Origin of the sequence: Methylocaldum sp. 14B (genome assembly GCF_002005105.1) — a bacterium.
GTDB lineage: Bacteria > Pseudomonadota > Gammaproteobacteria > Methylococcales > Methylococcaceae > Methylocaldum.
Genome location: NZ_MSCV01000035.1, coordinates 1 through 57,671, shown reverse-complemented (window position 1 = coordinate 57,671; position 57,671 = coordinate 1). Strand labels below are relative to the sequence as shown.

Genomic DNA, 57,671 nt, shown 5'->3' with positions numbered 1-57,671 from the left:
CTCGGAGTGGATCGTTCGTTTCCGCCGAAAAGCCGTCAAGGCTAAAGGCGAGTTCGTCGACGCTGCTGAATCCATGCTCGTCGAGGAGATGGGAGATACGTTGCCCATTGGTGTCGAGCCGCACATACTCGTAACCGAGTGCGCGGGTCCCCTCCAGCAGATCAAGTAGTGGCTTTCCGCCGTGCCTGTGCCCGTACAGGGTCGGCTCGCCTCCCAGAAACGTAACCTTACCCGCTCCAAGGTGGCGGAATGAATTCAGTAAACCAAGTGCATCTTCAAGACCAATCTCCTCATTGATGAAATGGGAGATGCTGGGCTTGTAGATACACTGCTCACACTCGAGATTACAGCGGTCTGTAATGTACATAAAGACCTGATGCAGCCGCCGAAAATGTGCACTGAACTCGGAATCAATTGTGAAAGTCGTACCCATAACTATTCCTTTGCCGCCCGGCTAGCCTACAGTTCGCCTACATATCAGGGGTAGCTACAACCATCCTACATGAACGAATCAATAACCCCAAGTGTATGTATTTTATATTGTTTTTTAGCAATGTGACACACCCACTTTCCAAGATCGCCCCTCCTCCGAGTTCCAAAGCCCCGACTTATGGAAGCTTGCACCGTGTTGCGTTCCGAGAGTCCAGATGCGAATTTTCGGCAAAAGCATAAATAGCATCCATGGAAAACCCAAGGAACAAGGATATGGATAGGAAATTCAACAGGCGCTGCCGCCCATTGCGGGGTGAAGATGTACCCGTGGTTTGGGGCTTGTCAACTTGCCCAATCGATCAGAGAGGGAGCCTGAGAGGCCATTTCGGACGTTGGACGGGTAAAGCGAGTCGTCGAGCGGCTCGTGATGCGACCTTGGGGTCGGTTGGGACAGGCGTCAGTGCAAGGGGATCTCGGCCTGGCTCGACGGGCGAATCGGTGTGGGGTTTCGGAAGCGAACCGGTTACCAGCTAACGGTTTGGTCGAACAGCCCCCCGGCGGCGGTTCGAAGAACGGTTCGTCCTCCGAGCATCACCTTCGGTTTGGTCCCAGTCGAAGGCCTGCTCTTCGGGCGGAGAAAGGGCGGTGTGAGACGGATAGCGGCAGCGGGGATTCCCTAATGTGGAGAAATCTCCATAGTGCCGGCACCGGCTCATTGGCGGTCGCAATGGCCAGGTTGGGGTGGCCAAACTGCGACGAAGTTCACACTGGCAAATCCAACTGCCAAGAGTCCATTCCATTGGATATGAACGTGTCGGCGAATGACAGCTTTCGTGAAAATCGCTACCGAAGCGGCCGCCGGCTTCGGTATCTGGAATGAGCTCGAAGCTGTTGTTCGAAGTCTCGCAACGACGGGCGAGTTTGGCCGAACTTCAGGCGGTGAAGTTAGCCTGTATGTCCACCTGCTTAGGGCACATTGCCGCCAATCACTGACGATCGCTGAACAATTGCTTTTGGACCATTAACAGGAATGTGACGATTAGACTTCCCCAACAACTCCGGCACATTCCGTTTTCTGTTCCGAAGTCAACGCTCTCCTCCACGCCGAAAACCGCTATGCACAAACAAACGGTTTTCCTTTGAATTCATCTCCCATTCGCCGCACTCTCACACTCCGAGTGGAACAGGAGACGATCCGATGCGGAGTGGGCTGTTTGGCGTGGTTCTTCTTTGGGCGACGGTTGCCCTGGCCGATGATGACGGCGAGCGGGCGGCGCTGGCGCGGGTGATCCATGAGATCGACGCGCTGAAGCCGCTGATCGCCAAAGCCGAAGAGCAAGCCAACCCGGATGCCCGCGTCAAATTCCATTATCCCTGGCTCAAACAGGATCTTGAGTACATCAAGCTCGGCATCCGGGAGCACATCGAGACGCCCCGCTCCGAACCGAGATCGTTTCCCCCGCTCAAGGGCGATTACCGCCGTTAAATCCGGCTGATGGCGATCGACGCCGCTTCATCCGCCGTCTTCGTTCAGGGTTCCGGAGTCGACGCCGCGACGCTGCAAACGACCGTGGTCTCGGTCGCCGCCGTGGGTGTCCTGCTCTGGCTGGCCTGGACCGCTTTGGCGCTGTGGCGCGATTGGCGGGACGGGAGCCTTGGCTTGATGGACCTGCAATGGGGCCTGATGCGGGCGGCGGTACTCAGTCTGCTGCTGATCTTCCTGATCCGGTAATCGCCGTTTGGCCTCTCTTCGATCAAATGGAGTGTGAGCACATGCATCCCAACAAACGTCATCTGCTTCGAAGTCTTGCAACGGTCGGCCTGGTGTATGCCGTGGCCGCCGGCCAGGCGCTGGCGGCCCTGCCCGCGCCGGTTGCGCCGAGCACGGCTCCGGCGGCCTCGGACTGGCTGGGTCTCATCAAGGGCTATATCAAGGACGGCGGCATCATCATCGGGCTGTTTCTCGCCGTAGCCGGGTTCCTTTGGCTCGGCTGGATGGCGCTCGCCGACCTGAATCAGGTTCGGAACGGCCGCAAGGAATGGGGCGAAATCGGCTTGTCCAACGTTGCCGGCGCGGCGGTGTTTCTGTTCGTGTCGTATCTCTTGGGCCAGGCCGCCAACGTCATCTGATCATGGAGGACGACGACATGCTCGCGGACCGGCTCAACCACGAGCCGGTGATCTTCCGGGGCTATTCCGACTCGGAGCTGTCTGTCGCCATCAAGGTGGCGGGAGTCATCTGCTTTCCGACGGGTCTGGTGGTCGGTTTCCTGTTCGGCAACGTCGCCATCGGCCTTGGCGGGGCGCTGATCGTGGTGATCGGCGCGGTGACGCTGGGCGCCACGGTGTTCCAGCGGCTGAAGCGCGGGCGTCCCGATTTCTATTTCCAGCAGAAGCTGCGCATCGCGCTGCATCGGCTGGGCTTGTCGTCCTGCGGGCTGTTCCGCCACCGGGGCCAATTGAGCCTGGGACGGGATGGCAGGAGGTAAGCCGGCATGGGCTTCCGCTACCGCAGCGAGAACGAGAACCTCAAGGCCCATATCGCCACCCTGCGTGGCTTGTCGGGCGCCTTGCTGCTCATCATTCTGGCGCTCTGGCACGGCTGGGAGGAGGCCAAGAAGGATGTGCGCCTGCATCTGCCGCCGGACCTCCGTTCCGGGGCGGTGCTCAAGACGGAGACGCCGGAACCTCAGAACGTCTACGCCTTCGCCCGCTATATCTTTCAGCAGATCAATTACTGGCCCGACAGCGGCGACAAGGACTACGGGGTCGCCATCTACCGCATGGCGGCTTATCTGACGCCCCGTTTCATCGACGAACTCAAGGCTGATCTGGAGCAGCGCGCCAAGCGCGGCGAACTGTCCGACCGCATCCGCGCGGTGCAGGACGTGCCGGGCCATGGCTATGAGGAAAGCCTCGTCACGATCCACGGCAACGGCGCCTGGACGATCATGCTGGATCTCCACATCGACGAGCACGTCCGCGGCATGTCCGTAAAGAGCGTCTCCGTCCGGTATCCGCTCCGGGTGATCCGCTACGACGTAAACCCGGAAACCAATCCCTGGGGGCTCGCGCTCGACGGCTATGACCCGCCGGGACCGCAGCGCCTCGAACCCGAGAAGCCCGGTCAACCGGCTCAGGAGCAACGGGGATGAGAGTTGAGCTGCCCATCGTGATGTGCATGGTCGTGGCGGGACTTGCTTTCGCCGATGATCCGGCCCAGGCGCCCGCCGTCGCCCAGCCGGCGTTGACCCAACCGGCTCTACCGGGACCTGTGGATTTGAACTCGCCAGGACCGGAACGCCTGATCTGGAACAAGATGCCTCTCTCCATCGCTTTGCCGGTGAATCGTGAGCGGATGGTTTCGTTTTCCGTGCCGGTCCGCGTCGGATTCCCCTCCGATCTCGGCAAGGACGTGCTCCGCACTCAGATCGTCGACGGCACGGCCTACTGGACCGCCTACAAAGCGTTCCCGGTGCATCGAATCCAGGTGCAGGCCATCGGCTCGGGCAATACCTATCTGGTGGACCTGTCCGCATCGGAACAGACCGGTGCGGCCGCGCCGGTCGAAGTCACGCTGCCCGAGAACACGCGGAAGACGGGCGACGGCACGGCGGCGATAGGGGCGGCCCATTCCGGGCTATCAGGCGAATCGCAGGTCAAACGCCCGCCCCAGCAGGACTACGTCACCCTGACCCGGATGGCGGCTCAACATCTCTATGCCCCGGAACGCCTGCTGCGGGTGCCGGAAGGCGTCTACCGCTTGCCGGTCGTCCAGTCGGCCACGTCCCAGCTGATCCGCGGCGGAGCGGTGGAAGCGACGCCGGTAATCGCCTGGCGTTCGGGGGCGCTCTATGTCACCGCCGTGAAGCTGCGCAACAAAACCTTCGATGACCTGATGCTCGATCCCCGAAATCTGCGCGGCGCCTGGCTGACCTGCGCCTTCCAGCACGCCCGACTCTTTCCCCGGGGCGATGAAAAGGATACGACCGCCGCCTATCTGATCTCCGACCGGCCGTTCGAGGAGGCGCTGGATGGGCGCTAACAAGTTGTTGCCGCTGTTGGGGGCCTTGGCCATCTGCATGGTGCTGTTCATCGGCGTCAAATCCTGTTCCCGCAAGCATGAGTCCGGGAACCCGGCGGGCTTCCTCAGCGAAGTGCCGAAGCCGCCCGCGCCGGATGCCGATTCGCCGGCGGACACGATCCGTTCGCTCACGGCCCAGGTGGCCGACATGAAATCGCAGACCGACCAACTCCGCCGCGAAAACCAGAATCTGCTGCAACAGCGCAACGAAATCGCCGCCCAGGTCAGCCATCAGGTGAAGGAAGACCTGCGCCGGGAGGCCCTGGGCGAACGGGATTCCGCCATCGCCCAGCTGTCAAACCGGCTGGATGCGGTGGCCGCCCGGATCGGGACCCATACCGCACCACCGGCGCCGACCGCCGGCGGCGATATTCCGCCGGGTTTGGGCCTGGACGATGTGGCGGGACTGGACGGGCTGGCCTGGGTGGAACCCTTGGGGCCTACGCTGATGCAGAAGGCCGGCTCGTCGGTCGGTGCCCTGGCGGGCAAGGCCAGAACCGCCGTGCAGGACGGCGGAAGCCTGCTACACGAGGCCGGCACGGAGGGCAATCCGATTCTCGACCATGCGGGGTTCGGGGGCGGGCCGTCGGGCCAGCCGAATACTCCACCGCCGCCGGAACCCGCCTACACCGTACCGCGCAACGCCACCCTGGTGGGCTCGACCGGCATGACGGCCCTCCTCGGCCGGGTGCCGATCAAGGGTCAAGTGGAGGACCCCTACCCTTTCAAGGTCATCGTCGGCAGCGAGAACCTGGCCGCCAACGGTCTCGAGGTTCCCGGCGTCGACGGCATGATCTTCACTGGCACCGCCATCGGCGACTGGACGCTGTCCTGCGTCCGGGGCGCGATCCATTCCGTGACCTACGTGTTCGACGACGGCACGATTCGCACCCTGTCGTCCGACGACCAGAGCCTGCAGCAAAAGACTCAGCAGAGCGCTCAAGCTTCGGGTCAACCGGCGACGACCGGCAACGCCGACAAGCCCCTCGGCTGGATCTCCGACCGGCGCGGCATTCCCTGCGTCACCGGCCAGCGCATCACCAATGCCGTCGGCTTTCTGGGCGGGCGCATCCTGGCCAGAGGCATCGAAGTGGCCGGCAACGCCTATGCCCGTTCGCAGACGACCGTCACCACGTCGCCGTTCACCGGCGGTTTCACCAGCGCCGTGACCGGCGATCCCGCCAAGTTCGCCATCGGTGAGACCGTCTCCGGCGGGGCCGACGAGGTGGCGCGGTGGATCGCCGAACGCCAGGCGCAATCCTTCGACGTGGTCTTCGTCGGCACCGGCGCCGAAATCGCCGTACATGTGGACCGCGAACTACCCATCGATTTCGAACCCCGCGGGAGGAAGCTCAATTATGCCCGGACGAGCCATGAGACGGATAGCGATCGCAACGGTCTCGATTAGCCTGCTTTCGGGCTGCGCCACCGGCAGCAAGGACACCATCCTGCCGCATACCGGCCCCACCATGAAGGAGGTCTACGACGCCCATTTCGAGCATACCCGGCAGCGTTTCCGCAATGCCCGCATCGACATGGGCAGGCGCGGCGTGGCGGACACTCCCTCGAACCTCGACGGCTACACCCGTGACGCCGACGCCGAGATCCAGGCGGTGTTTCCGCGCCTGCCGAATCCCAGCCTGGTGATGTACGTGTTCCCCCATCTTTCCCCCAAGGGCTATCCGGTGCCGGGCTATGCCACCCGTTTCCCCCTGTACGAAACGGTGGAATATGCCTTGCCGGGGGAGGTCGAGGGGCGGTGAGGTCGAGCCGATGACTCTGTTTTCCTTCGGTTGGCTGAAAAGCACATCGGAAATTCGGGGAGCACCCAAGGAAACCGTCCGCTACGGCCGCCGCGCCACGGACGGCCCTCCGACCGTGGCACGCATTCGGAAGATGTACGAGCGCCCGACCTCGTTCACCAATCTGCTGCCCTGGCTGGAATACGATCCTGAAACCCAGGCCTTCCTGTTGGACGACGGCTGCAGCCTCGGCGCCCTATTCGAACTGCGGGCGGCCGGCACCGAAGCGAGGCCACAGGCCTGGCTGCAGGATTTCCGCGACAAGCTGCAAACGGTGTTGACCGGGGCGATTCCAGAGAGTCAGGAACCCTGGATTCTGCAGGTGTACGTGCAGGACGAGGCACGGCTCGATCGATTGGTGGACGAGATCGAGCGTTATGCCCGCAACGATGCCAGGAAGATGGCGTTTTCGAAGACCTGGTTCGGCATTCTGCGGGAGCACCTACGGGACATCTCCCGCCCCGGCGGCTTGTTCCTGGACGAATTGGTCACCGGCGGTCCCTGGCAGGGCCGGCAACGCCGGGTCCGGGCCGTGCTGTACCGGCGGCGTCCGCCAGGGCCGCTGCCGTTTAGCGATCCGACTGCGGAACAGGAACTGAACGATGTCGCAGGACGGCTGGTGACCGCCCTGGAATCGGCAGGCATCTCGGCACGACGCTGCGGCGGGGCGGATCTCTATTATTGGCTGTTCCGCTGGCTCAATCCGCATCCGCCCACCACGGACGGCGATACCGAGGCGCTGCTGAAACTGGCGCCTTATCCGGGCGATGCCATCGAGGAGCGCCCGTACGGCTACGATTTCGCCGAGCAACTGATGCTGGGTCTGCCGAGTTCGGACCCCGAGCGGGGGCTGTGGTGGTTCGACGGACTGCCGCATCGGGCCATCACCGTACAGGGCCTGACGCAGATTCCCGGCATCGGCCAGATCGGTCTGGAACGGCGGATCGGCGATCACGTGTTCTCGGTATTCGACCGCATGCCGGAGCACACGGTCATGGCGATGACCATCACGATCCAGGCCCAGGACGAAATCCGGAATCACCTGGTGCGCATCGAACGCGCCGCCTTCGGCGATTACGCCGAAGCCAAACTGGCCGGCGAGGACGCGAAACAGGCCCAGATTTGGGTAGCCAAGGGCAACAAGATCTTTCCGGTTCAGACCGTCTTCTACGTCCGGGGCGATGACGAGGCCGATCTGCAGGCCAAGGTCAACCGCGTCAATTCGTTATTGATGGCCAACAACATTCGGCCCATCCACGAACGGCAGGATCTGTGCGCGCTGGACAGCTATATCCGGAACCTTCCCATGGCCTACGATCCCAAGTTCGACCGTCGGGAAATCCGGCGGTCGCGGTTCATGTTCTCGCGGCATATCGCCCACCTGCTGCCGCTGTACGGACGCTCCACCGGGACCGGCCATCCCGGCATGCTGTTCTTCAACCGGGGCGGCGAGCCGCTCACTTTCGACCCTCTCAACCTGCACGATCGCAAGAAAAACGCCCATGCCCTCATCGTCGGACCGACCGGGGCGGGCAAATCGGCCATGCTGTGCTATCTGATCCTGCACGTCCTGGCCGTGCACCGGCCGCGCATCTTTCTGGTCGAGGTGGGGAATTCCTTCGGACTCTTGGGGCAGTATCTCCAGGCCCAGGGCTTCAGCGTGAAGCAGGTGATGATCTCACCTTCCGCCGACGTGAGCCTGCCGCCTTTCGCCGATGCCTTGAAGCTGCTCGATCCGAAGCGGAAACGGCGGCTCGATCTCGCGCTCGTTGCCGAGCGGGATTCGAATGACGATGAAGAAACCGAGTTGGAGGACGACGACCGCGACATTTTGGGGGAGATGGAAATCTCCGCCCGGATCATGATCACCGGCGGCGATATCCGCGAGGACAATCGCCTGACCCGCGCCGATCGCCTGTTGATCCGGGAGGCGATGCTGGAGGCCTCGAAGAACGTCTCGGCGAGCGGCCGCGATCAGGTGCTGCCGGAGGACGTCGTGAAAGCCCTGCGGGGACGCCGGGATCTCGCCGAACGCCGCGCCGAGCGCGCCCAGGACATGGCGGACGCGCTGGCCCTGTTCTGCTCGCCCGGCAGCATCGAGGCGCATCTCTTCAACCGGCCCGGCCGGCCCTGGCCGGAGGTGGACGTGACCCTGGTCGATCTCGGCATCCTGGCCCGCGAGGATTACCAGGACAAGCTCACCGTCGCCTACGTCGGCCTGATGAACCACATCAACGCCCTGGTCGAACGCACCCAGCACGATCACCGGCCGACCCTCGTCATCACCGACGAAGGCCATATCATCACCACCAATCCCCTCCTCGCCCCATACGTCATCAAGATCACCAAGATGTGGCGCAAGCTCGGCGCCTGGTTCTGGATCGCCACGCAGAATCTCGAGGACTTCCCGGATGCGAGCCGGAGGATGCTGACCATGCTGGAATGGTGGCTGTGCCTGGTGATGCCCAAGGACGAGATCAACCAGATCGCCCGCTTCCGCGATCTCAGCGAAGAACAGAAGGCCCTGCTGCTGGCGGCCCGCAAATCGCCCGGCCAGTATGTCGAGGGGGTGGTGCTCACCGACCAGCTGGCGGCACTGTTCCGCAACGTCCCGCCGCCGATAGCGCTGGCCCTGGCCATGACCGAAAAGGACGAGAAGGCCCAGCGCGCCGAGTTGATGAAGCAGCATGGCTGTTCGGAGCTGGAAGCGGCTCTGATGATCGCAGAACGGATCGCCGCAAAAAGAGGTACGACATGAACGTTCTTCTCGCGCTGTCTCTGTTCCTGCTCGCAACGAGTCTCCGGGCGGATGGACCGGAAACGATGGAGGTCTTCACCGACAGCCGTTTTCCCGTTACCGGGCTCGAGGACATTCGGCAACGAAGCGGAGCGCGCGTGACGATCCACGACCTCGGCGCCCCGGCCGGATTGGAGGAAACCCTGAGCGGCGGTCTTCCGAACACCGAAGCGGAAGCACTGCAGGTCGTCCGGCAACGGTTTTCCGCTTCGTTCGGCGAGCTTCGACAGCGGTTCCTGCAAGCCTATCAAGGCCATACCCAGGCCATGACTTACGGCATCGATCGATACCCGGCGGTGGTCTTCGACGGGAGGGCCGTCCTCTACGGGGTCACCGACCTCGTCGACGCGCTGGCCCGTTACCACCGCTGGAAGGAGGTGCAAACGCCATGACGCTATCGCGGGTGGCCGCCTGCCTGGTGGCCGTCCATGCATCCGCGCTTCCGGCCGAGACCATCGACACGGCGACCATCACCGCGAGTGCCCTGAGCCCCTCGTGCATCGGCTATCGTCCCGTGGGGGTCTGTTTGTGGCTGGTCTGCACGCCCTTCGGCTGCAAGGTCCGCACCTCGGTCAAGGTCGGCCATTACAACCCGGATCTGGTGGTCAGCAGCTACAACGGCCTCGCCGGCAATCCCTGGCTGGAAATGCGGAGCCTCCTGGCCGGTGTCGAAACCGGCGGCGGGGCGGCGGTCCTATCCGCCTTGGGCGGCCCCCTGCCCGACCTGTTCGGCGGCGGCATCGCCACCGACGGCGTGCCCGGTCGGCCCGACCGGGAGCAGCCGAACCATACCGATCTGATTTTCAAGGAGGTGGACGCCATCGGGTTTCCGCTCGCGTCGCTCGCCGGCACTTTGGGCAGCGGCTATGTGTGCCCTTCCCAGGCCAACTCGTTCCAGCCCTATTTTCTCTCCGCCCTGGATGCCATCGCCTGGCGCTGGAGCATCCCGGAGGTGATCTATCCGCAGTCCTGGATTCCGGGGATGCGCGAGATCGGACAGTTTCCGCTGAACACCTGGGGCGCGGTCTATCCCCGCTCGGGTTTCACCACCCAGGCCGAGGATCCCAAGGCGGCGGCGGTGACCGCGCAACGCGCCGGCGATGTGGTCACCCGAACGCTGCAACCGCACGTCTACATTCCGCTCGGTTCCGGCCAAGAGGAGCGGAAGATCAAGGACCGGATGATGGTCTGGACGCCGGGTGCCCTGAAGGAAGGCGATCCCGGAACCGGACAATGGCAGATACTCCTGCCGAAGCAGTCGAAAAGCTGCGAGACCTTCGGCCGGAACGACACGCTCGCCGGCATCGCCGGCTGGGCCGGCGGCAAGGGGGCGGAGAGCGGCGATTACGCCTGGACGTTATGGCGTCCCTACAAATGCTGTCAGGTCAAGGGCGCCTTCATCGGCGCCATCGATTTTCGCGAGTTTCCGCCATGATGCTATTCGATACCCGAAGCCTCTCTTCACCAAACCTCGCCACGACCATTCGGGGACTCGCGGCGCTGTCGCTCCTCCTGGTCTCGTCATCGTCCGCCGAGATCGTTGCCCCGGCACGAAGCAGCGACTGGTACTACAAGATCGGCGGAGCCGAAGCCATTTCCGCCGCCGCCAACCGCAACGTCACCACGGTGACGCTGGGCGGCGCCCTGGACCTGGGGCTGGGTTACAACTGCGGCAACTTCAACCCGGTATTAGGCGTCACCAACATCCTCAACAACGTCAAATCCGGCGCCGAGCAGATGATGCAGCAGATGGTGACCGCCGCCACCGGCGCGATTGCCGCCTTGCCCGCGCTGATCCTGCAACGGGCCAATCCGGGACTGTACGATCTCTTTCACAATGCCCTCTTGCGCGCGCAGGCCACTATCTCCCTGGCCACCAAGAGCTGCGAGCAGATGCAGCAGGAGATCGCCCAGGGGAAGAACCCCTTCGACCGCTGGATCACCCTGGCGAAGGGCTACGACTGGAAACTTCAAATGGGTACCGGCGGGGTCAATTCCTCGCCGGTGGACGTGGCTTCGGCCAAGGACTCCGTGGAAAACAACTCCGGTTCGAACGGCGTCCCCTGGCTCGGCGGCACCCGCGCCGGGGGTCAGAATCAGCCGCCGATCCGGGTGATTACCGACACCGTGCGCGCCGGCTATAACATCGAACTGGGACGTAGCGTCACCGATCCAAGCGCGGCGCCTGCCGATGGAGCGGTACCGGCCCTCGCGAAAATGTGGAAGACTCCGAGCGAAGCCACCGCGTTTGCCGTCTACGTATTGGGCGACGCCGACATCAGGACCCAGAAGAACAGCCCGCGCAATGCGACACCGGGACATGGCCTCCTGCCCAAGATCGAGCAGGACAAGGCCACTCTGCTGAACGCGCTGACGAATCTGGTGAACGGCGGTCTCGATCCGACGCCGGCCAATCTGGAAAAGGTCTCGTCGCCCGGTACCCTGATGACCCGCGAGGTCATCGAAGCCATCCGAAAACTCCCGACCGCTCAGGAGCAGGCCGTGGCCATGGGCAAACTGGCCGGGGAAGCGGCGACCGCACTCAACCTGGAGCGTGCCCTGATGCTGCGGCGTTTGCTGCTGACCGGCCGCATGGAACCGAACATCTTCGCCTCCGAAGCCGGGGACGACATCGAGCAAGCCATCGTCACCCTGACGCGCGACATCGACAACGTGCTCTATGAAGCGCGAGTGCGTCGGGAGGTCTTCGCCCAGACTTCGGGCGTACTTCTGGATCTGAGCCGAGCGGTCGACGGCGAAGGCCGTGTATCGGCGCCGGCGCGTACCCATGACGTGAAACCGGTTCAGAACGGCGCGGTGCATTGATGGCGGCCACGAATCTTAATCGGGTGTTCCGGATCATCATGGGCGTGTTCGTCTTTGCGTCCGTGGCCATCTCGGGGTTTCTCTACCACCGCCTGGATACCCATGGGCTGGCGGCGATGGATGCTCGGCTTGCCGAGGTCAGACCGTGGTTTACCGGTCTTCGGTTGACCTTGCTCGCCGCGGTCATCGGTGGCTGGAACTGGTGGGTACGCCGGTTGGCCGACTATGGCGGCCTTACGGAAACTCAACGTCAGCGGGCGTTATCGCTGCGGTGGCGCATCGCCGGCTGGCTGGTCTGTCTCGATCTGCTGCTCGCCGAAGGCCTGTGGCGCCGCATCGGCGAACAGCTGAGGGCCATTCTGGAGGACTGAGGCAATGGATGTGGGCTCGGCCATCGAGATTTACACCAGTGTCCTGGGCTGGATGCTCTACGACCGGATATGGGAGACGCTGACCGATACCGGGCTGGTGTATCTGCCTTTCATTGGGCTGGTGGTGAAGAACTTCGCCAAGCCCTATGTCGCCCAAGGTGCCAACGGCGCGGCCGAAACCTCGATCCGGATGATGGAGATGGACCTTATCGCCATGTTCACCGTGGCCGCGCTGGCCGGCGCGCCGATGATCACGCTAAAAATCGGCGACCTGGGACACACCACGCCCTGCGGCGGTCCGTCCGTCACCGGTGCCAACACCCGGACGACCTACGACCAGGCCTTCGCCGCCATCGGCGGCCAGACCGCGGTCGTGCCGGTCTGGTGGTATGGCGTCCTGGCCATCGCCAGCGGGATCAACGAGGCGGTGATCGCCAGCGTTCCCTGTACGGCGGACATCCGCACCCTGGATTACCGGCTCGACAACACCCGCATCCAGGATCCGGAACTCCGAAGGCAGGTTCAGCTATTCGCGAACGACTGCTGGCTGCCGGCGCGGTCGAAATTCCTGGCCCGGCATGACGCGCTGCCCGCGGGCTATCCGCCGGACGACATCGACTGGATGGGCTCGCGGTACTTTCAGGACACGAATGGATACTATGGCAACGGCAACCTGAATCTGGCGCTCAGGGCGAGCGAGGAGATTCCGGGGTTTTCGTATGATGCGGCGCGGGATACCGAATACCAGGCAGGCTTCATCCCGATCAACGGCCGACCGGAATGCAAAACGTGGTGGCAGGACGGCGTGAATGGTCTCCGAAGGCGCCTGTTAGCGACGATCGATCCGGACGTGCTGACCCAGAGCGTTGCCGATGCTCGCGCCACCAACCCGACGGAAACAGCTACTTCCGTCGAAGATGCCCTGATCCGCAAGCTGTTCGAGCAGGAACGGGGACAGCTTGCCGCTCCGGCAAATCGAAGCGACGGCTCGACCCCTTCGATCTGGAGCCAATTCACCAACGAACTGACGGGCACCGTATCCGGCGCCGGCCTCACCTTCGAGTATCTGACCTGGCAACCGAAACTCTACGCGCTCCGCCAGGCCGCACCCATCGGCCAATCATTCATCCTGATGGCCATCTACCTGCTGCTGCCGTTCGTGCTGGTCTTCTCCAGCTTCTCGCTCGGCACGATGCTGTTTCTATCGATCGTACTGTTCGCCCTGAAGTTCTGCACCGCGATCTGGTCGCTGGCGACCTGGCTCGACACCAACATGATTCGGGCGCTGGGACTGGAGTGGTGGAAATATCAGTACGACGTGGAACTCGGCACGGCGACCCTGGTGGCCAACCTGGCCGCCGGACTGACGTTCGTGGTAATCCCGCTGGTGTGGTTTATGCTGCTGGGGTGGGCGGGGTATCAGCTCGGTAACGGACTCAATGCTGCTGTAAAAAACACTATTGATCCTGCTGCAAGCGGAGCAGACAGAGGGGCAAGAATGGCCAGCAACATATCAACGCGGGGCTTTAGCTCGCTAATCTCACGCGGAAAATAAGCCTTTAATCTTCATACCAACCGAATGGATCAAGTCCATCATCTAATTTCCCTTTTCTGTAGTTGTAAACACCGAACATCGATTGTTCTTTCTCTATATTCATGTTCGGCGATTTTCTGAGAAGCATGGCAAATAAGCCAATCGCGGCAAACAGTACGTAGCTCAAGCCATAGCCGAGCCAGCCCAATCGCCTGATGACAGGCGAATGAAATGCATGCTGGGCGGCTGCCATCGCTCTTTTCGGACCGCAAATCCAAATTGCACGCACGAACGCCACAACAGCCAGCACCGCCGATACCAGGAGTAGATAGATACCAATCGTGCCGACCCCATTGGTTCGCGGGAAACCGATATGGTATTGCGCCATGAAATCGCGGGCTCCGGTCGACCCGACCGACTCGGCGAGCCCTTGGTAAAGGATGTGTAGATCCCACCAGTCCTTGACGACCAACGTAGCGCCGATCAGGGCAAGTGACCAGCCGATATAGGTCAGAATGCGCCAGACAATGGATTCAGTCCGGCCACGGCTCAATCGCCAAGCGGCGAAATACAGTCCTGCAACAACAATGATTCCAACCACTGTGGCCATCTCGTTCATCCCAGCCTCCTTCTATGCCGGATCGGTAAACTTCGGTTATGGGACCTCGAATCCGGGCCAGTTCGGCAAATGTAAGCTCGGCGTTTCTGACTCAGTTATCCTCACGTCCACTCGCCCAGACTTCGCGCAACCATTTGACATAAAAAAGTGAGGAAGGCAAGAGCCTCGGATTTGCATCCGTTTATCCACAGTTCGGGTGGAAAAGTCCGTGGATAAGATTGTGAACGAAACGTTACAGCCAGTGGCTTTCCTGAGATGCGTGCTTATTGTCGAAAATGTGACACTTTCCCGGCCGGTGGATTAAGGCGGAAAAACTCGGCGAGGATGTCCGGCGAACTGATCAGCGCAAATCGACCGCACATCATTCAATCCACACAGTAGATTCGTTAAGACGCTCGCCGTAAATGCGGGTTCGGCTGGGGATTGGTGGTCCTGAAGATTCGTCCCACGTCCCGTACCAGAATCCCGTTGATCATCGTCGAACGGTTCTGTCCGGTCACAATATAGCGATGGACGTTCATGCCGTTCGCGGTTCGTTCGTGCAAGCCCAGCTTCAGGAAACGTTTCTGCACTTTGTCCCAGGGAGTATCAGATACGTCGGGCTCCTTTATGTAATCCTGAAATAAACCGGGACTGACCAGTAACACGCCTTCCGGTACGACATGAATCCGGGTGCCCGAATTGTTGTAATCCAGCTTTTTGCTGGCAATTCCCGCAGCCAGCCAAGATAGGAAGGCTTCACCAAGATCATCAGGAGAAGCGGAAGATAAAGGTGACTTTACCTCGGAGTTCTGATGATCGGCTGAATGGCCGGGTGTGTTGAGGCTGGCATTCATCTGGGTAGTCACGTATTCCAGAATCTCGGGGGCCGGGGTGGATCGAGGCTCGCCGGAAACCCCGCCTTCCAGCGTTTTATCCACCTGCACCGGCACCTGGCATTGAGGCGGAGAAACCGGCGTAACGGTCCCCTGGAATTCGTCGGGCCAGCGATCCCGACTCGGCCAAAGCCGGGAAACCGGAATTCGAATCAGCGTCAACTCATGCGCCCAACCATCGCCATTGACCATCGCACGCCAAACCGCGCGATCGTTGCACGTCAGCAGAACGCCGTGTTCCTGCAACACATCGAAGATACGGTCGTTCTGAGTCGGAATGCCGGCGTGTCCGGATTGCACGAGATGCAAACGTATGGCATCGACGGCGCGCTTGCTGACCATCCAGAGATCGTCACCGACTCGCCATCCGGCTGCGCCGTTTCGGTTGAGCGGCAGCTCCTTTTCCTCGATCAGAAACCGCAAGGCGGTGAGCAGCTTTTCATGCAACGGAACGACGGAGCTGGACGTTACTCGCTGCCCCGGCTCCGCCCCCAGATTCCGCGCCACCGATTCACCATCGGCCTTATTGACGATCTCGCCCATTACGCCGGCCTCCGCCAGGTCTCCGCCGATGCAGGAAAGCCAGGCCGAAAATGCCCCCCGGTCGCCGGCGAGCCAAGCCAAGCCCTCAGCCGGGATGATTCGGTTCACCAGTAGCAGCGACGCTTTTTCATGCAATCGGTACTGCCGCTTCGGCACGAATGCAGTGCGATACCACCGAGCATGGGGATCGTCCGTCAGACTGCCGATCCAGGGGTCCCACTGCCCGAAGTCTTTGCCGCGTTCGTCGAACACCGTAACGACCTGGTCGACGGCCGGTTTCGCCAGGTCGTGCAGCAAGGCCGCCGTGAAAACGGCATAGGTCCACAAATCGCGCTTGTGGTTTATATCCTCCGGCACAGCGTCGGGCGGCAACAGATAGGCTTGCCGCAGCTTCAACGCAATCGCAGCGACCTCCAATCCATGATCGAGCATGCCGCCGGCATAGGCATGGTGGTGAGCTTCCGAGGCGGGAAGCTGCTGTACGAATTCGGCAAATCGGTTGATGGCAGCGACGTAGTAGGCCTGGAAATGATGCCGAGTTACGCCCGCCAACTCCTCGATAAGGTTGACATGCTGCCGGCGACTGAGCAGCAACTCTCGGGGAGACAAGACCGGCAAAGCACCAGCCGGCTGGCGATCAGTTGGTTCAGGCGACAGCTCAGCCGGAGCAGTTGGCGACCGGTGCGTGAACCATCCAAAGATCGGAAGCTTCATGGTGAAAACTCCAAGATCCGCCTTGCCGTTCGCGGGCATTTCGAAGCTATATTCAAATTTAAGGAGGACAAGATTTCAGCTGCATCCAATGCAATGACAATCCCTGATCTTCATTGTCTTTGACGCCTTCCGTGAAACTTGCTATCTGCCGGCAGCTTACTCAGTGACTGATTGAAACCGTCACACGATCGCTGCATCCGGAAACGACTAAAATTCCCTGAAAGAAACATCAACAACTCATTCTTCAAGGAAAATGGAGTCAACAATGCGGGACGGCGCCGTAATAGTACTTTTGACGATTTGGTGGAGTTGGCCGCGATGCTGCCCTGGTGGTTAGCGTTGCTTTTGGCGGTCATTCTTGGATCGCTCCAGGAAGGCCGCCACCTCCGCTTCGATCGCCGCCGCCAACATTCGCCGGGCGCCTTCCCGTAACAACTCCGTCAAGGCATCCGCCACCGGCGTCGGTGCCCCTGGATTCTTCAGCGGAATGATCTTATCTTCACTCATGGCGTATTCGCTCCTCTTGTAGGAATTGATGACCTCGAAGACCATCAAGAATACGCCGCCGACCTCACACCCCATCCACAACTTTCGAGCATAATTCCTTGATAGATCCGAGGGTCTAAGCCTGATGATAAGGAAAGAAATTTTCAGCCGCTTAATGCGCTCCTACTAAGACAGGACAATTATTCGGTAAACACCTAGTCGATGGATATTGTCTCACCACAAGCTCGAAGCCGGATGATGTCAGGCATCAAGGGCAAGAATACCCGACCAGAGAGGCTTATCCGATCTTTGTTGCACCTCAACGGCTTCAGGTTTCGCTTGCATAGACGCGATCTGCCCGGTAGTCCTGACGTTGTGTTGCCAAAGTATAAAGCTGTAATCTTCGTCCACGGATGCTTTTGGCATCAGCATCCGGGCTGTAAATTATCGAAAATGCCAGCATCAAATGAACAGTTCTGGCGAGAAAAGCTGAGTGGCAATCTTGAGCGCGATCGGCAGAACATTGGATGTTTGCTCAACAATGGTTGGAGGGTTCTCATCATCTGGGAATGTGTTACCAAGTCGAAAGAACATGTCTTGCAACTTGGTGACGAACTGAAAGCGTGGATTCTGGGCAACGAATCGTTCAGGGAATTGCCAGGCACTCCTCTCTGATACTTCTCGATCGATGGAGCACAGGGGCTGCTGTAATGTCCTTTTTCGCTGGGGCGGCGAGAAATCCAGCGACGACATCGGCTATCTGTTTCGCAAGATACGGTGGTACCGCATTGCCAACCTGAGTGTACTGATGTTTCTTTGGGCCTTCGAAGAAATAATTGTCTGGAAAAGTTTGCAATCGAGCAGCTTCGCGTATAGTCAAGCTGCGGCACTGGCATGGGTCAGGGTGAATGTAGTAATGCCCATCCTTTGCAATATGGGACACTACGGTCGTGGCCGGTATTCCCCGACACTGGACTCGGAACCGATCGTCAAAGGGAACCTCTTCCGCGTTGACGTTTTTGTGTTCCGGCCATAGATCTAAAGGGAATTGAGCAAGTGTAGGGGATTTTTTGTGGATTTCTGCATAGCAGGCCGCAAACAGGTAACGATGCAAGTCACTTGGCATGTGGCTTCGGGCTTCGTGCTGACATACCCCGCCCAATCGCGAATCCCTAATCAGATGACTTAGCTCCGCAGGCATATGTCGGTCCGACCATGCCGAGTTTTCAATAAATCCAGCACCGCTGGATTCGATGAATTGGGCCTGTTGAATGGCCTCGACCATAAGCTCCTCAATCTCGGATCGACGCGGGTCTTGCCATCGTTCTAAAGTGCTGGGTGCGTCCTTGAGAGTCTGAAGCCAGTTCTCGAATGAATCGGTCTTGCGAGATCTGATCGACAAACGGCTTCGGATCTCGGGCATGCCGGATAAGGCAGCTTCGATAGGAACAACAGCAGTACGCCTAACCAGAGGGTGATGTTGTCTTGCAGCATAATCCTGACGCACCCCGAAGAGAACGACCCGATGCCTCCTTTGGGGGATTCCGTACCATTCAGCTTCGATAACAAAGTCGCTTGGTTTGCTGTTACCATTTTCCCGTACGAAAGACCGGATTTCGTATTCGAGATCCTTTTCTGGATGGGACAGGTCATCAAGAATCCTGTCGAATATCGGCGAGCCCCCGTGCTTTGATGAGAGAATCCCTTTGACGTTTTCCATAACGAAAACGGCTGGTTTGAACTCCTTTATGATTCTGAGGTACTCCTGATACAGAAAATGGCGCTTGTCGTTTTCGAATGCATGAGGATCTCCCCTGCGCATGCGAGCACGCCCAACCACGGAATATGCTTGGCAGGGCGGACCACCGATCAGCACCCATGGATCTTGGTTGCCAATCGCTTCCCGAATCCAATCGTTGACAATCTTAGGAGAGATTTCTCCCAACGTGGCACAGCGAGCCTCATACCCGGACCGCAGCCATTCCTCCTTGACCAATTTATTGGTGGTCAGATCCTCTTTTCCTATACTTCCCCTGATGTAATCGTAATAACAGTCTGGAACCGATCCGCTCGGAAAGGCCCTGAAAAAGGAACGCAGTTTGAGTGTTTCAAAGGCGTGTGGATCCTTTTCGATCGAAACTCGAACATCGAATAACGGCTCTCCACCCGCGTCAGTTAAGGACGAAAAACCTTCGCTCAATCCTCCGGGACCGGCAAACAGGTCAACAACGGGTATGCGATTTACTGGCATCGTTAAGTTTTTCTTATTTCGTTTTTGTTGCAAGAATCTCGAGCCAACGGAGGACTAAAAATGCGAGAGCTCGGTGATTTTGGTTAATCATCCCTTAATGATGATGGGCGATGCAGGGGTTTAACCCCCGTCCCTTGCTGTGTGAAACTCCGCCTATTTTTATAGAATTTTACCCCGGCTTTCCGTTGGCAGAACGTCGTGCCTAACCGAGTTACGCAAATTCTCGCTGCCCCCAAGCGGAGAGCCCACTGAGGCAGTATAAATTGTGAGCACAAGATGGGTGGCCATCAAATTCCGGTAAGGTTGAGATTGCGACTTTCAATTTGACCCGGGAGACATCGATGAAAGAACGAGAAGGCAGCATGCATATCTGGAGTGGTTAGGTCACACGGCGGGTCTACTTCCTGTGCAACCGCTTGGCCTGTTTGTCCAAAGTAAGCCAATCGCTGGTCGGCACCTTGGTGCACGAGGTGTTCGTCCGGCCCACCATGGAGAGGACTCGACTGGCATGGACAGCTCGCGGATCAACTGCGTCCTCTTTTCCCGAAAGCTGCGGACCTGATGGATCAGGTGGAAGCCGATGTGCTGCCCCCTCTGGAGTTCCCGGGCGCTCACATGATCAAGATTCACTCCACGAATATCCTGAAGCGACTTAAAACAGGAAGTGCGGCGGCGGGTCAACGTGATTGGCATCTTCGCGAATGAGGCCGGAATCGGCAGCCTGATCAGGGCGGTGCTCACGGAATAGTTGAACCGCTGCTCCGGTTCAACTATTTTCGATTGGAGCAGAATTGAAGAGTGGCAGTTGCAACACCGCTATTTGCCCAAGCACATGATGAAAACCTGTCGAGCAACGCCGATTTGGCGCCACTGCTCGTGTAAACCAGCGTACAACCGAGCCGGAGTTCGCCCTCGGAATTTACACGACCTTGACGCACTCAACCGCTAAATTCTTGCCTTCGATGTTCCACAGTTGGAACACAAAGGCCGGTTGAGAAGGGATATGAGTTGCCATCATGTGGCGAGAATACTCATCTAGAATAATTATGTAACATACATGTACATGAATTTGGTGGGGACTAGTTAACAAATATGGGGGAGAGAATGGACCTGGACGATTTCAGCGAAGATCTGCTGAGCGCGATACAGGTTCGTTTGCCTGACGAGCCGACGGAGGCAGATCGATGCTTCGCCTTCGTCTGTGAGGTTGGCGAACGCCTGACTCAGGCAGAGGAATTCCATGATTTCATTCCCAGCCATTTTTTTGGTACTGGATCTAAGAACCGCAAATTAAGAGTCGACGGCTATGAGTTTGATGAATCGGATGATTCCGTCCGACTTGTTGTTGCGGATTTTTCTGGCGGTATTCAGCGGGAAGTAATTACTCGTACTCGGGCAGAATCCCTGTTCGGTCAGTTACAGGCTTTTGTTGAGGATTCCTTATCCGGTCGAATCTGGAGCAACACTCCTTCCGGCATGGAAGATGGCCTGGAACTCGCAGGCATGCTTTCCGACAAGCACCCGGCGCTGACGCGTTACAGATTCTACCTGTTTACTGATGCACACCTGAGTGGCCGATTGAAAGATCTCACTCAAGGCGAAATCGATGGTCTACCTGTTGAATATCATATCTGGGACATCGGCAGGCTCCACACTGTATCCTTGTCCACTTTTGGGACTGAGGAGCTTGAGATCGATTTTACGGAGTTCGTACCAGGGGGGCTTCCCTGTCTTCCGGCAAGCAAGGGAGAAGACTATCAAGGTTATCTTGCAGTGATCCCAGGTAATGCGCTGGCCGAACTTTATGACAACTACGGTAGCAAATTGCTGGAGGGCAATGTCAGGTCCTTTCTTAGTGCTACCGGCAAGATCAACAAGGGAATTCAGGGCACTATCCTGAAGGAGCCAGAACGGTTCTTTGTTTATAACAACGGAATATCTGCAACAGCTACTTCTGCAGAGATAGTAGAAACTGCGCAAGGGCACAGACTGGTTTCGGCTAGGTACTTTCAGATCGTGAACGGTGGTCAGACAACAGCTTCGTTGTATGTGGCACGACGGAAAGGGAATGCCGATCTGAGCGAGATTCACGTTCAGATGAAACTGTCAGTGGTGACTGCTAGGGACACCGAGAAGCTGGACGACATGATCCAGAGCATCGCGATGTTCTCCAACAAGCAAAACAAGGTCAGTGACGCCGATTTCTTTTCCAATCATCCTTATCATCGAGCTATGGAGCGCCTCTCTCGTCGTATTCCTGCGCCTGCGGCTGAAGGGGCGCAGTATCACACATATTGGTTTTATGAGCGGGCGCGTGGCCAGTATCAGAATGCTCACTCGAGTCTGACCCAAGCTCGGAAAAAGGAGTTTCAGAGAACAAACCCTCGCTCACAACTAATCGTCAAGACTGACCTAGCAAAATTCGAGAACTCGTGGCGACAACTTCCCCATGTTGTCAGCACAGGAGCCCAGAAGAACTTTACTGCTTTTGCCGAGCATATCGGCAAGGCATGGGGTGAAGACGGTCATGTCTTCGACAATGACGTCTACTTCAAGGAGGTGGTCGCGCGTGCCATCCTATTCAGAGCAGTCGAGAAACTTGTCAGTGCAGCTGGCTGGTATGAAGGCGGATACAGGGCAAATATCGTCACCTATTCGATTGCCAAGCTGGCAAGCATGATCGAATTGCAGAAGCCGGGGTACGCGCTTGACTTCAAAACCATATGGGCACAGCAGGGACTAACCGATGCACTGAAGGGTCAGCTTGAGGAAATTGCAAAGGCAGTTGTTGATGCCATTACCAGCCCTCCCATCGCCCAAATGAATATTACGGAATGGTGCAAGAAGAAAGAATGCTGGCAAAAGGTGCTCGATTTACCAGTGAGATTGTGCGAGGCACTATCCAGGGAACTCATATCGCCCGATGAGGCAAGAAATATCAGCAGGGAAAAAGCCTGTCAGGGGAAGCTTGATTCGGGCATATATGCCGTATCGGCGGTAATTGAGCGCGGCACCGGTTATTGGACAAATTTGGCCAGTTGGGCGCGACATAATTCGCCACTTTACGGAAAGGAAGCCGATCTGGTCCGAAATGCCTCTAGGACAGGCTGGATCCCGACTCCATTACAGGCAGCCTGCCTGATGAAGGTAAGCGAGCGGCTGGAAAGTGAGGGCTTCGCTCCTGCTGGATAACACATAAAGAACAAGCATCAAGCGCTAGGGAGCGATGGATTTTCCTGAATCCATGGGCATTCGCCATCAGATTTTCTTGCTCGATGACGGAAGAAGGTTACCGATTCCGGCTTGGGCCAAAGCGGAGATATGGCTGGGTTGGTGGTGCAGGAAGTGGCAACTTGACAATGCACGTCTGCTCACAGTCGCAGTGCTGCCAGCGCGTGATCTTGCTGCCGCATTCGCAGCGCTGGGGTGCCTTCTCGCCGGATCGCAGCAATTCACCTGTGGTTTAACTTGGGAGGATCTGAGGAACCTGCCGGCAGGAAGCGCGATATTCTGGGGTATCCCCAACGAAAGAGCACGATACGAGGGCGTAATTCTGGAAAACCAGAGTGATGATCTTGTGCCAGTAAGAATCAGGAAAGGGCGACGGAGGGATGTGAATGCTGTCTGGTACTTCTCAAAGCAGAGATTCGCTCAATACCTGTTCAGCCAAGAATGTCTTCCTACCCAGCGAGGCATGTTCGCAATTGGTTCGGCACAGAGCTTCCAGCAAGGTCTTGGCCTGAAAACAGACCCACGGTGGTTATGGACAGCAGGTGCGGAAGCATGCGTGGTAACCAGCCAAGCCAGATTCGCTACCGCAATTGATAATCTAGGCTTGACCGCGGGCGACTCGCCCTTTTCAGACTTCCACGATGTCCTTTGTATGTCCAGCTCCAAAGACAGGAGTTTGGCAAAGCTGCGCATCACCTCGCCGCACAAGCCAATAGATCTGGCAGCGCCCGTGAGCATTCTCGATGGAAAGAATGCATTTGATCAGATCAGAGAGATCAACACCGGCAACATTCTGATATTGCTGGATCGAGGCGAGTATTCTCCGGAGATCCATAACCTGTTGCTGGAAGCGCAAAATGCTGCACGGCACCCTTCATGCGAGATGCTAAAGGATCTACCGGCTCGCTTCCCACCAAGCGTCGAGCTTGCAGCCTTTGTCCTTCCTGACGAATGACTTACATGGGGTATAGTCTTCTCCAGCAGACTGTTCACCGGTTCAGAAATGCCACTGCTCTGAACATCCGGAAAATTCATCTTCCCTGTCACCCGGTTTCTGGGGTACTGGATGCGTGCCGAGACCTTTTTGGCCAGTTTGACCGGCGCAATCCAAGTCAGGTAGAGCTCGTGCGAAAACTATGGCGATTGCGTACTCATATCCTGTTTACTCTTCTGCCATTTGACAGTACCGAACTTGCACTTGCTGAACAGCTTGATGCATTCAGGCAGGCTGCTTTATGCATCCCGAGTCTTATCGACGGTGCGACAAGCCTTGAAAGGAGCATTCACCGGCTACTGTCCCGGCCGGAGAATCCGAAGAGTCACTGGATAACTGACCGTTTAAGAGGGATCGGCATTTTAGACAACAAAAAAATTGGGCTTCTCGTCGTGATGGCTGGCGGAGGAAGAGTGGGAGTAGCTGCGACGGAAGTAGGGGCTTTTGAAATGCCCTCCGGTATCACAGTCATCGAATCCCGCAAGCAACTTCTGGAAAACGTATTCGACATGCTCATTATTCCGGGCACGTGTCACTACCTTTCAAACCGCATCCACACAGAGATTTTCCATATGGGCCGCATCCGGGAAATCGAAGTGCTGCTATACCCAGGAGAACGATTTTCGCTTAGAGACCGCCTCACCCCACCGGACAGTTCCATCTTCAGGGGCCGACTGACCAAAAGCCGTATCCTTGTTTCCAGCAATGACATCTCCGCTCTTGAAAGCGCCGATGATCAGGATACCGATAGGGAAATGAGCGAGGCTCTCTGGGATATGTCACACGATGGTCAACGATCACCCACCCCGAATCAGGTCAAATCGCGTTACGTACTGCTCATGGATGGACAGGGACTGTTTGTCCCGACAGAAAACCAGTTGCTTGTCTGGCGTGATGACGCGACCGAAGATGAAAAGTATCTGGCAAGTATCGCAGTTGATGAAGTCTGCGAAGGTGACTGTGTGGTCATGCAGCCGAATGACACAGGAAAGTTGCTCGACCTGGTTTCGGCAAGGGCTGGATTCGACCAGAAGCTGGAAGAGTCATGCGACTGGCGACCGGCGCTTGAGAGATTCCTGCTGACAAGTAGCCCCGAGCAGCTCGCCGCGATCATGCAGGCAGATGGTGCTTGTGGCTTGTCACTGGCTCAGAGTATCCGCAACTGGGCCAATGGATCGGTCTATGGTCCTGGAAGCCGAAATGAATTGCGGGTGCTGCTTTCAGTACTGGTCCGACAGGGCATGCTCGCGGCCCCCCTGGATTTCGATGAGTTTGTCGAGAATCACTGGAGGACGCTCCAGGAGGTTCGGGGCATTCGCCATCGTGCCGGTGCAAGCCTGCGTCAGGAACTGACCAGACAGATAGCGGATGCTCTGAAACGGCATTCATCTCTTTCTGAAGGCCAAATCCTCGGCCTGGATAACCGCATCAGCGTTCGGATCAGCCAGGTGGCGGCTGTAGATGACCGGTGTTCATGGGTTCCGTCTTCTTGCGTCATGCAGCTGAGACCCATGCGAGGTGGGCGATGGCAAGGATGATCCCACCGGACATCCCATCCGATGCACCGGCTGGTGAAGCAATCCTCTTCAACAAGCTCAGAGATGATCCCGGAACCGAGGGTTGGGTCGTCCTGCATTCTCTCGAGTTGCGGCGACACCGGACCAAGGCCGAAGGAGAGATTGACATGGTCATTCTCGCGCCGGGGCTGGGGGCTCTCTGTCTGGAGGTGAAGGGCTGTGACGTCTCCCGGAAAGATGGCCTGTGGGTCTATCCCTACGGAACATCCGTCGAAGGTCCCTTCCGGCAAGCATCGCGCGCCATGCACTCTATGCGCGATTATATCCAGAAACGAGATCCGTCTCTGACGGGCCTGCTCTATTGGTCCGCTGTTGCCTTCACGCGCATTCGTTTCAATGAAGAATCGCCCGAATGGCATCCTTGGCAGGTGATTGACCTTCGAACCTTGGGACGCAAGCCAATCTCGGAGATCATTTCTGGTGTCATTGAAAAGGCTCACCGCCATATCGGCTCCGGACCAGGTGGACGCGGCTGGTATGACCGACAGCGAAGTCGCCCGACAGTCGAGCAGGTTCGCCGGCTGACTGGCTTGCTGCGTGGCAATTTCGAGTGCGTCGTTCAGCCCCGCAGTGACATACAACGTATCGAAGAATCTCTTTTGCGGCTGACTGAGGAACAATATGACGCACTGGATGCTGTGCAGGAAAACCCCCGAATGATCATCAAGGGATTGGCAGGTACGGGCAAGACACTGCTCGCCATCGAGGCGGCAAGACGTGCCGTGACTGAAGGGAAGAACGTTCTTCTTCTCTGTTACAACAGACTGCTCGGTGAATGGCTGAAGTCGTTGTCCCAAGACATGGTGCAAGGCAAGAAAGGACATCTGCGTTGTGTCCATCTGCATGGTTTGCTGCGCGAGCTGGCGGGTGATTACGCCTGCATTCGCAACGACCAGAATTTCTGGAGGTACGAACTTCCCATTCATGTGATTGATTGTCTGCTTTCGGATGGCCAAGGCTGGCACCAGTTTGATCTGCTATTGGTGGATGAGGCACAGGACATCCTGGCTGATGAATATCTCGATGTGCTGGATCTGTTGGTGAAGGGGGGATTGGCCGGTGGGCAATGGGTGCTCTTTGGCGATTTCGAACGCCAGGCCATCTATTTAAATGGGGGAAAAGACGCCTCGGCGGAGGCACTTGCGGCGCTCAGGCAGCGTGCACCTAATCACGCCAGCTTTGGCTTGCGCGTCAATTGTCGAAATGCTGGCCCGATAGTGGAGACCCTGACGCTTGCCTGCAATGTCTCCCCCGGTTACAGTCGGTTCCTGCATGAAATGGAGGGAAGCAGTGTCGATCCTCTGTTCTGGAGTAATGCGGAAGACCAGTGTCTGAAGCTGGATCAGTCAGTGGCCGAACTGCGCACGATCTTTCATGTGAATGAAATCGTAGTTCTGTCCCTGAATGCCGATGACCGCAGCTGTGCGCACAAGAACTCGGCAAACCAGCCCGGCAGGTACATCCCCCTGCGCGAATCTGATGTTCCTGTTACTCGTGTCCGGTATGCCAGTGTGCACGCCTTTAAGGGGCTGGAGGCACCTGCGATCATCGTGACGGATATTGTTCGACTGGATGAGCAATCCCGTTCCCTGCTTTATGTGGCGATGTCCAGAGCCAGAATCAGGCTCACCCTGCTGATGCAGGAAGCCTGCCGCAAAGAATACGTCCGGATGCTCGAAGCCGGCCTGACCCTGAGCATAGGAAAGTGAAATGTCATTGACAGAAAATCTCGCCAATCGAACATGGCTGCTTGAGCGACTGCGCGCTGAAGTCGTCGGGCCTGATCCGGTAAAGGCCCCAGAAATTCGACTTGACCCAGCGAATCTGTGCAAACTCACGAAAGATGATTTCTATAAGAAGCGCAAGAGCCAGATCAACGGTGAAGAGATCCTCTGGCAGGATCCACCCAACAAGCGTTATGGCGCTGGCATCCTCTACCCGGCAGGTCTACCGCAAGCCGAGGTGGCTGAATCGAACGATGAGCAAGAGGGTCATGAAGAGAGCACCGGAGTACCGGAAATCGACGAAGTCCTGCTCAATGCAAACGAGGAGTTACTGGCACGCAATAACCGACAGGCGGATGAGTCCGAGGACTATGATGTCACGTTGGCTAATGCCTTTCGCCCGTCTGCTATCGGTCTGAGTTTCCTGGCCGACCTCGAGCGGGAAGTCACTGGCTTCATGGTCGAGTTGGTTTGTGTTGGTCGGCTGGGGGCTAACGAATTTTCACTGCAATCCGCAGCCACCTATCGGCATGCCACAGTGAAAGTGGGAGATCGAGGAGGAAATGAACTTGAACGCTCGATCTGGTTTCGGGTGCCGCTACTCGATGATAATGGCAAATTCCCGTATGTGGAGTTCAGCCGCGACGAGTTACTTGGTTATGGAACTGTGAATCGTCGGAAGTGGCTACCGGGCGTCGAGAACGTCGAGGTCGTGGTTGTTTCACGGCCTTGGACAGGAGACATGCAGAGCACCGCCAGGAGATTGGTGACAGTTTCTATAATCAATCGGAGGCAGGATGGCGGAAGTGGCATGGACGGTCAATGCGTCTTCCAGTCTGGTCTGCGTGTCAGAGGAGTCGCCAGTGACAACTGGATCATTCCGTATCCGGAGCATGGTGACGCAGCTATTGCAGACCTGCTTTCGGATGAGGCCGTCAATCGCCTGCTTTATCGAGAGTCCCAGACATATGCAATTGGCCACGGGTGCGCAGCTGACTGGCACGGCAATCCGCTCGAAGGAACCGGGGAGATCTGGAGCGACGTACTACCGGCACACGAAACACCACAGACAACGGCAGAACCTGAGGTCTTTAGGGAAAACGGCGTCATACGGCGCATCAAGGTCAGCATGCGCAAGCTGGCCGGACTCGATCCCAACGATGCCGGCCGAGAAGAACTGAATGAACTGGTCGATGCCTATGCAGGCTGGATCGATGAGCTGCAGCATGAGCGACCGAATGTGCCTCCAGTCCCCGACGCTCTGAAACGGACGGCTGGCGAACTGATCAGGCGCTGCAGAACCTGTCTGTCCAGAATTCAGGATGGCCTTCGCCTGCTGTCCGAGGAGACCGAGCAGGCAAGGCGTGCTCGTGATGCATTCAGGCTGGCGAACCATGCCATGCTCATTGCTCAGCTCAGGGCAGGCGTCAAGGTTCGACGACCGGCACCGACTGGAAATGGACAGTGGCAGTCACCGATAGAGAATCCTGACCCGGCTGACCCCAACCACGACCGAGGATTCTGGCGGCCTTTCCAGATAGCCTTTCTGCTCATGTCACTCCGAGGTATCTGCGATCCTGAACATGTAGACCGCGAAACCGTGGACCTCATCTGGTTTCCTACGGGCGGAGGCAAGACTGAAGCTTACCTTGGCCTAACGGCCTTCACAATCCTTTTCAACAGGCTATCAGGGCGCGAGCCGGGTGGAGTCGATGTTCTCATGCGTTATACCCTGCGCCTGCTCACAGCACAGCAGTTTCAGCGAGCAGCATTGCTGTTCTGTGCCATGGAATATCTTCGCCGCCGCGACCCAACCTTGGGTGAAAAACCTTTTCGACTTGGGCTGTGGGTCGGCACGGCAACGACGCCCAACACACGGCAAGACGCCATTCGCGCCCTGAGCAGGCTTGAGAAGGATTCAGCAGCAGAGAACCCTTTCGTACTGCTTAAGTGTCCATGGTGCGGTGCCGCCTTTGGACCATGGGAACGAAGTACTGCCAAAGGAATGCGTAGGCAAAGGGGCGACAATACAATCACAGTGAACGGATATGAGCGAGATGGTGTCGGCACATCGAAAACTGTTGTCTATCGCTGTCCGGACCGTGCCTGTGAATTTGGCAAGAAAGCTTCTCCCATCGGGAGACCTGCCCCGCCACTTCCAGTCATGGTTATCGACGAGGACATGATAGAGGCCCCACCCAACTTGCTGATCGGTACCGTGGACAAGTTCGCCATGCTGGCGTGGAAGCCGGAATTGCGAAGGTTTTTTGGCATCGAACAAGACGGGCAGCACCACAAGGAACCACCTGTTCTCGTAATCCAGGACGAACTTCACCTCATTTCCGGACCATTGGGTACCATGGTCGGGGCCTATGAAACGGTGATCGACCGGCTATGCCGCGAGCATGGCATCGGCAGGATTGGTCCCAAGATCATCGCCTCGACGGCCACCATCAGTCGCGCTGGCGAACAGATCCGTCATCTTTATGCTCGCGACAGCGTGGTGCTGTTTCCTCCTTCTGGACTGGAAGCCGGAGATTCCTTCTTCGCGAGGGAAGACCGAAGCAAACCCGGTCGCCTTTACGCTGGGGTAATGGCACCGGGCCATGTGTCATTGCAGACTACGCAAGCGAGAGTTTTCGCTACGCTGATGCAGTATGCGGCCGTCATGGATGCCGATGATGCGGCTCGTGACCCATGGTGGACATTGCTCTGCTTCTTCAATTCGCTACGCGAATTGGGTGGCGCAGCCACGCTGTTTGTGGCCGATGTGCGAGAGTATCTGCGCGTCATCATTGATCGACACGGAATCGACTATGGAAAGATTCGCAGTCCATTTGCCACGGAACTGACCAGTCGTATCCGCAGTGATGACATCCCCAAGGAACTGGCAAGGCTGGAAATTCCCTACGGCACGGGCAAGCTGCGAAGCAAGGACGATGCAACCGGTGACCGACCGGTCGATGTCTGTCTCGCATCCAACATCATCGAGGTGGGCATCGATATCCCGAGATTGTCTCTGATGGCTATCGTCGGCCAGCCAAAGACAACCTCCCAGTACATCCAAGTCTCCAGCCGTGTTGGACGAGACAGGGACAAGCCGGGCTTGGTTGTGGTGCTCTATGGCCAAGGAAAGCCCAGAGATCGCAGCCACTACGAACGCTTCCGCAGCTATCACCAGCAACTTTACGCCCAAGTAGAACCGACCAGCGTTACCCCTTTCAGTCTGCCTGCTGTTGACCGTGCATTGCATGGGTTGGTTGTCGCAGCAGTTCGACAGCTTGGTGAACAGCAGCGAGAAGGTGAACATCCTGCGCCATTTCCACTGGCGGAGGGGGAGCAGCTGCGCAAAATCATCGAGGACATGATCAGGAACCGGGTGGCTTTTGTGACTCACGATACGGAAACACAGCCTGTAATGGAGCGCTTGGCTAGGCGGCTGACTGAGTGGCAATACTGGAATCCAGACGAGTACGGAAGTTTCGGCAGCATGCCCGAACATCCACCGCTGATGTATCCGGCAGGTTCGAATCCGCTACCCGAATGGAACAATCACAGTTGGCCGACCCTTTCTTCGCTGCGGGAGGTAGATTCAAGTTGCGAAGCCGATGTGACCGACTGGTTCAACAGCGCTGTCGAACAACAACAAGACACTGAGTAATGACATGAGCCGTCCTGTTCGCAAATCGCAGGCCATTGCACCATTCGGGCCGGGTGCAATGGTGGATTTTCCTGGCCCGGTTTCACTGATTCACGCCGGGCTGGACGCATGGCCCTTTGACGAGAACAACCCGGATCATCGGGAATTCATTATAGATGACGAAAAACGACTGGCCAGACGCCTAGGTGTCGACTTCTTCGTCCAGCCACCAGATTTCCGAAGACCGAACCGTCATGGCGGTCAGCAGCGTAATATCAATCTTAAGTTGCCTTTCCTGCGCTTTCCGCTCTGGCATGTTTGCCCAAGGTGCGGCCGCATGCATCTAGGGCGCTATCATGACAAGGATGCGCCGATATGCGAAGGACCGATTTCGACCGGTTCGGATGCCGGCAAGATGCACCCGAAGCGTAAGACATTTCAAGTGCGTTTTGTCGCTGCCTGTGCAAAAGGGCATATCCAGGATTTTCCATGGGTGGAATGGATATTTAATGGCAACAGCATGGATTGGAAACCTGACGGAATTGATAGATGGTTGCGCATGACCAGTTCTGGTAGCGCCTCGCTAGCGGGCGTCTCCGTTCAGGCCGAGGAGAAAGATAAGGACGGGAAAGTTCAGGTTGTACGCTTTGGAGCTAATCAACTCGCGAAACGATCGCTTGCAGGAGCATTTGTGCACAATGATCCGCAGGCGGGCGAAGAGTGGAGCAAGGCGTTAAGTGAGATAAACGTCAGCTGTTCAGGCATCAATCCGGTGCTGGCGGTTGGAACCGATCTTCGACCTGCTGCCGGTTGTGGGCATCCTCTCCATGTGGTGCTTAAGAGCGCCACCAATCTTTATTTCCCTTCGGTGGTCAGTTCGATCTATATCCCGGATATTGATGACAAGTCGTTGACTCAGGAAGTCTTGGACCTTCTCGATGATCGCGACGTCAAGAACCGTCTGCGAGAGAGCGCTCTGGACTCAGACAACGGTCTTGTGAGCCATCGAGCCGCTGTCAATGCCCTTGCGAAGTATTACCCCGAATCTATAGTGGAGCCTGCCACTCTGGCCAAGGCGGCCAATCGTCATCTTTTGCACGGTATCCTTCTGGATAATCGCACAACACGCGCGTTCTTGGACCAGTGCATCAAATCAGCATCAGATCGCCAGCTGTCACTGGATGCTGTCGCGGCTGCGGTGAAGAGTCTGAACTGGAATGCTGATCCCACATTCATTTTGGATGCGCTCAGGTCGCATTTTTCCGGAAATGGCGTGGAAGTAAGAGCCGCCAACCCTGATGACGAAGAAGTAGGCTATCGTCAGCAGGAATTCAGCGTGTTCTCCCGCGACCTTCAAGTGGGCTACCCCAAGACGGATCTGGATATTCGCGGCACCGATATTACGAAGTATGACACATTCGTTCAGAGTGCCTTCAGTCGAGTTGCGCTTCTGAACAAGCTTCGGGAAACGCGGGCCTTCGAAGGCTTTTCCCGTATTTACTCCACTGGCCTCACGCCTGATGAAAAGCGTGCTCTATTCATGGCAGGTCACAAGAAGTGGTTGCCGGCCATAGTAGTGCGTGGGGAGGGTATCTTCGTTCAGTTTTCCGAGTCCCGCTTACAGCAATGGCTGGAGCGACATGGAATGGAACTGGATGGTCGACTGTCCCTTATGCGGAAAAACATGGATACGCTGGCAGAAAGACGCCATCGGGAACAGCGGCTGATCACCCCCAGATTTGTGCTCTTGCATACCTTTGCCCACCTGCTGATCAATCAACTTGTGCAGGACTGTGGTTACGGTTCGGCATCGTTGCGCGAACGAATCTATTCTGCCGAAGGTGAAAATCCCATGGCGGGGATCCTGATCTACACGGCTGCTGGCGATTCGGAAGGCACCATGGGCGGCTTAGTGCGCATGGGCCAGCCAGATCGCTTGGGAAGCGTGATACAACGTGCCATGGAGAAGTCTCGCTGGTGCTCATCCGATCCAGTGTGCATTGAGAGCCGAGGACAAGGTTCAGACAGCTGCAACCTGGCGGCATGTCATTCTTGCGCGCTTCTGCCGGAGACATCGTGCGAGGAACAGAATCGTTTGCTTGATCGTGGTGTGGTTCTCGGTACCATTGAAAACCCGGCTATCGGCTTCTTTTCAGGATTTGGCCAATGGTGATTTTGTCATTGATCTTTTCACGGGATCGGTAGCTTGGGTGAAAATTCGACTTCTGTTGTAATGATTTCAAAAATCCGATTTTTTAAGATTGGGACCTCCTTTACAGGCGACCGGCCGGTCGCTCACGGCATTTGTTCACAAGCCCGGGCTCGCCAGTCACTTCATCGATCGGGATCTGCGCCCAGCACCCGACACGGCAAGGAATCGACATACGGTTCCATCCATCCGTTCTTGAATCCGTTACGGAATCAAAGCAGCCGCGACAACGAATGTGATGCCCGGCTGTTGGCCGATGAAAATTGATGTTGGCTATCGGTAGTGTCAGTCCTGTTTGGCGCTTTGGTCACGTGACTAAAACGTGACAAACCCCGGTCAAGCTTCTTCATTTCGTGGCATTCTCAGTCCGGTTCACGCGGGGAGCATGTGCCTAAGTTACTGATTTACCAAGTCTGAAAAAATGATAGCTTCCCTCCTAAGGGGAAGGTCGTACGTTCGAATCGTATCCGGGGCGCCAACCGAATCAATCACTTAGCTAAGTTTTGATGGTCTTTCACGACCGTCAACGTGACTATTTCGTGACTTATCCAAGAGGCTCAACGCAGCCCTGGTATTTTCCCAGTTTTGAAAAGGCCTGCTCGATAGGATTGAGATCCGGACTATGGGGCGGCAGCGCCTTGAGAATGGCTCCACGGGCTTCGATGGCCGTGCGAACCTCGTTGCCGCGATGCGGGACAAGTTATCCCAAACAACGATAGAGCGTGATTTTCCAGGTCTCGAAATTACGGTTAGAATACCCGCCGTTCGATAGCCCATCTTTTTGGTTTCAAGCCCGAAAACTCCCGTATGTCTTCGGCTTGAAACAATACATGAAACAAGTAAAACAACGCGTTCGGCCTACCCGCCCTGCGGGACACTACTTTTATCTGCTCCTGTTGACGCTGAATGTCGTCACCGGTCTGTGGCGGATTCAGGTGGTTATGGATCTGGACCTGTCTTTGCCCCAGGCCGACTACGCGTCCCCGCTCGAAACCGCCGAGCGTTCACCGGATTGGGATGACGACGGAGAGTCGGATGCCGAGTCGCAGGACGAGGCGGATTATTCCAACCTGGATGACGACAGCCTGGCCCAGGATTCCTTGAGCTATTCGCCATGGGGGATAAAACCGGTGCGTTATCGGTCGGCCCCCGTCCTGTCCCGTTCCCAAGACATCATTCCCGAGCCGCCTCCCCCTCGCCGCTGTTAGCCCCCGATCCCGTGGATGAAGCTGGCCCCAGGCCATCTTTATCCGCCAGGCGCGATGAATGCTTATTCATCGCCTCCCGATCGACGACATCAAGCGAGAGCCATGACGGGTTCATCCCTACAAAAGACCCCAGCGCTACTACTGTGCGGGTTCTTGATTCTTTCCATGTCCGCCTCGGATTCGGCCGGTTCCTCGTTGAGCCTGGCCGACCTTCTGGCTTTGGCGGAAAAACATAATCCCGAGCTAACGGCTGCCCGGACCCAAATCGAGGGTGCGGAAGGCGATCTGATTACTGCCAAAGCCTATCCCAACCCGGAGATTCAGGTCGGGGCGGGCGAATCGGTGGCCCGTGATACCGGCGTCACCCGCGGCATTTTAACCGGCGCCGATATCGCCCAGCCGATCGAACTCCCGTATGTCCGCCGTCCCCGGCGGGAAGCGGGCGAAGCCGGCGTGGACGCGGCGAAGGCCTTTTATCGAACTATTAGCCTCAACGTGCTGACCCGGGTCAAGCAGGCGTTCTATAACGTGCTGCGGCAGCAGGAGCTGCTGGCGATGGCGGAGGCCAACCGGAGCCTGCTCGAATCCATCCGCGACAAGATCCGCATCCGCGTTGAAGTCGGCGAAGCCTCGCGTTACGAACTGGTCAAGGCGGAAGCGGAACTCCTCGGGGCCACGAAGAACCGTGAGAGCGCAGCGCTGCGCGTGGAGCAGGCCAAGACGGCCCTCAGGGCCTTGGTCGCCGGACGGCTCCCGCCCGACTCGGACCTGGTCGGCGAGCTCCCCGCGGCCCGCCGGGAACCGCCGAACCTCGATGCGCTCCGCGATCAAGTGCAGCGGAACCATCCGGCCCTCATTCAGGCGCGGGCGGAAGTCGACCGAGCCACGTCTCAGCTCGAACTGGAACAGGCGCTGCGCTATCCCCAGCCCACCATCAAGGCCGGCGTCTATCGAGAGCCCAATCTGGAGCAGTGGCGGGTCGACCTCATCGTGCCGCTTCCTCTGTGGAATCAGCGGCAAGGCCCCATCGCCCGCGCCGCCGCCGACCGCGCACGGGCGGACGCCCTAGCGGATCGGCAACTGCTGAGCCTTCTGTACGAACTCGACACTGCGATTACCGCCTACCGCATCGCCAGTCAGCAAATCGAGACCTTCGAGTCGGGTCTTCTCCGAGAAGCGGAAGCTGCCCTCAAGGTAGCGGAGGCCGCTTACCGTCTCGGCGAAAGAGGCATTCTCGATTATCTCGACGCCCAACGCACCTTTCAGGCGGTACGCGTCGACTATATCAACGCCTTGTTCGATAAGAACGCCGCGCTGCTCGAAATCGAGCGGCTTCGGGCTCAGGACTACCAGGATCAGTCGCTATGAAAATACTCATTCCCTTAGTGTTGTGCCTCATCGGCCTGGCGCCGGCCTACGGGCAGGACGCTGCCGGCGCGGTGACGGTAACCGCACCGTCCTCTCTACTCCAGAGACTAACCATCGCTCCGGTCGCTCCTAAGGAGACTGCCGAATCCCTGCATCTTCCAGCCCGAGTAGCCCTGGACGAGCATCGCGTGGCCCGCATCGGTCCCAGCGTCAGCGGACGGGTCGCCGAGATCAACGCCTTCATCGGCCAAACCGTCAAAAAAGGCGAGATCCTAGCCCGCATCAACAGCACCGAACTCGGCAACGCCCAAGCCGCCTATCTGAAAGCGAAAACCCGGGTGAATCTGTACAAACTTGCGGTGGATCGCGCGCGACGCCTGCTGCAAGCCGACGTGATCAGCCGGGCGGAACTCAAGGAACGGGAAAGCGAATTGATGGAAGCCGAGGTGGAGCTTCGCGCCAGTGCCGATCAGCTGCGCGTGATGGGCATGAGCGAGGGCGCCATCCAGCGCCTCGCGGCCACCGGCCAGATCGATTCGGTGACCCCGGTGACCGCCACCGTGGCGGGGACCGTGATCGAGCGGCATGTTTCCCTAGGCCAGATCGCTCAGACCACGGACGACCTGTTTACGATTGCCGACCTGTCCCGCGTGTGGGTGGTGGCCGAAGCGCCGGAACAAAAGGCCTATCTGATCGAACCCGATGGCCAGACCGAAGTGCAGATTCCAGCGCTGCCGGGACAGAAAATCAGCGGCAAGCTGATCTACGTCTCCGACATCGTGAACCCCACCACGCGCACGGTCACCGTGCGCATGGAGGTGAACAATGCGGAGCGCAAGATCAAACCCGAAATGCTGGCCACCATGGTCATCCGGAAGCCGGCTTTGACCGGCCTCGGTGTCCCGGCCAAAGCCGTGGTGAGAAGCGGCGATCAGGACTATGTCTTCGTCCGGATCGCCGCCGATGGGTTCGCCCTGCGTCCGGTTTCGCTTGCTCCCGAGCAAGGCGGATATCGCCGAGTGATCGAAGGGCTCACGGAAGGGGAACCGACTGTTGTAGATGGCGCGTTCCATCTGAACAACGAACGTATCCGCAAAGAACTGGAGTAGGCCATGATCGAAAACTTGATCCGCGCCGCCCTTAAGCAGCGATTGGTAGTCGTGATCATCGCGTTGTGCCTGGTCGCGTTCGGCTTTAACGCCATGCAGAACCTATCCATCGACGCCTTTCCCGACGTGACCAACGTCCAGGTCCAAGTGGCGGCCGAAGTGCCTGGCCGCTCTCCCGAGGAGGTCGAGCGTTTCGTCACCGTCCCGCTGGAAATCGCCATGACGGGGCTTCCCGGCCTGGTCGAGATGCGCTCGGTGAACCGCAACGCGTTGTCCCAGATCAATCTGGTGTTTACCGATGAGACTAACGTCTATTTCGCCCGGCAACTGGCGCTCGAACGGCTGATCGAAGCGGCGGAACGCTTGCCGGAAGGCGTTATACCGATTCTCGGACCGGTTTCCACCGGCCTGGGCGAAGTCTACCAATACACCCTGGAGCGGCCTGACGACGGCGAACGCGCCCTGACCGAGGAAGAACTGACCGAGCGCAGGACGATTCAGGACTGGGTGGTGCGTCCGCTGCTCCGCGGCATTCCCGGCGTCGCCGAAATCAACTCGATCGGCGGCTTGGAGCGTCAGTATCAGGTCCTTCCCAATCCCGACCGCTTGCGCCATTACGGCCTGACGCTAAAAGACGTCTACACGGCGCTGGCGCTCAACAATGCCAACAGCGGCGGCGGCAAACTGCCGCAATACGCCGAACAATACCTCATCCGCGGGATCGGTCTGATCGAAGACCTCGACGACATCGGCAATATCGTTCTCAAGGAAAGCGCCGGCACTCCGGTCTTCATCCATGACGTTGCCGAGGTGCGCATCGGTCATGCCGTGCGTTCCGGCGCGGTGATCAAGAACGGCTACACCGAGGCAGTGGGCGGTATCGTGATGATGATCCGCGGCGGCAACGCCAAGGAGATCGTCGGCCGGGTCAAGGAGCGGGTCCTGGAGATCAACGAACACGGCATGCTGCCGGGGAGCTTACAGATTACGCCTTATTACGACCGCACCGGCCTAGTCGATGCGGCAATCCACACGGTGACCAAAGTGCTGATGGAAGGCGTCGTGCTGGTGATCGTGGTCTTGTTGCTGTATCTCGGGGATATCCGCTCCAGCCTGATCGTGGTGGCGACGCTGATCATCACGCCGCTGGTGACGTTCATGGCGATGAACCACTACGGCATCTCGGCCAACCTCATGTCCCTCGGCGGGCTCGCCATCGCCATCGGCATCATGGTGGACGGCTCGGTGGTCGTGGTGGAGAACGCCTTCCGCCACCTGGGCGAGGCTAAAGAAACCGGCGAAAGCCGGAGCTTGATCGTTTTGCGCGCCGCCGCCGAAGTGGGCACGCCGGTCCTGTTCGGGGTGGGCATCATCTGCCTGGTGTTCCTGCCGCTGATGACCCTGACCGGCATCGAAGGCAAGATGTTCGCGCCGCTGGCCTACACCATCGCGATCGCGCTCTTTATCTCGCTCATCGTGTCGCTCACCCTGTCGCCAGTATTGTGTTCGTATCTTTTGAAAGGCGGCGCGGAGCACGACACGCGGATCATTGCTTTTCTCAAGCGGCCCTATCTGAGCCTATTAGACTTCGCCTTAAATAATCCCCGCAAAGTGATCATTGCCGCGATTCTGGTGTTGATCGGCAGCGTCTCGCTCGCGCCTTTTCTGGGGACCTCCTTCATTCCGGAGATGAAAGAAGGCTCCATCGTGACGGGCATCAACCGGGTTCCGAGCATGTCGCTGGATGAGTCCATCCACCTGGAGACGGAAGCCATGCGTCTGGTGACGGACGTGCCGGGCATCGCCCTGGCGGTGTCCCAGTTGGGACGTTCCGAAAACCCCACGGACACGCAACCGGAGAACGAGTCTACTCCTATCCTGACCCTCAAACCGCGGGAGGAACTGCCGCCCGGTTGGGATCAGGACGATGTAATGGATGCCTTGCGGGAAAAACTGAGCGTCTTGCCCGGCGTGCAAATCGTGATGGCGCAGCCGATCTCGGACCGGGTGGACGAAATGGTGACCGGGGTGCGCTCCGATATCGCCATCAAGCTGTTCGGCGACGAACTGGAGGTCCTGAAGCAAAAGGCCGATGAAATCATCAGGGTGCTCAACTCGATCGAAGGCGCCGCCGACATCCGCGTCGAACGCGTGAGCGGCCAGCAGTATCTCACCATCGATGTCGACCGCCAGGCCATCGCCCGCCACGGCATCAACGTGGCCGACATCAACGACATCATCGAGACCGCCATCGGCGGCCGCGTCAGTACCGAAATCTACGAGGGCGAGCGGCGGTTTTCGGCGGTAGTCCGGTTTCCTGAAAAATTCAGAAACAATCCGCAGGCCATCGGACAAATACTGCTGAAATCCCCCAATGGCGCCCTGGTGCCGCTGGAAGATTTGGCCATCATCGAGGTCGTGGACGGACCGGCGCAGATCAGCCGCGACAGTGCCCGGCGCCGCATCGTGATCGGCGCGAACGTCAGGGGCCGCGATTTGGGCGGCTTCGTCGCGGAACTGCAAAAGGCCGTCGCCGAGCGAGTGAAGCTTCCGGAAGGCTATTACGTCACCTGGGGCGGACAATTCGAAAATCTCGACCGGGCCATGCACCGCCTGATGGTGATTATCCCCATCACCATCGCGGCGATCTTCTTTCTGTTGTTTTTGCTGTTCAACTCGTTGCGCTTCGCCGCCCTCATCATTCTGGTGCTGCCGTTCGCCTCCATGGGCGGCATCTTCTCGCTGTTTCTCACCGGAGAATATCTATCGGTGCCTGCCTCGGTCGGCTTCATCACCTTATGGGGCATTGCGGTGCTGAACGGGGTGGTGCTGGTGTCTTACATCCGGGGACTTCGGGACGAGGGCTTGCGCCAGCGGGAGGCCATTGTCGAAGGCTGCAAGCAGCGCTTCCGGCCGGTGATGATGACGGCGACGGTCGCGATGCTCGGCCTGGTGCCCTTCCTGTTCGCCACGGGGCCGGGCTCCGAAGTCCAGCGCCCGCTGGCGATCGTGGTGATCGGCGGATTGATCACCTCAACCTTGCTCACCCTGGTGGTGCTGCCGGCCCTGTACCGATGGTTCGAAGAAAAACGTATCGAAGTTTGAAAGAGGAGAGTCCATGAAAGAGATCAAAGCCATCATCCAGCCCCAGCGGCTGAGCAAGCTCAGAAACGCATTCCGCCAGATGCGCGGCTTTCCGGGAATGACTGTGAGCCGGGCGGAAGGGTGTAGTCCGCATGACGAACCGGAAGTCGGGCATAACATCCGGGAAGAACTGACCGATTTTTCGCCCAAGGTTCGGGTGGAAATCGTCGCCCCGGACGATAAGGTGGAGGAAATTGTCCGCATCATCCACGCCCATGCCCATACCGGGCAGCAAGGGGACGGTCTCGTTTGGGTGACGGACGTGGTGAACGTCCAGTCCATCCGGCTGGAGCCGGTCTAAATTGGAAAGGGAGGCTCGAATCCGATGACTTCAGAAGCCTTCGGGGTGCGAATGCCTTTCAAATTTCGTCAACCCAACTAAACCGAGCATAGTGGTCAAAGGATACTTTAAACAGTTGCCGGGGATCATCGATGAAAGCATTCGTGCCGATTCCGGAAGCGTCGTTCAGCCGATGAACGATCTCGCCGCGTCTTGGCACTCGCTTCCGGTCGAGCAGGTCTTCGGGGAGCTGAACAGCTCGCCGGACGGGTTGTCGGCATCTGAGGCGGAGACGCGGTTACGCGAGCACGGCCCTAACCGGATCGAGCGGGGGCCGCGTCGGAGTTGGCTTAGGATCCTGTTGCATCAGCTCGCCGATCCGCTCGTGTACGTCTTGCTCGCGGCGGCGCTGCTCGCCGTGCTGATGGGCAAGGTAACCGATGGCGTCGTGGTCCTGGCGGTCGTCGTCCTGAACACGCTGGTAGGCTTCGTGCAGGAGATGCGTGCCGGCCAGGCGATCGAAGCGCTGAGCCGAATGGTCCCGCAGAACGCGACCGTTCTGCGCGACGGGGATCAGACCGCCGTGCCCGCGCACGAACTCGTGCCCGGCGACATCCTTATCCTTCAGCCGGGCGACCAAGTCTCTGCCGACGTACGCCTGTTCGAGGCCAATGGGCTCCTCGTGGAGGAAGCCGCGCTCACCGGCGAATCGGTGCCGGTTGCCAAACACGAGGCACCGGTCGAGCGCGATGCGGTGCTCGGTGATCGCCGTTCGATGGCGTTCGGCGGGACATTGGTCGTCTCCGGCACCGCGAAGGGCGTGGTCACCGCCACCGGGCCGCGGAGCGAGCTCGGCCGGATTTCCCGGCTGCTGAGTGAGACTGCGGAGTTGGAAACGCCCCTCACGCGCAGACTCGCCAGCCTCGCCCGCGCCATCATGCTGGGAATTCTGGTTGTCGCGGGACTGATCTTCCTCGTGGGTATGATGCGCGAATACCCGCTGCTCGACAGTGCGTTCGCGGCGATCACGCTCGCGGTGGCCTCGATTCCCGAGGGCCTCCCCGCCGTCATCACCATCGCCTCGGCGATCGGCGTGCGCCGCATGGCACGCCGCCACGCGATCATTCGGCATCTGCCCGCCGTGGAGACGCTCGGCAGTACGACGGTCATCTGCACCGACAAGACCGGGACGCTGACCCGGAACGAGATGACGGTGGAAGCGCTGTGGACGCCGGCCGGCCCGATCGAGGTGACCGGGATCGGCTACGCGCCGGAAGGCGAACTTCGCGCCGGTGACGAATCCGTCGATCCGCTGCCCGATGCCGTCAGGCACTTGCTCATTTCCTCCGTGCTCTGCAACGACGCGACTCTGGAGCTGGACGACGGCCGCTGGACAATCGTGGGCGACCCGACCGAAGGCGCGCTCGTCGTCGCGGCGCGCAAGGCGAAGCTGGACGAGACGGCGCTCCGCACGACGTTCCCGCGCGAGGACGCGATCCCTTTCGATTCCGAGCGGCAGTTCATGGCAACCCTGCACGTCGGTTCCGACAACCGTGCCCTTGTCTGCCTGAAGGGCGCACCCGAAGTCGTGGCTAAGCTCTGCCCGGCCTTCGCGGGCGGCCAGCCGATGACGCTCGACCTCGTTCACGAGGCGGCGCACGCCTTGGCAGCACGAGGCTTGCGCGTTTTGGGCGTGGCTTCGGCGATGCTCGACGAGCCGATCGCCAGCCTCGAAGGCACCGCGTGGCAGCGCGACTTGCGTTTCCTCGGGCTCGTGGGCATGGTGGATCCGCCCCGCGCGGAGGCCGTGCGGACATGCGGGCGCGCAGGCGTCGCCGTGAAGATCGTGACGGGCGACCATCCGGCCACCGCGCGTGCCATCGGGGAGATCTTCGGATTGCTCGACCCCGGCGGGTCCGGTCCCGGAGTCATCACGGGGCATCAGATCGAGACTGCATCGGACAGGGAACTCGCCGCACTCGCGCAGACAGCCAATGTCTTCGCGCGGGTCGCACCCGAACACAAGCTGCGGCTCGTCAAGGCGCTCCAGGCCGACGGCGAGATCGTTGCGATGACCGGCGACGGCGTCAACGATGCGCCCGCCCTGAAGCGAGCGGAGATCGGCGTCGCCATGGGCATCAGCGGCACGGCCGTGGCCAAGGAAGCCGCGGACATGGTGCTCGCCGACGACAACTTCGCGTCCATCGGCGCGGCAGTCGAGGAAGGGCGACGGGTCTACGACAACCTGACCAAGTCGCTCGCGTTCATCCTGCCGACGAGCCTCGGCCAGGCGATGATCATCCTCGTCGCGGTGCTGTTCTTCCCCGTCACCGAGGGGCGCCTGCTGATGCCGATCGAGCCGGTCCAGATCCTCTGGGTCAATCTGGTCGTAGCCATCGCGCTCGCGCTGCCGCTCGCGTTCGAGACCCACGAACCGGACGTGATGGAGCGGCCGCCGCGGCCGCCGAACGAGGCGCTGCTCAGTCCCTTCCTGATCTTTCGCACCTTCCTCGTCGGTGCGCTCATGACCGCGGGCGCCGTGAGCCTGTTCTTCCACGAGTACAACACGGACCTGCGGGAAGGCGTCGCTGCGGAACTCGCGCGTGCCGAGTCGCAGACGGTCGCCGTCACGACCATCATCCTGTTCCAGGCGATCTATCTCCTTAACTGCCGCTCGCTCACCGAGAGCGTTTTTCGCATTGGACTGCTCAGTAACCCGTACGTGTATTTCGGCATCGCGGCGACGATAATGCTGCAACTCGGCTTCATCTATCTGCCGCCGTTCAATCAACTGTTCCACAGCCATCCGCTGGATGCGACGGACTGGATCGCCCCGGTAGCGGTCGCACTTGCCGGCTTTCTCGCGATTTCGATGGAGAAATGGCTCTGGCGTCAGCGGTGGAATGCCGACTTGACTGGTAGGCACGACACCGATCTCTCACCCGACAGGGGAACTCTGCACATGACTCCATCGGAACCTGCCACGCTCCCCGTCCTTCCCTCGCCTGAAGCAGACCGCTTCTGGTCGCAAAGAGGACTCTCCGACCTTGCGCTGCTCGCGCTCACCGTTCTCGCCCTGTTTCTCTGCTACCTGATCGCGCGGCCTTTCGTTTCGTCGCTCGCCTGGGCAACGGCGCTGGCGGTCGTCGGCGGACCACTGCATCGTCAGGTAACGAAATGGATTCGCTCGCCAAGCCTGGCCGCCGGGTGCTCCGTCGTCGCGATCGCGGTGCTCCTGATCGTTCCTGCCGGGATGCTCGTTCCAGGCTTCATCAATGAAGCGGTCAAGGGATTCACGTTGATCAGGGCGCAGATCGAATCGAACGCGTGGGACGATGCGATCGAGCGGCACGAATGGATCGGGCCCGCATGGGAATGGGTGAAGGAGCGCGTGGATCTCAGTGACTTGGTCCAACAGGCGGGCGCCCTCTTGACCGCGGCGGGGTCGTTCGCGGTGAAGACTTCATTCCTCGGCGTGATCGAGCTCGCGCTCGTTTTCTTCTTTCTGTTCTACTTCCTCCGCGATCGCGATTCGCTCCTCGGGGGCATCCGCTCGCTGCTTCCCCTTGCATCTGCCGAAATGGATCGCATCATCGGTGTCGCGGCGGACACGATCTTCGCGACGGTCTACGGCAAGGTGCTGGTGAGCATCGTGCAGGGTCTGCTCGGCGGCTTGATGTTCTGGTGGCTCGATCTCCCGGCGGCGTGGTTCTGGGCAATCGTGATGGGCGTCTTCGCGATCATTCCGCTGCTCGGTGCGCCGGTCGTTTGGCTGCCGGCGGCCGGGTTGCTGCTGCTCGATGGCCAATGGAGCCAGGCCGCGATCCTGGCGCTCTGGGGCGCCGTGGTCGTGGGGTTGGCCGATAACCTGCTTTATCCGATCGTGGTCGGGAAATATCTCCATCTGCACACGGTGCCACTCGTGATTGCGTTGATCGGCGGCATCATCGTCTTCGGGGCGGCGGGATTCTTTGTCGGCCCGGTCGTGGTCGCGATCACCTTTGGGGCGCTCGATGTATGGCGTTTGCGCGCCGCAGCCTCAAAGACTTCACCGGGACGGCAGGCATGAAGACCTTGCGCCTCCGTCGCAGTGGAAGACGAAACAATCCTAAACCTTCAATACAGGATAATCCGTTTACACTGATTCTGGTCGGCGAGATACGAAAGGGGCAAGAAAGGGGTCCCTGCGATCAATCCAGCGAAAGTGCCGAAGAACCAGGAGGCATTGCTGAGCGCTGATGCTATCGGTGGGGGGTGTTCCGAACGAGGTTTCGGGGTGATGAAATAATCGATGGGGCCGCCCACCAGATAAAGCGGAAGAACGGCAACGGCTGCCCCGATGCCGACAAGGTGACCTACGACGGTGGCCGGCATACACACGATGGCGTTTCGTCCATACGGACCCTGCTCGAAAAGCTTCTCGGAGAACCGGTAGGCGGGCAGGGCTTCCGGATGCTGTTTCGGACTGACCGCGCATCCGGTTAGAACGACCATAGCCAGAAAGACGAGCATTCGTTTGTATCGCACGTTCGCACATCTCCATGAATCGTCATCCGTATCGTGCCGAAAGGCGTGAATCGCAGCCAGACTTCCTAAAGGATGCGCTCGGGGTAAATTGCCGTCAAGCAATGAGCAACGTAAGAACGTTCCGGCAAGGGTACTGGGCCGAGTACGCTTCGCCGAGGCTGATCGTGCGATAACCTCCATATTGGCGTAAGCCATTTGAGTACGGAAGCGGCGAATATCTCAAAAACACGATCGATGAGTCCTGGGCGCCTCGAATCTGCCGACCTGGTGGTACATCAGCACGGAGATCGGCGGCTTTTTCACGCTCTGTTGGCAACATCCCCGCTTTCCCAGTTGTTCGAGGTACGTCAGCGGGATTCCGGACCGGCCTGCATGGCGGCCGACTCCAACAGCCCAGCCGCCGCCAGCGCATCGATTTCCGCCAGCACCAAGGACTCGGTGAGTTCCACCCTTCGTAAGGCGATCTCGGTACGCGAACGGGTGGCGTCCAAGAGTTCGAGGAGGCTCCCCTTGCCGAACCGGTAAGCATCCTCCGCCATCTCTTTCAACTGGGGTAGACGCCCCGCCACATCCCGTTCGAACCGGACGAGGTTCTCCCGATTTGTCAGCAACACCCCCGCTGCGCGCTCCAATTCCGCCAGGATCGCATACAACAGGGCCTGCCGCTCGAAGGTGGCCGTACGCTTCTCCGCCTTGGCCCTGGCGATGGGACCCTGGCCATAATCGAAAATGGGTACTTCCACGGAAAGGCCGGCAAAGGAGGCTAGCCCGTAAGGATTGTTGGTCCAGACATTGCCCACGCTGATCACCGGGGTGGGCCAACGCTCCCGCTTGGCCTTTTCGATGCCGGCCTCGGCGGCTTCCTCCTGCCGGCGGGCGGCGTTCACGGCGGGGTTCATGGCTTCGGCCTGCTGCTTCAGGGCGGCAAGGTCGACGCTCACCCCGAGCGGCTGCAGCATTCCCTCCGCCCTGGGTTTCCAGCCGGGCAGGCTCAGCGTGGTTCCGATCTGACCGGACAGGTCGAGCGTCTCCGCCCGTACCTGCTCGGTTCGGGCGCGAAGATCCGCCGCTTCGACGTCCATACGCACCACTTCGTAGCGGCTGGCGGCGCCGGATTCCGCGCGGCCGGTCACGATAGCTTTGAGCCGATCCAGCTCGCCTTCGGTCTGCTCCAATGCGACGCGCTTTTCCTGAGCCGCCAGCAATTTCACGAACAGTTGCCAAGCGTCTTTCAAGAATCCCGCATAGGCATTGAGAACTTGCGCCTCCGCCGCCGTCACGCCCCGCTCCGCCGCCTCCCGTCGGGCGGGGCGCTGGCCGGCGATGAGTACCGGGATGTCCAGCTGGGCCTGTTGCTGCTGGCTGCCGTCGAACAAGGTGTTGACGCCCCCCAGGAGATCGTAGCGGCCGTAACTGACCACGGGATTGGGCAGAACGCCCGCCGCCACTACGTCGGACCGGGCGATGTCGATGCGGGTGCGCTCCGCCTGAAGGCGCGGGCTTTTTTCCCTAAGGATCTGCACCAACTGCTCCAGATTCACCGATTCAGGCAAGACGGACGTTTCCGCATGGGCGCCGGAGAAGCCGGCGAACATACATAATACCCATCCCGCCCACCATTGGCGGAGGATCATCCGTTTTCGCATCATAGTTCGTCTTGTTCCTCAGGCGTCAAAAGCCGCTTGGGCGTCAGATAGGTGTAGAAGACCGGCAGCACGAACAGCGCGACCAAGAGGGTCGTCACCATGCCTCCGACGATGACCATAGCGAAAGGTTTCTGGGTTTCGCTGCCGACGCCGGTGGACAGGGCCATGGGCAACAGGCCGAACAGGGCCAGCAATGAGGCCATGAGAATGGCGCGCAGGCGTTCCCGCGCACCCGCCAGAATGGCCGGCACCAGTTCCTCTCCGGCACGGCGGCGGCCTTCGATGGCGCTCAGGATGAGCAAGCCCATGAGTGAGACCTGTCCGAGCAGGGCGATGAACCCCACGGCCGCGCTGATGGACAAGGCGATATCGGTCAGCAGCAGCGCGAACACGCCCCCGGTCAGGGCGAATGGTACCGTCAGCATGATCACTGCGGCGCTGCGGCCGGAGCTGAGCGCCCCGTACAACAGCGCCATGACGATAACCACGGCGACGGGAACCACCAGTCGCAGGCGCGCCATCGCACGCTGCTGGTTCTCGAATTCGCCGGTCCACTCAAAGGAATGGCCTTCGGGCGGCTTGACCCGCTCGCTCACCACGCGCATGGCGTCGTTCACCACCGAGCCCAGGTCGCGGCCGTCCACGTTGAACTTAAGAGCAAGGAAGCGGCTGTTCTCCTCCCGGAATACAGAAGCCGGCCCCATGGCGACCTGGATATCCGCCAGATCGACGAGGGGAATGTGCGCGTCTGCCGGGGTTTCCACGGTGATTTGCTCGATTCTCTTAGGGTCGGCCTTTTCGGCGAAGGGAAGACTGACCCGGATGGGTACCGGGCGTTCCTTTTCCCACAGCTCGGTCACCACTTGGCCGGCCAGCGCGGCTTCGACGGTTTCTTGCGCCGTTTTTACGCTGATGCCGTTCCTGGCCAGGGCTGGCCGATCCAGCTTGATCTGGAGTTGGGGCACGACGGCGTCCCGGTAAAGGTCGAGATCGACGATACCCGGCACCTCCCGCAGCGCCGCCTTGACCCGCAGCAAGGTGGCGCGCATGGCCTCGAAATCGTCGCCGAACAGTTTGAGAACCACCTGGCCGCGCGCGCCGGCGAGGGATTCCTCGACGGTATCTCGGATGGGTTGGGAGAAATTGAAGATCACCCCCGGAATCTGATTCAGATTTTCCCGCATGGAATCGATGAGACGGTCCTTGTCCAAGCCATTCCGCCATTCGTCCCGAGGTTTGAGCAGGACCGTCACCTTGCCGAGATTGACGGTTTCATTGTCGGTCCCCGCCTCGGGACGACCCTGTTCGCTCAACGCTCCGCGCACCTCGGGGAAGGTGAGCAGCCGCTTACGGATTTCCTCGATGGTGGCCTGCCCCTGTTCCAGAGAGATGCTCGGAGGCATTTCCGCGAAGATGAACATATCCCCCTCGTCCAGTTCCGGCAGGAATTCGGTGCCGAGGCGGCTGCCCGCTAGGCTGCCGAGGGCCAGCAAAACGAGCGCCAAGCCGATCGCCGCCCGCCGCCGGGTCAGGAGCCACGCCAGCAGGTTGATGTAGGTATTGCGCAGTTTTTCCAGGAATGCCGGTTCCTCGCCCTTGACATGCTCGGTTTTGAGCAGCAGCGCGCAGAGCGCCGGGACCACGGTGAAGGCGAACACCAGAGCGCTGACCAGAGCGAAACTGTAGGTGAGAGCCAGCGGCTGAAAGATGCGCCCCTCGACCCGTTGCAGGGTGAACACCGGAATCAATGCGGCGATGATGATCATCATGGCGTAGAAGGTCGGCTGCCCCACATCCAGCGCGGCGCGGATGATCAGCGCCAAGCGTTCGCGCCGGGTCTTGGGTTTGTGTTCCTGAATCTGATGGATCACGTTTTCCACCAGAACCACGGCGCCGTCCACCAGAATGCCGAAATCGATGGCACCCATGGAAATCAGATTGGCGGACATACCCAGCGCATAGAGACCCGTGAAGGCCGCCAGCAGGGACAGGGGAATGATCGCAGCCACGATCAGCGAGCCGCGCAGGCTCCTAAGAAACAGCCAGACCAGCCCTACGATGAAGACGAAGCCGTGCAGGAGATTGTCCTGCACGGTCTCCAGCGTCTTCCCGATCAGGCTGCTGCGGTCGTAGAGAACTTCGATCCGCATGCCTTCGGGCAGGACGCTCCGGTTGATTTCCTCCGCCTTGTCGTGGAGAGCGTCCAGAACCAGGGTGGGGTTCTGGCCACGCCTGAGCAGCACGATGCCTTCCACATCCTCCCGGTTTTCATCGAGCGCGACGGAGCCGCGGCGAGGGGTATGTGACTGGAGCACACGGGCGACATCGCCCACGGTGACCGGGGTTCCTCTCTCGCTGCGCAGAACGATCTTCCTGATATCGTCCGCGCTCAGCAAATACCCGATGCCGCGGATCACCAATTCCTGGTCGCCCTGCGGGAGAAATCCGCCCCCCACGTTAAGGTTGGATTGCGCTAGGGCCTCGGCCACGTCCCGGATGGAGAGTCCGTAGGCATTCAGCCGCGCGGGGTCGGCTTCGACGTGCAGTTCCTTGTAAAAACCGCCGAAGGTGAAGACGTCGGCGACCCCGGGAATCCGCCGGAAGAGCTTCGCGACATTCCACTCCTGTTCCGAGCGCAGCTCATAGAGCGTATGGCGGTCGCTGGTGAGCCGGTAGATGAAAATCTTCCCTAGAGGCGTCGCATCGGGCGCCAGCACGGGCACGATGCCGTCCGGCAGATCGGCGGTGCCCAAACGTTCGGAGGTCAGCAGACGGGCCTTGAAACTGTCGAATTTGTCCTCGAAGGTCAGGATCAGCATCGACAGCCCGAAATAGGTCTCGCTGCGCAGACCGGTCATGCCGGGGGTGCCGTTCAGTGCGCGCTCCAGAGGAACCGTTACCTGCCGCTCCATTTCTTCCGGCGCAAGGCCGGGTCCCTGGGCGATGACGAAGACCTGGACGTCGGTCACGTCCGGATAGGCTTCGATGGGCGTATTCAAATAGGCGCGGACACCGAACAGGGCGAATGCCAGGGTGAGTGCCACCACCGCGACGCGGCGGTGCACGCAATGCTCGATCAGGGTTCGCAACATGCCGGATTTCTTACAACAGTTGCTCGGCTTCGCCGTCGAGCAGCAAGGCGCCGCGCACGACCACCCGTTCGCCCGGCCGGAGGCCGTCCAGCACCGGCACCCGGCCCTCCGAGGACACGCCTACGGTAACCGGGCGTTGCTCGTACACGCCCTCGGCGGTTTCCACATAGACCACCGTGCGTTGGCCGTTTTTGACTAATACGGCGGAACTGGGCAACAGCACCCGCTCGACTTGGCGAGGCCGAATCGCCACCCGCGCGTACATGCCGGGCCGGAGGCTCGGTGCCGATTCGCTCAGCGTGATGTACACCGGAGCCCGGCGCTGCTCGTCCGCGAACACGGCTCCCAAGGCCGTGACTTTGCCTCGGAGCGGACGGGTCGGCGACACCGAGATCTCCACATTGGTCTCGTCGCCTTCTCCTAACAAGGAGAGGTCCCGCTCGAATACCTCGGCCACGATCCACAGGGCGCCCGCATCACCCAGCTCCACCAGGGCTTCGCCGCCCGGTTCCACCGCCGCCCCCACTGTGGTTTTCAAATTCAGCACGGTTCCGGCGATAGGCGCCTTGACGGCGATCTGTGCGCCATCCCCCTTACCCAATAGTTGCGCAGCGCGGCTGGCCCGGTCGAACTCGGCCTTCGCTTCCGTGAGCTGCCGGTCCGCCTCCAGTTTTTCCAGTTCCAGACCGACCCCCCGCGCCAGCATCTGCACCTGGCGCCGCGCAGTCTCCTCGGCCAACTTCAGGCCCGCCCGCGCGGTCGAGAGCGCCGCGCGGGCGGCGGCGGCATCGGGGCTATGCAGCACCATCAGCACGTCGCCGGCACGCACCTTGTCACCGGCCTGCACCCGGATGGCGGCCACCCGTCCGGCGACCTGAGTGCCAACGCCGGATAACGCCTGTTGGCGAAACTCGACCCGGCCCGGCGCCCGCACCGGCTCGGTCGGTTGCAGGACAGAAACCGGCTCGACGGTCAGGAAAGGGCGAGACTCGGTCCGAATGCGGACGGTTTTGGTCTTCGAAGTCGGTTCATCGGGGATTGCCTGGCCGGGTTGAGCATCCGTCTCCGGCTGGGATTTTCGATCATCGGATGATGTACACCCGGCAACGGCCGACAAGATGAGCAATGGGACGAGATAGGCGCAACGAGAAATCGGCATGAGGATTCAAGGTCAGGGAAGTCATCCCTAGCCTTAAACAAAAGAAGTGCCAATTCCGCGCACCTCCGTGGAACGCCCGCCAGCGCAGGCGAACGGGATGGCTGGATACTTTGTATGGCGAAAGATACTGTTGCATTTTGCGGCATCCCTGTAGACTAACGCAGCAGTCAAGAATCTCTTTGGGGATCGAAGTCGAACCTTGCGTATCGTCACCAAACTCAGCCTGTCCCTGCTCGCTCTGAGCATGGCCGTATTCGGCGCCTACGGCGTCATTCACGTGCAGACCGAACGCAACGATCTGCACACCGCCCTGGAGCGGGAAACGCGCCTTCTGGCTTATGGTCTGCAAGTGGCCGTGGAAAATGCCCTGCGCGACCGGCAGCTCGAAGACGTGCGGGAACTGCTCCGTCAACTCGAGCGCATCGATCCTTCCGTGGATGTGCGCGTGTATATCCGTGACGGCCGCGTGGTCCGCTCCGACGCGGAATCCCTGCCTTGGGCCGCGCCGCTGGAAGCCGCCTTGCACGGTGCCGCCCTCGGGGGGGCGTCGCGATTGTTGTATTACCCGGATGCCGATCCCGAATTCATCGCGTTGTCACTCCCGTTTTCCGAAAAAGAAACTGCCGCCCACGGCAGCCTGGCGGTGGTGCGTTCATTGGAGGAACTCCGCCGCGATCTGCGCCGCACGGAGCGGGATATCCTGATTTCCCTCGCCTCGTTCGTCGCTTCGACCTCTCTGCTCTGTTTGGCACTGGGCCGGGTCTACATCTCCGGTCCGCTGCGAAGGCTCGGGGACGCCATGCGCCGGTTCCGGGGTGGGAACGATCCGCCCGATCCCCTGCCGATCGACCGTCGCGACGAATTGTCCGCCGTGGCCGAGGAATTCAATCGCATGGTGGCGGAACTCTCGATGGCTCACCGCCGGCTGGATACCGAGACGGAAAAGCGGCGCCAACTGCAACGCGCCCTCCAGGAAGCCGACAAGCTGATCACCATCGGCCAGTTGTCGGCGGGGCTCGCCCATGAGATCGGCTCGCCGCTTCAAGTCGTCAACGGCCGGGCCAGAGCCCTGGCCGCGTGTGCCGACCGTCCCGAGGAAGTGCGACGCCTCGCGGACATTCTGGTCGCGCAGACCGACCGCATCACCCGCATCGTGCAACGGCTGCTGGAGTTCGCCCGCCGCCGACCACCAAACTTCGTGCGCATCGATGTAGCCTCCGTAATAGGCGACGTGCTCGACCTGCTGCGGCATGAAGCGGGCCGCCGCCGTATCGAGCTGAAGTTCGAGCACCCCGATCTCCTGCCGCCCGCCCGCGTCAATGCCGACGGCGTGCAGCAGATCATCTTGAATCTGGTCGGCAATGCATTGGCGGCGACCGAAGACGGGGGCGTGATAACCGTCGATTTGCGGGAAAGCGCCATGGTAACCAACGATACCGAAGTTCCGGCGCTACGGCTGATCGTGGCAGATACAGGCAGCGGCATTGCACCGGAGCACCTGCCGCGCCTGTTCGAGCCTTTTTTCACCACCCGCGGCGGCCGGGGCGGCACGGGTCTCGGGCTAGCGGTGGTAAAGACGATCGTCACGGAGCATGACGGCACGATCGCCGCCGAATCCAAAATGGATAAGGGCAGCCGCTTCACCGTCCATTTGCCCTTGAACGGGCCATCTCGTCTTAAGGAGGCAGTATGAAATCGGATCGGAATCGGCGTCTGCTGGTCGTGGACGACGATTCCGGCGTCGTGGACTTTCTGGTGGAGATGTTGAAGCAGGCCCGATACTCGGCGCTCGGCGTGACCGATGCCGGCCAGGCCTTGGACGCCCTCGCCGAAGAACCCTTCGACCTGGTGATCACCGACGTGGAAATGCCCGGCATGCGCGGCCTGGACCTCATGGCTGCGATTCATGAGAAGCGTCCCGATCAGTTGGTGCTGTTGATGACCGCTTTCGGCAGCATCGATCTGGCCATGCAGAGCGTTCGGGCCGGCGCCTGTGACTTCCTGGCCAAGCCGTTCCGCATCGAGGAGCTCTACGCCTCCGTGGAACGGGCCTTGCGCGACCGGCAGATGCGCCGGACGGCGGTGCGGGTGGGTGCGCCGGATACGGATACGGTTACGGAGACGGGCGAACTCGGCTTCACCGCCCGGAGCCCTCGGATGCAACAGGTATTGAAGCTGGCGAAACGGGCGGCGGCCGTGACCTCGACCGTGTTGTTGGCGGGCGAGAGCGGCACCGGCAAAAGCGCCATTGCCCGCTGGATTCACGAACTGAGCCCGCGCCGGACAGGCCCGTTCGTGTCCGTCAATTGCGCTGCGCTGCCGCAGACCCTGGTGGAAAGCGAGTTGTTCGGCGCGCGCAAGGGCGCCTACACCGACGCCCGCCAGGATCGGCCCGGTCTGTTTGCCCAGGCCAACGGCGGCACCTTGTTCCTGGACGAGATCGCCGAACTGCCACTGGAGGTGCAGCCTAAACTGCTACAGGCGCTGGAAGCGGGAACGATCCGTCCTCTCGGCCACACACGGGAAACCGTGGTGGACGTGCGGCTGATTGCCGCCACCAATCAGCCGCTGGAACAGCGGGTCAATGAGCGGCTGTTCCGGGCCGATCTTTATCATCGCATCAATGTGATCCGGCTGGAGATACCGCCTTTGCGGGAACGGACGGAGGATATCGACGACCTGGTGGATGTCCTCATTCGTCGGATCGGCTTGCGCCTCCGGAAGCCCTCGCCGGCGGTGTCGGTAGATGCCCTGCGTTGGATCCGCGCCTACCGCTGGCCCGGCAACGTGCGGGAACTCGCCAACACCCTGGAGCGGGCCATCGCCCTGGCGGAACACGACACTCTGCTGCTCGAGGATCTGGCGCAGGCGTCGCGTCTGCCGGGAAACGATCATTTCCTGCACGACGCCCTGGCCCGCGGCTGGACCCTGGAGGACGTGCAACGGGCCTACATTCGGCACGTGCTGGATGCGACCGGCGGCAACAAGATCCAGGCCGCGCGCATTCTGGGCGTGGACCGGAGCACGCTGTATCGTAAGTTAGGTTGAACTGTTCGGCGAAGGATTGAGCTCGATCGTCTCGCCAATATGCATAAAGATCGCGGCCTGGCCTTTCAGCTCATAAACCACGCCTATTGAAAAAGGCTCCGCAGCAATAACGCCAAGCCATAACACACGCTGGTCGTTATCGCCGCAAGCCCGAGTGCGAGCCAGAAATTCAGCGCGCATTCCAGCAGCAGAGGCAAGATCCAGAAGAAGGCCAGTGAAGGTATCACCAGCCAGACGATTTGCCGCGAAAGCTCGGTTATCAGCTCGGTATCCCCGGTGTCGACATAGAGCCAGATGAGGGCCAGGATCGACGTGACGGGCAGGGAAGCAATGAGGGCGGCAACTAGACTACTCCGTTTCGCCGTCTCGGAAATCGCCGCGATCAGGAGGGCGGATATCAAGACCTTGATGGTGAAGTGCATGGGCTGTTTTTGTCGGCGTTCTGGACGAGGGCCGAGTGAGTATGCCAAAGTCTGGCGGCCGCGCAGCACTTTACGAACACACGCTCAGGGTTGATGTGCGGATAGGGATCTGGGTTCATGCAGTTGCGAGACCAGTATCTTGTCCACCCGGTTGCCGTCCATGTCGACGACTTCGAGCCGCAAGTCCTCGAATTCGAAACAGTCGGTGGCCTTGGGCACCCGGCCAAGTCGCAGCATGACGAAACCGCCTACGGTGTTGAAGCGTCCGTCGCGTTCCTCCGGCAATTCGTCCAGATCGAACAGTTCCTTCAGACGGTCGATGTCCACCATGCCGTCGATCAGCCAGGAACCGTCGTCCCGGCGGACGATGTCCGGTCTGTCCGCCCGCCCCCCGGCGGGCAAATCGCCGACGATAGCCTCTAAAACATCGCCAAGGGCCACCAGTCCATCGATTTCGCCGTATTCATCCACCACCAGCGCCGTGTGGAGATGGGATTTCCTGAACTCTTCCAGCAATTCCATGAGTGTCAGGGAATCCGGCACGAACAGCTCGTTGACCGCGATGGCGCGCAAGTCCGGCCGATCCCCCTGAAGCACACGATCCAACAGGTCCTTGGTTTTCACGAAGCCGACGACATCGTCTAGGCCGTCGTTGCACAAGGGCAAAACCCAGTGGGTGTGTTCCAGGATGCGCCTGCGGTTTTCCTCGAAGGGCTTTTGGAGGTCCAGACAAACGATGTCCTTGCGCGGGGTCATGATGGCACCCACCTTGCGGTCACCCAGGCGGAGGATGTTTTCCATGAATTGTTGCTCCGCTTCTTCGAAAACCCCTTCCTCGGTACCCTGCTCCAGCAAGATCTTGATTTCTTCCTCGGTGACCGTGGGCTCCTTTTTCGGTTTGATCCGCAGCAGCCACAACACCAGTTCCGTGGAGAGGCTGAGCAGTTTCACGGCCGGCAGCAACACCAGGGACAGCCCGTGCATGGGCCTGGCGATCCACGCGGCGATGTACTCGGGGAAATTGAGGGCGAGGCGTTTCGGCACCAGTTCTCCGACGATCAGGGAGAGATAGGTGATGACGACCACGGTGACCGCCAGCGCCAGTTCCTCCGCATAAGGCGCGAGCTGCGGAATTTGCTCAAGGTAGGGTAACAGCGGCTCGGCAATGGCGTCCTCGCCCAAGGCGCCGCTCAGAATGCCGATGGAGGTGATGCCGACCTGGATGGTCGACAGGAACCGGGTCGGTTGCTCGGCCAGTTCCAGGGCCTTGGCCGCCCCGCCGCTCCCGCCCTCCGCCAACTGCTGCAAGCGCACCCTGCGGGCGGACACAATGGCCATTTCCGACATCGCGAATATGCCATTCAAGAAAATCAACAATAAAATCAAACCGAATTCAAAAGCCATTCGTTAAATACTCAAACCAAAAAAAATCGTAGCTGTTGATCTGGAAGCTGTCTTCAAACTGCCGCGCGTCGCCATACCGGCTTTGCTCAAGGGCTCGAAATGCGGATGAAAAACATCCCTGTTTCTCACTCACCACATCTCTGTGGTTCGCCCCTATGGGCGGCCAAGCCGTGCACCAATTTGCCGGGAGCAAACCGGAACGTGCGAAGCACGACCCGGAGGACGAGCCTCAAGGAAGAGGCGAGTAAATCGACCTCGCCACGCTACGCTGTCCCGCTTCGCTCGCGAGTCCGGGGCAGCCCGTCCCTGGCCTGCCCGCTCGTCGCGTTGCGCCTCGCCCTGCCGATTTGTCACCTTGCCGGGTGCGCTATTGCGCGTCCCATTTCTCTCCATGGACTTTACCAATCCAACGGCTTGTCATCATTTAGTAATGACACCGTAAATTAATCGTCAACGATATGTAACAGTGCTCGCCTATCGTCACGCTCTCAAGCATCTGGTTGGGCTAAAGCTACGAGCAGTGTAATGATGAGCGACCGACAATCTCACATTCAGCGGGAAAGCGCCGGCGGTAAGCCATCAAATTACCGATCCGGTAATCCCACCTTCCGATCGATTTCGGCAAAGCGCCCGATTCAGAGCATGGTTTTAAGAGGTGGCACGGCGCGTGCCCTCTCGTCCGGCCTTTTGGAACAAGCAGGCACATTCAACGCGCTCTTGGCAATCCCAGCGTCAAAACCCGGAGAACAGCCGTCCCTTCGCATCAATCCGTCGGTATTCAATGCGACACCGGTAATGCGAACCGCTACCGCCACAGCATCGGCCGATCACGCCGAAAAGCAGCTCATTCTCTGGAGTCCACCGCTAGCAGGCAGCCATTACGCAATCAACGCCAAACCCGCTCCCGGCGACGAACCGGAGCAGCAAATCGGCTCCGAGCATTACGGGATGTATCTTTTTCCGATGGCCCGCGCCACCTTGACCTCTCATGGCCTTCTTTGCGCTAACCGCCGATATCTTAGCCAGCGGCTGCTGCATCCCTGCACGATTATCGGCGGAAAGCGTCCGGTCGACCCGATATCGAAAAAAGTTGCCGCTTATGGCGTGACTATCATGGAAATCAAAAAAGACGGCGCAGGTGAATGGAGCGTAATACCCGGCAAATACAATCGACGGATCACCGACAGCACGCCGGTGGACATTGCGGGTCCGGCGCGAGGTTCCGGCTTGCTGAAAACCGAGTACAGCCCGGACGGAACCAAAACCCGCGGAGTCTTCGTCAATTGCGCCTATAGTTTCACGCCTTGGCGAACCTATCTGGTCTGCGAAAGAAACTGGGCCATATACTTTATCAACCGAACCGGTCGTCCGCGAGAACATGCGCGTTATGGTATCAATACCGGCGGCGTCCGCCGTGAGTGGAGCGAGGACGACAGCGGCACCGGCGAGCACGCCCGCTTCGATGCTTCGGCAAGAGGCGCCGACGCCGCGGAAGATTATCGCAACGAACCAAACTGTCAGGGCTGGATTTTGGAGATCGACCCTTTCGATCCTGAAAGCACGCCCAAGAAACGTACCGCCATGGGACGGCTCGCCCATACCGGCGCCTGGCTGGCACCGGTGAAGGAGGGTCATCCGCTGGTCTGGTACATGAGCGATGATGACCCGGACGAGTACATCTACAAATTCGTCACCAAGGCTCGGTTCCACCGGCGAACCGCCAACGGCGACATGCTGGACGAGGGAACCTTGTACGCGGCACGGTTCAACGAGGATGGGACCGGCGACTGGCTGGCTCTGGACTTGGGCGATTCTTCCTTTCGAACCGCTGCCGCAGCTCGATCTGCGGTATTCAAGAACCAGGCCGATGTTCTAGTGAATACTCGTCTGGCGGCAGATGTAGTCGGAGCGACCGCGATGGACCGTCCGCAATGGCGTTCCGTCCATCCTCTATCCTGCGAGGTCTATCTCGCGATGACCGACGATCCCGACCGCACGGCACCAGGCACGCCGCGCGCCCCGAACAGCTGCGGCCACATCGTTCGCTGGAGCGAACAAGACAATCGCTCCTTTGCCACGAAATTCAAATGGGATCTCTTCGCAATTGCGCCCGAGAGCGACGCCCCCGCGCAGTCCGAGGCTCATGGTCCGGAGCGCTTGCCCAAGCGGACGGCTTCGCCGGCCTGAGCAACGTACGGATCGTTCCTTGAAAGTCTTCCCGGCCCGCGCATCCGCTTAGGTGGACGAATCGCCGGAAAACTGGCTCAACGCGCGTTGGGCGTCCTCGCGACCGATATAGTCGCCTTCGGTCCTAACGGCCTTTTCCAGGCGCTCCTTGGCCAGGGCCTTATCGCCCGCCTGGAGGTACACCATGCCGAGGTGATACTGGAAAATGGGTACCTCGGGCGCCTGCGCCACGGCCTTTTCCAACAGCCCCCGCGCCGTCGTCAACTCGCCCAACTGCCGGTAAATCCAGCCGAGCGTGTCGAGGAACGCGGGCTCGGTCGCCGTCTCGAACCGCTGGGCCAACGCCAGCGCCCGCTGGAGTTTGTCCC

The 57,671-nt window shown here is 59.6% G+C and carries 42 protein-coding genes, 1 tRNA gene and 1 pseudogene (1 of these 44 running past the window's edge); 31 read left to right on the top strand and 13 right to left on the bottom strand.

The features are described 5' to 3' along the window. On the bottom strand, nucleotides 1-433 hold the 5' end (the start) of the coding sequence (locus B2A78_RS20930) for a radical SAM protein (protein ID WP_077731998.1). It extends 698 nt beyond the left edge of the window; 433 of the gene's 1,131 nt are visible here — the first part of the coding sequence; its start codon is at nucleotides 431-433; its stop codon lies beyond the left edge, outside the window. Nucleotides 434-1,630: 1,197 nt separating this feature from the next. Between B2A78_RS20930 and B2A78_RS20920 the strand changes: the two genes are divergently transcribed. Genes B2A78_RS20920 through B2A78_RS20855 form a run of 14 tightly spaced genes read left to right on the top strand, consistent with a single transcriptional unit; the run spans nucleotide 1,631 to nucleotide 13,867 of the window. Beyond that, nucleotides 1,631-1,918: an RAQPRD family integrative conjugative element protein gene (locus tag B2A78_RS20920; protein WP_077731996.1), complete on the top strand. Its 288-nt coding sequence runs from the start codon at nucleotides 1,631-1,633 to the stop codon at nucleotides 1,916-1,918. A gap of 9 nt (nucleotides 1,919-1,927) precedes the next feature. Continuing rightward, nucleotides 1,928-2,164, top strand: coding sequence for a TIGR03758 family integrating conjugative element protein (locus B2A78_RS20915; protein ID WP_077731995.1), 237 nt, complete (start codon nucleotides 1,928-1,930; stop codon nucleotides 2,162-2,164). 41 nt (nucleotides 2,165-2,205) lie between these two features. Further along, on the top strand, nucleotides 2,206-2,562 hold the full coding sequence (locus B2A78_RS20910) for a TIGR03745 family integrating conjugative element membrane protein (protein ID WP_077731994.1): 357 nt from the start codon (nucleotides 2,206-2,208) through the stop codon (nucleotides 2,560-2,562). Nucleotides 2,563-2,564: 2 nt separating this feature from the next. Further along, nucleotides 2,565-2,921, top strand: a complete 357-nt coding sequence (locus B2A78_RS20905; RefSeq protein ID WP_168175500.1) for a TIGR03750 family conjugal transfer protein — start codon at nucleotides 2,565-2,567, stop codon at nucleotides 2,919-2,921. A 6-nt stretch (nucleotides 2,922-2,927) separates the two neighbouring features. Then, a complete protein-coding gene (locus B2A78_RS20900; RefSeq protein ID WP_077731992.1) occupies nucleotides 2,928-3,587 on the top strand; it encodes a PFL_4703 family integrating conjugative element protein in 660 nt (219 codons plus the stop codon). Continuing rightward, nucleotides 3,584-4,477: a TIGR03749 family integrating conjugative element protein gene (locus B2A78_RS20895; protein ID WP_077731991.1), complete on the top strand. Its 894-nt coding sequence runs from the start codon at nucleotides 3,584-3,586 to the stop codon at nucleotides 4,475-4,477. The genes B2A78_RS20900 and B2A78_RS20895 overlap by 4 nt, the downstream gene beginning before the upstream one ends. Then, the gene (locus tag B2A78_RS20890) at nucleotides 4,467-5,924 is read left to right on the top strand and encodes a TIGR03752 family integrating conjugative element protein (protein WP_077731990.1); all 1,458 of its coding nucleotides are present in this window, start codon (nucleotides 4,467-4,469) and stop codon (nucleotides 5,922-5,924) included. Before B2A78_RS20895 ends, B2A78_RS20890 begins: the two co-directional genes overlap by 11 nt. After that, nucleotides 5,890-6,279, top strand: a complete 390-nt coding sequence (locus B2A78_RS20885) for a TIGR03751 family conjugal transfer lipoprotein (RefSeq protein WP_077731989.1) — start codon at nucleotides 5,890-5,892, stop codon at nucleotides 6,277-6,279. The genes B2A78_RS20890 and B2A78_RS20885 overlap by 35 nt, the downstream gene beginning before the upstream one ends. Before the next feature lie 10 nt (nucleotides 6,280-6,289). Next, nucleotides 6,290-9,076 carry a conjugative transfer ATPase gene (locus B2A78_RS20880; protein WP_077731988.1) on the top strand — a complete coding sequence of 929 codons (2,787 nt, stop codon included), beginning with the start codon at nucleotides 6,290-6,292 and terminating at the stop codon, nucleotides 9,074-9,076. Then, nucleotides 9,073-9,507 (top strand): TIGR03757 family integrating conjugative element protein, encoded by a 435-nt coding sequence (locus B2A78_RS20875; protein WP_077731987.1) that lies wholly within the window; start codon nucleotides 9,073-9,075, stop codon nucleotides 9,505-9,507. Before B2A78_RS20880 ends, B2A78_RS20875 begins: the two co-directional genes overlap by 4 nt. Beyond that, a complete protein-coding gene (locus tag B2A78_RS20870) occupies nucleotides 9,504-10,550 on the top strand; it encodes a TIGR03756 family integrating conjugative element protein (RefSeq protein WP_077731986.1) in 1,047 nt (348 codons plus the stop codon). Before B2A78_RS20875 ends, B2A78_RS20870 begins: the two co-directional genes overlap by 4 nt. Then, nucleotides 10,547-11,941, top strand: a complete 1,395-nt coding sequence (locus B2A78_RS20865) for an integrating conjugative element protein (RefSeq protein WP_168175499.1) — start codon at nucleotides 10,547-10,549, stop codon at nucleotides 11,939-11,941. Before B2A78_RS20870 ends, B2A78_RS20865 begins: the two co-directional genes overlap by 4 nt. Next, a complete protein-coding gene (locus B2A78_RS20860) occupies nucleotides 11,941-12,312 on the top strand; it encodes a hypothetical protein (RefSeq protein ID WP_077731984.1) in 372 nt (123 codons plus the stop codon). The genes B2A78_RS20865 and B2A78_RS20860 overlap by 1 nt, the downstream gene beginning before the upstream one ends. 4 nt (nucleotides 12,313-12,316) lie before the next feature. Then, complete coding sequence (locus B2A78_RS20855; protein ID WP_077731983.1) at nucleotides 12,317-13,867, top strand: conjugal transfer protein TraG N-terminal domain-containing protein; 1,551 nt, start codon at nucleotides 12,317-12,319, stop codon at nucleotides 13,865-13,867. 4 nt (nucleotides 13,868-13,871) lie between these two features. Here B2A78_RS20855 and B2A78_RS20850 read toward each other — a convergent pair whose 3' ends face one another. From B2A78_RS20850 to B2A78_RS26200, 3 genes are all read right to left on the bottom strand, one after another. Further along, the gene (locus B2A78_RS20850) at nucleotides 13,872-14,465 is read right to left on the bottom strand and encodes a hypothetical protein (RefSeq protein ID WP_077731982.1); all 594 of its coding nucleotides are present in this window, start codon (nucleotides 14,463-14,465) and stop codon (nucleotides 13,872-13,874) included. 386 nt (nucleotides 14,466-14,851) lie between these two features. Then, nucleotides 14,852-16,597 carry a MobH family relaxase gene (gene mobH, locus B2A78_RS20845; protein WP_168175498.1) on the bottom strand — a complete coding sequence of 582 codons (1,746 nt, stop codon included), beginning with the start codon at nucleotides 16,595-16,597 and terminating at the stop codon, nucleotides 14,852-14,854. Nucleotides 16,598-16,930: 333 nt separating this feature from the next. Next, nucleotides 16,931-17,104 (bottom strand): hypothetical protein, encoded by a 174-nt coding sequence (locus B2A78_RS26200; RefSeq protein WP_168175497.1) that lies wholly within the window; start codon nucleotides 17,102-17,104, stop codon nucleotides 16,931-16,933. Nucleotides 17,105-17,305: 201 nt separating this feature from the next. Between B2A78_RS26200 and vsr the strand changes: the two genes are divergently transcribed. Next, on the top strand, nucleotides 17,306-17,758 hold the full coding sequence (vsr, locus tag B2A78_RS20835; RefSeq protein WP_077731979.1) for a DNA mismatch endonuclease Vsr: 453 nt from the start codon (nucleotides 17,306-17,308) through the stop codon (nucleotides 17,756-17,758). On the opposite strand, the gene B2A78_RS20830 is transcribed toward vsr, so the two are convergent. Continuing rightward, nucleotides 17,730-19,367 carry a DNA cytosine methyltransferase gene (locus B2A78_RS20830; protein ID WP_205780858.1) on the bottom strand — a complete coding sequence of 546 codons (1,638 nt, stop codon included), beginning with the start codon at nucleotides 19,365-19,367 and terminating at the stop codon, nucleotides 17,730-17,732. The two genes, vsr and B2A78_RS20830, sit on opposite strands and share 29 nt — an antisense overlap. 1,071 nt (nucleotides 19,368-20,438) lie before the next feature. On the opposite strand from B2A78_RS20830, the gene B2A78_RS20825 reads away from it, so the two are divergent. The 7 genes from B2A78_RS20825 to B2A78_RS26195 all read left to right on the top strand — a co-directional run bounded on the left by B2A78_RS20825 (nucleotide 20,439) and on the right by B2A78_RS26195 (nucleotide 33,187). Further along, a complete protein-coding gene (locus tag B2A78_RS20825) occupies nucleotides 20,439-22,526 on the top strand; it encodes an AIPR family protein (protein WP_168175496.1) in 2,088 nt (695 codons plus the stop codon). A gap of 34 nt (nucleotides 22,527-22,560) precedes the next feature. Continuing rightward, nucleotides 22,561-23,520, top strand: a complete 960-nt coding sequence (locus tag B2A78_RS20820) for a hypothetical protein (protein ID WP_077731976.1) — start codon at nucleotides 22,561-22,563, stop codon at nucleotides 23,518-23,520. A gap of 5 nt (nucleotides 23,521-23,525) precedes the next feature. After that, nucleotides 23,526-25,097: a hypothetical protein gene (locus tag B2A78_RS20815; RefSeq protein ID WP_143735255.1), complete on the top strand. Its 1,572-nt coding sequence runs from the start codon at nucleotides 23,526-23,528 to the stop codon at nucleotides 25,095-25,097. Next, a complete protein-coding gene (locus B2A78_RS20810) occupies nucleotides 25,085-26,845 on the top strand; it encodes an ATP-binding domain-containing protein (protein ID WP_168175495.1) in 1,761 nt (586 codons plus the stop codon). The genes B2A78_RS20815 and B2A78_RS20810 overlap by 13 nt, the downstream gene beginning before the upstream one ends. A 1-nt stretch (nucleotide 26,846) precedes the next feature. After that, complete coding sequence (locus B2A78_RS20805) at nucleotides 26,847-30,521, top strand: helicase-related protein (RefSeq protein ID WP_077731973.1); 3,675 nt, start codon at nucleotides 26,847-26,849, stop codon at nucleotides 30,519-30,521. Between the two features lie 4 nt (nucleotides 30,522-30,525). Continuing rightward, complete coding sequence (locus tag B2A78_RS20800; RefSeq protein WP_077731972.1) at nucleotides 30,526-32,673, top strand: DUF1998 domain-containing protein; 2,148 nt, start codon at nucleotides 30,526-30,528, stop codon at nucleotides 32,671-32,673. A 425-nt stretch (nucleotides 32,674-33,098) separates the two neighbouring features. Continuing rightward, a tRNA-Ser gene (locus tag B2A78_RS26195) sits at nucleotides 33,099-33,187 on the top strand. 102 nt (nucleotides 33,188-33,289) lie between these two features. On the opposite strand, the pseudogene B2A78_RS25830 reads toward B2A78_RS26195, so the two are convergent. Next, a pseudogene (locus B2A78_RS25830) lies at nucleotides 33,290-33,426 on the bottom strand (transposase); the annotation flags it as partial. Between the two features lie 113 nt (nucleotides 33,427-33,539). Here B2A78_RS25830 and B2A78_RS20790 point away from each other — a divergent pair. The 6 genes from B2A78_RS20790 (at nucleotide 33,540) to B2A78_RS20765 (ending at nucleotide 43,887) form a co-directional block, all read left to right on the top strand. After that, complete coding sequence (locus B2A78_RS20790) at nucleotides 33,540-33,917, top strand: hypothetical protein (protein ID WP_077731971.1); 378 nt, start codon at nucleotides 33,540-33,542, stop codon at nucleotides 33,915-33,917. A gap of 165 nt (nucleotides 33,918-34,082) precedes the next feature. Further along, the gene (locus B2A78_RS20785; RefSeq protein WP_205780857.1) at nucleotides 34,083-35,285 is read left to right on the top strand and encodes a TolC family protein; all 1,203 of its coding nucleotides are present in this window, start codon (nucleotides 34,083-34,085) and stop codon (nucleotides 35,283-35,285) included. Beyond that, nucleotides 35,282-36,394 carry an efflux RND transporter periplasmic adaptor subunit gene (locus tag B2A78_RS20780; protein WP_077731969.1) on the top strand — a complete coding sequence of 371 codons (1,113 nt, stop codon included), beginning with the start codon at nucleotides 35,282-35,284 and terminating at the stop codon, nucleotides 36,392-36,394. Before B2A78_RS20785 ends, B2A78_RS20780 begins: the two co-directional genes overlap by 4 nt. Nucleotides 36,395-36,397: 3 nt before the next feature. Then, complete coding sequence (locus B2A78_RS20775) at nucleotides 36,398-39,499, top strand: efflux RND transporter permease subunit (RefSeq protein WP_077731968.1); 3,102 nt, start codon at nucleotides 36,398-36,400, stop codon at nucleotides 39,497-39,499. Nucleotides 39,500-39,512: 13 nt separating this feature from the next. Continuing rightward, entirely contained in the window at nucleotides 39,513-39,839 is a 327-nt protein-coding gene (locus B2A78_RS20770; RefSeq protein WP_077731967.1) for a P-II family nitrogen regulator, read from the top strand. A gap of 115 nt (nucleotides 39,840-39,954) precedes the next feature. After that, the gene (locus tag B2A78_RS20765) at nucleotides 39,955-43,887 is read left to right on the top strand and encodes an HAD-IC family P-type ATPase (protein ID WP_143735254.1); all 3,933 of its coding nucleotides are present in this window, start codon (nucleotides 39,955-39,957) and stop codon (nucleotides 43,885-43,887) included. Nucleotides 43,888-43,934: 47 nt separating this feature from the next. Here the strand turns inward: B2A78_RS20765 and B2A78_RS20760 are convergent, their stop codons facing one another. The 4 genes from B2A78_RS20760 to B2A78_RS20745 form a co-directional block, all read right to left on the bottom strand. Further along, nucleotides 43,935-44,345, bottom strand: coding sequence for a hypothetical protein (locus tag B2A78_RS20760; RefSeq protein WP_139841138.1), 411 nt, complete (start codon nucleotides 44,343-44,345; stop codon nucleotides 43,935-43,937). Between the two features lie 347 nt (nucleotides 44,346-44,692). Continuing rightward, complete coding sequence (locus B2A78_RS20755; RefSeq protein ID WP_077731964.1) at nucleotides 44,693-45,994, bottom strand: TolC family protein; 1,302 nt, start codon at nucleotides 45,992-45,994, stop codon at nucleotides 44,693-44,695. Continuing rightward, nucleotides 45,991-49,083 (bottom strand): CusA/CzcA family heavy metal efflux RND transporter, encoded by a 3,093-nt coding sequence (locus B2A78_RS20750; protein ID WP_077731963.1) that lies wholly within the window; start codon nucleotides 49,081-49,083, stop codon nucleotides 45,991-45,993. The genes B2A78_RS20755 and B2A78_RS20750 overlap by 4 nt, the downstream gene beginning before the upstream one ends. 10 nt (nucleotides 49,084-49,093) lie before the next feature. Further along, nucleotides 49,094-50,242: an efflux RND transporter periplasmic adaptor subunit gene (locus B2A78_RS20745; RefSeq protein WP_077731962.1), complete on the bottom strand. Its 1,149-nt coding sequence runs from the start codon at nucleotides 50,240-50,242 to the stop codon at nucleotides 49,094-49,096. A gap of 199 nt (nucleotides 50,243-50,441) precedes the next feature. Between B2A78_RS20745 and B2A78_RS20740 the strand changes: the two genes are divergently transcribed. Then, nucleotides 50,442-51,935, top strand: a complete 1,494-nt coding sequence (locus B2A78_RS20740) for an ATP-binding protein (RefSeq protein WP_240502619.1) — start codon at nucleotides 50,442-50,444, stop codon at nucleotides 51,933-51,935. Continuing rightward, entirely contained in the window at nucleotides 51,932-53,290 is a 1,359-nt protein-coding gene (locus B2A78_RS20735; protein ID WP_077731961.1) for a sigma-54 dependent transcriptional regulator, read from the top strand. The genes B2A78_RS20740 and B2A78_RS20735 overlap by 4 nt, the downstream gene beginning before the upstream one ends. A gap of 83 nt (nucleotides 53,291-53,373) precedes the next feature. On the opposite strand, the gene B2A78_RS20730 is transcribed toward B2A78_RS20735, so the two are convergent. Both B2A78_RS20730 and B2A78_RS20725 read right to left on the bottom strand, forming a co-directional pair. Continuing rightward, entirely contained in the window at nucleotides 53,374-53,712 is a 339-nt protein-coding gene (locus B2A78_RS20730) for a DUF3147 family protein (RefSeq protein WP_077731960.1), read from the bottom strand. An 84-nt stretch (nucleotides 53,713-53,796) separates the two neighbouring features. Continuing rightward, nucleotides 53,797-55,116, bottom strand: a complete 1,320-nt coding sequence (locus B2A78_RS20725; protein ID WP_077731959.1) for a hemolysin family protein — start codon at nucleotides 55,114-55,116, stop codon at nucleotides 53,797-53,799. 642 nt (nucleotides 55,117-55,758) lie between these two features. On the opposite strand from B2A78_RS20725, the gene B2A78_RS20720 reads away from it, so the two are divergent. Then, nucleotides 55,759-57,303 carry an alkaline phosphatase PhoX gene (locus tag B2A78_RS20720; RefSeq protein WP_168175494.1) on the top strand — a complete coding sequence of 515 codons (1,545 nt, stop codon included), beginning with the start codon at nucleotides 55,759-55,761 and terminating at the stop codon, nucleotides 57,301-57,303. 48 nt (nucleotides 57,304-57,351) lie between these two features. On the opposite strand, the gene B2A78_RS20715 is transcribed toward B2A78_RS20720, so the two are convergent. Further along, nucleotides 57,352-57,671: tetratricopeptide repeat protein (locus B2A78_RS20715; RefSeq protein WP_143735253.1), on the bottom strand; the 320-nt coding region annotated here is incomplete at its 5' end.

Coding starts and splice junctions, on each gene's coding strand:
- B2A78_RS20730 (WP_077731960.1), bottom strand. CDS start 53,712: ATGCACTTCACCATCAAGGTCTTGATATCCGCCCTCCTGATCGCGGCG.
- B2A78_RS20825 (WP_168175496.1), top strand. CDS start 20,439: ATGGACCTGGACGATTTCAGCGAAGATCTGCTGAGCGCGATACAGGTT.
- B2A78_RS20890 (WP_077731990.1), top strand. CDS start 4,467: ATGGGCGCTAACAAGTTGTTGCCGCTGTTGGGGGCCTTGGCCATCTGC.
- B2A78_RS20910 (WP_077731994.1), top strand. CDS start 2,206: ATGCATCCCAACAAACGTCATCTGCTTCGAAGTCTTGCAACGGTCGGC.
- vsr (WP_077731979.1), top strand. CDS start 17,306: ATGGATATTGTCTCACCACAAGCTCGAAGCCGGATGATGTCAGGCATC.
- B2A78_RS20895 (WP_077731991.1), top strand. CDS start 3,584: ATGAGAGTTGAGCTGCCCATCGTGATGTGCATGGTCGTGGCGGGACTT.
- B2A78_RS20820 (WP_077731976.1), top strand. CDS start 22,561: ATGGATTTTCCTGAATCCATGGGCATTCGCCATCAGATTTTCTTGCTC.
- B2A78_RS26200 (WP_168175497.1), bottom strand. CDS start 17,104: ATGAGTGAAGATAAGATCATTCCGCTGAAGAATCCAGGGGCACCGACG.
- B2A78_RS20805 (WP_077731973.1), top strand. CDS start 26,847: ATGTCATTGACAGAAAATCTCGCCAATCGAACATGGCTGCTTGAGCGA.
- B2A78_RS20770 (WP_077731967.1), top strand. CDS start 39,513: ATGAAAGAGATCAAAGCCATCATCCAGCCCCAGCGGCTGAGCAAGCTC.
- B2A78_RS20745 (WP_077731962.1), bottom strand. CDS start 50,242: ATGCCGATTTCTCGTTGCGCCTATCTCGTCCCATTGCTCATCTTGTCG.
- B2A78_RS20880 (WP_077731988.1), top strand. CDS start 6,290: ATGACTCTGTTTTCCTTCGGTTGGCTGAAAAGCACATCGGAAATTCGG.
- B2A78_RS20905 (WP_168175500.1), top strand. CDS start 2,565: ATGGAGGACGACGACATGCTCGCGGACCGGCTCAACCACGAGCCGGTG.
- B2A78_RS20855 (WP_077731983.1), top strand. CDS start 12,317: ATGGATGTGGGCTCGGCCATCGAGATTTACACCAGTGTCCTGGGCTGG.
- B2A78_RS20750 (WP_077731963.1), bottom strand. CDS start 49,083: ATGTTGCGAACCCTGATCGAGCATTGCGTGCACCGCCGCGTCGCGGTG.
- B2A78_RS20790 (WP_077731971.1), top strand. CDS start 33,540: ATGAAACAAGTAAAACAACGCGTTCGGCCTACCCGCCCTGCGGGACAC.
- B2A78_RS20755 (WP_077731964.1), bottom strand. CDS start 45,994: ATGATGCGAAAACGGATGATCCTCCGCCAATGGTGGGCGGGATGGGTA.
- B2A78_RS20815 (WP_143735255.1), top strand. CDS start 23,526: ATGGGGTATAGTCTTCTCCAGCAGACTGTTCACCGGTTCAGAAATGCC.
- B2A78_RS20775 (WP_077731968.1), top strand. CDS start 36,398: ATGATCGAAAACTTGATCCGCGCCGCCCTTAAGCAGCGATTGGTAGTC.
- B2A78_RS20720 (WP_168175494.1), top strand. CDS start 55,759: ATGGTTTTAAGAGGTGGCACGGCGCGTGCCCTCTCGTCCGGCCTTTTG.
- mobH (WP_168175498.1), bottom strand. CDS start 16,597: ATGAAGCTTCCGATCTTTGGATGGTTCACGCACCGGTCGCCAACTGCT.
- B2A78_RS20735 (WP_077731961.1), top strand. CDS start 51,932: ATGAAATCGGATCGGAATCGGCGTCTGCTGGTCGTGGACGACGATTCC.
- B2A78_RS20885 (WP_077731989.1), top strand. CDS start 5,890: ATGAGACGGATAGCGATCGCAACGGTCTCGATTAGCCTGCTTTCGGGC.
- B2A78_RS20920 (WP_077731996.1), top strand. CDS start 1,631: ATGCGGAGTGGGCTGTTTGGCGTGGTTCTTCTTTGGGCGACGGTTGCC.
- B2A78_RS20780 (WP_077731969.1), top strand. CDS start 35,282: ATGAAAATACTCATTCCCTTAGTGTTGTGCCTCATCGGCCTGGCGCCG.
- B2A78_RS20915 (WP_077731995.1), top strand. CDS start 1,928: ATGGCGATCGACGCCGCTTCATCCGCCGTCTTCGTTCAGGGTTCCGGA.
- B2A78_RS20875 (WP_077731987.1), top strand. CDS start 9,073: ATGAACGTTCTTCTCGCGCTGTCTCTGTTCCTGCTCGCAACGAGTCTC.
- B2A78_RS20900 (WP_077731992.1), top strand. CDS start 2,928: ATGGGCTTCCGCTACCGCAGCGAGAACGAGAACCTCAAGGCCCATATC.
- B2A78_RS20810 (WP_168175495.1), top strand. CDS start 25,085: ATGGCAAGGATGATCCCACCGGACATCCCATCCGATGCACCGGCTGGT.
- B2A78_RS20870 (WP_077731986.1), top strand. CDS start 9,504: ATGACGCTATCGCGGGTGGCCGCCTGCCTGGTGGCCGTCCATGCATCC.
- B2A78_RS20785 (WP_205780857.1), top strand. CDS start 34,083: ATGTCCGCCTCGGATTCGGCCGGTTCCTCGTTGAGCCTGGCCGACCTT.
- B2A78_RS20725 (WP_077731959.1), bottom strand. CDS start 55,116: ATGGCTTTTGAATTCGGTTTGATTTTATTGTTGATTTTCTTGAATGGC.
- B2A78_RS20800 (WP_077731972.1), top strand. CDS start 30,526: ATGAGCCGTCCTGTTCGCAAATCGCAGGCCATTGCACCATTCGGGCCG.
- B2A78_RS20860 (WP_077731984.1), top strand. CDS start 11,941: ATGGCGGCCACGAATCTTAATCGGGTGTTCCGGATCATCATGGGCGTG.
- B2A78_RS20850 (WP_077731982.1), bottom strand. CDS start 14,465: ATGAACGAGATGGCCACAGTGGTTGGAATCATTGTTGTTGCAGGACTG.
- B2A78_RS20865 (WP_168175499.1), top strand. CDS start 10,547: ATGATGCTATTCGATACCCGAAGCCTCTCTTCACCAAACCTCGCCACG.